This is a genomic window from Paenibacillus sp. FSL H3-0333 (assembly GCF_038002805.1).
In the GTDB taxonomy this organism is placed as follows: Bacteria; Bacillota; Bacilli; order Paenibacillales; family Paenibacillaceae; genus Paenibacillus_AQ; species Paenibacillus_AQ silagei.
The window spans coordinates 4,371,013-4,428,683 of record NZ_JBBODG010000001.1; the positions used below are offsets into that span (position 1 = coordinate 4,371,013).

43 protein-coding genes (2 of these 43 only partly in view) are annotated in these 57,671 nt (G+C 53.4%); 5 read left to right on the forward strand and 38 right to left on the reverse strand.

All coding sequences use genetic code 11. The annotated features are described in order from the left end of the window. The 4 genes in view from bioB to bioC are tightly spaced (at most 13 nt apart) and all read left to right on the forward strand, a layout consistent with a single transcriptional unit that may run on beyond the window. On the forward strand, nt 1-460 hold the final stretch of the coding sequence (gene bioB / locus MHH78_RS19710; protein ID WP_341168516.1) for a biotin synthase BioB. Its footprint begins 539 nt before the window's first position; 460 of the gene's 999 nt are visible here — the last part of the coding sequence; its start codon lies beyond the left edge, outside the window; the stop codon is at nt 458-460. Nucleotides 461-473: 13 nt separating this feature from the next. Beyond that, nucleotides 474-1,652, forward strand: coding sequence for an 8-amino-7-oxononanoate synthase (gene bioF / locus MHH78_RS19715; protein ID WP_341168517.1), 1,179 nt, complete (start codon nt 474-476; stop codon nt 1,650-1,652). Next, entirely contained in the window at nt 1,649-2,437 is a 789-nt protein-coding gene (locus MHH78_RS19720; protein WP_341168518.1) for an alpha/beta fold hydrolase, read from the forward strand. Before bioF ends, MHH78_RS19720 begins: the two co-directional genes overlap by 4 nt. Then, nucleotides 2,427-3,287, forward strand: coding sequence for a malonyl-ACP O-methyltransferase BioC (gene bioC / locus MHH78_RS19725; protein ID WP_341168519.1), 861 nt, complete (start codon nt 2,427-2,429; stop codon nt 3,285-3,287). The genes MHH78_RS19720 and bioC overlap by 11 nt, the downstream gene beginning before the upstream one ends. 346 nt (nt 3,288-3,633) lie before the next feature. On the opposite strand, the gene MHH78_RS19730 is transcribed toward bioC, so the two are convergent. From MHH78_RS19730 to MHH78_RS19765, 8 genes are all read right to left on the reverse strand, one after another. Then, nucleotides 3,634-5,205 (reverse strand): glycoside hydrolase family 3 N-terminal domain-containing protein, encoded by a 1,572-nt coding sequence (locus tag MHH78_RS19730; RefSeq protein WP_341168520.1) that lies wholly within the window; start codon nt 5,203-5,205, stop codon nt 3,634-3,636. A gap of 30 nt (nt 5,206-5,235) precedes the next feature. Continuing rightward, nucleotides 5,236-7,125, reverse strand: coding sequence for a DUF4838 domain-containing protein (locus MHH78_RS19735; protein ID WP_341168521.1), 1,890 nt, complete (start codon nt 7,123-7,125; stop codon nt 5,236-5,238). Between the two features lie 269 nt (nt 7,126-7,394). Then, entirely contained in the window at nt 7,395-8,558 is a 1,164-nt protein-coding gene (locus tag MHH78_RS19740) for an N-acetylglucosamine-6-phosphate deacetylase (protein ID WP_341168522.1), read from the reverse strand. Then, a complete protein-coding gene (locus MHH78_RS19745) occupies nt 8,555-9,331 on the reverse strand; it encodes a glucosamine-6-phosphate deaminase (RefSeq protein ID WP_341168523.1) in 777 nt (258 codons plus the stop codon). The genes MHH78_RS19740 and MHH78_RS19745 overlap by 4 nt, the downstream gene beginning before the upstream one ends. A gap of 182 nt (nt 9,332-9,513) precedes the next feature. Continuing rightward, the gene (locus MHH78_RS19750; protein ID WP_341168524.1) at nt 9,514-12,570 is read right to left on the reverse strand and encodes a CBM96 family carbohydrate-binding protein; all 3,057 of its coding nucleotides are present in this window, start codon (nt 12,568-12,570) and stop codon (nt 9,514-9,516) included. Between the two features lie 85 nt (nt 12,571-12,655). Beyond that, complete coding sequence (locus tag MHH78_RS19755) at nt 12,656-14,224, reverse strand: extracellular solute-binding protein (RefSeq protein WP_341168525.1); 1,569 nt, start codon at nt 14,222-14,224, stop codon at nt 12,656-12,658. 42 nt (nt 14,225-14,266) lie between these two features. Further along, nucleotides 14,267-15,136 carry a carbohydrate ABC transporter permease gene (locus tag MHH78_RS19760; protein WP_209870928.1) on the reverse strand — a complete coding sequence of 290 codons (870 nt, stop codon included), beginning with the start codon at nt 15,134-15,136 and terminating at the stop codon, nt 14,267-14,269. A gap of 15 nt (nt 15,137-15,151) precedes the next feature. Beyond that, nucleotides 15,152-16,078, reverse strand: a complete 927-nt coding sequence (locus tag MHH78_RS19765) for an ABC transporter permease (protein WP_051478139.1) — start codon at nt 16,076-16,078, stop codon at nt 15,152-15,154. Between the two features lie 304 nt (nt 16,079-16,382). Between MHH78_RS19765 and MHH78_RS19770 the strand changes: the two genes are divergently transcribed. Continuing rightward, a complete protein-coding gene (locus MHH78_RS19770) occupies nt 16,383-18,674 on the forward strand; it encodes a helix-turn-helix transcriptional regulator (RefSeq protein WP_341168526.1) in 2,292 nt (763 codons plus the stop codon). A gap of 41 nt (nt 18,675-18,715) precedes the next feature. Here MHH78_RS19770 and MHH78_RS19775 read toward each other — a convergent pair whose 3' ends face one another. From MHH78_RS19775 to MHH78_RS19920, 30 genes are all read right to left on the reverse strand, one after another. Continuing rightward, the gene (locus MHH78_RS19775; RefSeq protein WP_036726908.1) at nt 18,716-19,471 is read right to left on the reverse strand and encodes a MerR family transcriptional regulator; all 756 of its coding nucleotides are present in this window, start codon (nt 19,469-19,471) and stop codon (nt 18,716-18,718) included. A gap of 295 nt (nt 19,472-19,766) precedes the next feature. After that, entirely contained in the window at nt 19,767-20,654 is an 888-nt protein-coding gene (locus tag MHH78_RS19780) for a CPBP family glutamic-type intramembrane protease (RefSeq protein WP_341168527.1), read from the reverse strand. Between the two features lie 488 nt (nt 20,655-21,142). Beyond that, nucleotides 21,143-23,806 (reverse strand): ABC transporter permease, encoded by a 2,664-nt coding sequence (locus MHH78_RS19785; protein WP_341168528.1) that lies wholly within the window; start codon nt 23,804-23,806, stop codon nt 21,143-21,145. After that, on the reverse strand, nt 23,803-24,486 hold the full coding sequence (locus MHH78_RS19790) for an ABC transporter ATP-binding protein (protein WP_036726914.1): 684 nt from the start codon (nt 24,484-24,486) through the stop codon (nt 23,803-23,805). Before MHH78_RS19790 ends, MHH78_RS19785 begins: the two co-directional genes overlap by 4 nt. Before the next feature lie 82 nt (nt 24,487-24,568). Next, nucleotides 24,569-25,558, reverse strand: a complete 990-nt coding sequence (locus tag MHH78_RS19795; protein WP_341168529.1) for a sensor histidine kinase — start codon at nt 25,556-25,558, stop codon at nt 24,569-24,571. Continuing rightward, nucleotides 25,545-26,231 (reverse strand): response regulator transcription factor, encoded by a 687-nt coding sequence (locus tag MHH78_RS19800; RefSeq protein ID WP_341168530.1) that lies wholly within the window; start codon nt 26,229-26,231, stop codon nt 25,545-25,547. Before MHH78_RS19800 ends, MHH78_RS19795 begins: the two co-directional genes overlap by 14 nt. A gap of 83 nt (nt 26,232-26,314) precedes the next feature. Next, nucleotides 26,315-27,556 carry an MFS transporter gene (locus tag MHH78_RS19805; protein WP_341168531.1) on the reverse strand — a complete coding sequence of 414 codons (1,242 nt, stop codon included), beginning with the start codon at nt 27,554-27,556 and terminating at the stop codon, nt 26,315-26,317. 125 nt (nt 27,557-27,681) lie between these two features. Then, a complete protein-coding gene (locus MHH78_RS19810; protein WP_341168532.1) occupies nt 27,682-29,151 on the reverse strand; it encodes an N-acetylmuramoyl-L-alanine amidase in 1,470 nt (489 codons plus the stop codon). 256 nt (nt 29,152-29,407) lie between these two features. Next, entirely contained in the window at nt 29,408-30,397 is a 990-nt protein-coding gene (locus MHH78_RS19815; RefSeq protein ID WP_341168533.1) for an alpha/beta hydrolase, read from the reverse strand. 136 nt (nt 30,398-30,533) lie between these two features. Next, nucleotides 30,534-32,141, reverse strand: a complete 1,608-nt coding sequence (locus MHH78_RS19820; protein WP_341170350.1) for a bifunctional metallophosphatase/5'-nucleotidase — start codon at nt 32,139-32,141, stop codon at nt 30,534-30,536. Between the two features lie 24 nt (nt 32,142-32,165). Continuing rightward, nucleotides 32,166-32,993: a carbohydrate ABC transporter permease gene (locus MHH78_RS19825; RefSeq protein WP_341168534.1), complete on the reverse strand. Its 828-nt coding sequence runs from the start codon at nt 32,991-32,993 to the stop codon at nt 32,166-32,168. Between the two features lie 12 nt (nt 32,994-33,005). Beyond that, nucleotides 33,006-33,890: a carbohydrate ABC transporter permease gene (locus MHH78_RS19830; RefSeq protein WP_036690801.1), complete on the reverse strand. Its 885-nt coding sequence runs from the start codon at nt 33,888-33,890 to the stop codon at nt 33,006-33,008. 85 nt (nt 33,891-33,975) lie between these two features. After that, on the reverse strand, nt 33,976-35,271 hold the full coding sequence (locus MHH78_RS19835) for an ABC transporter substrate-binding protein (protein WP_341168535.1): 1,296 nt from the start codon (nt 35,269-35,271) through the stop codon (nt 33,976-33,978). A gap of 303 nt (nt 35,272-35,574) precedes the next feature. Continuing rightward, a complete protein-coding gene (ltrA, locus tag MHH78_RS19840) occupies nt 35,575-36,867 on the reverse strand; it encodes a group II intron reverse transcriptase/maturase (protein WP_340825768.1) in 1,293 nt (430 codons plus the stop codon). Between the two features lie 599 nt (nt 36,868-37,466). Continuing rightward, complete coding sequence (locus MHH78_RS19845) at nt 37,467-38,312, reverse strand: response regulator transcription factor (protein WP_341168536.1); 846 nt, start codon at nt 38,310-38,312, stop codon at nt 37,467-37,469. Beyond that, entirely contained in the window at nt 38,309-40,108 is a 1,800-nt protein-coding gene (locus MHH78_RS19850) for a cache domain-containing sensor histidine kinase (protein ID WP_341168537.1), read from the reverse strand. Before MHH78_RS19850 ends, MHH78_RS19845 begins: the two co-directional genes overlap by 4 nt. Before the next feature lie 164 nt (nt 40,109-40,272). Continuing rightward, nucleotides 40,273-41,238, reverse strand: coding sequence for an acyltransferase domain-containing protein (locus MHH78_RS19855; RefSeq protein WP_341168538.1), 966 nt, complete (start codon nt 41,236-41,238; stop codon nt 40,273-40,275). Nucleotides 41,239-41,265: 27 nt separating this feature from the next. Then, nucleotides 41,266-41,943, reverse strand: a complete 678-nt coding sequence (locus tag MHH78_RS19860; protein WP_036726939.1) for an MBL fold metallo-hydrolase — start codon at nt 41,941-41,943, stop codon at nt 41,266-41,268. A gap of 166 nt (nt 41,944-42,109) precedes the next feature. Further along, on the reverse strand, nt 42,110-42,607 hold the full coding sequence (locus MHH78_RS19865) for a DinB family protein (RefSeq protein WP_341168539.1): 498 nt from the start codon (nt 42,605-42,607) through the stop codon (nt 42,110-42,112). 73 nt (nt 42,608-42,680) lie between these two features. After that, nucleotides 42,681-44,456 (reverse strand): ABC transporter ATP-binding protein, encoded by a 1,776-nt coding sequence (locus tag MHH78_RS19870; RefSeq protein WP_341168540.1) that lies wholly within the window; start codon nt 44,454-44,456, stop codon nt 42,681-42,683. A 23-nt stretch (nt 44,457-44,479) separates the two neighbouring features. Then, nucleotides 44,480-46,264: an ABC transporter ATP-binding protein gene (locus MHH78_RS19875; RefSeq protein WP_341168541.1), complete on the reverse strand. Its 1,785-nt coding sequence runs from the start codon at nt 46,262-46,264 to the stop codon at nt 44,480-44,482. 198 nt (nt 46,265-46,462) lie between these two features. After that, nucleotides 46,463-48,004, reverse strand: coding sequence for a methyl-accepting chemotaxis protein (locus MHH78_RS19880; RefSeq protein ID WP_341168542.1), 1,542 nt, complete (start codon nt 48,002-48,004; stop codon nt 46,463-46,465). A 722-nt stretch (nt 48,005-48,726) separates the two neighbouring features. Continuing rightward, complete coding sequence (locus tag MHH78_RS19885) at nt 48,727-50,313, reverse strand: FAD-dependent oxidoreductase (protein WP_341168543.1); 1,587 nt, start codon at nt 50,311-50,313, stop codon at nt 48,727-48,729. 27 nt (nt 50,314-50,340) lie between these two features. Then, nucleotides 50,341-51,258, reverse strand: coding sequence for an ROK family protein (locus MHH78_RS19890; RefSeq protein ID WP_341168544.1), 918 nt, complete (start codon nt 51,256-51,258; stop codon nt 50,341-50,343). A 358-nt stretch (nt 51,259-51,616) separates the two neighbouring features. Continuing rightward, nucleotides 51,617-52,450, reverse strand: coding sequence for a MurR/RpiR family transcriptional regulator (locus MHH78_RS19895; protein WP_341168545.1), 834 nt, complete (start codon nt 52,448-52,450; stop codon nt 51,617-51,619). Then, nucleotides 52,437-53,144, reverse strand: a complete 708-nt coding sequence (locus MHH78_RS19900) for an N-acetylmannosamine-6-phosphate 2-epimerase (RefSeq protein ID WP_340827820.1) — start codon at nt 53,142-53,144, stop codon at nt 52,437-52,439. The genes MHH78_RS19895 and MHH78_RS19900 overlap by 14 nt, the downstream gene beginning before the upstream one ends. A 378-nt stretch (nt 53,145-53,522) precedes the next feature. After that, nucleotides 53,523-55,052 (reverse strand): DUF4127 family protein, encoded by a 1,530-nt coding sequence (locus MHH78_RS19905; RefSeq protein WP_341168546.1) that lies wholly within the window; start codon nt 55,050-55,052, stop codon nt 53,523-53,525. Beyond that, complete coding sequence (locus MHH78_RS19910; protein WP_341168547.1) at nt 55,045-56,757, reverse strand: protein O-GlcNAcase; 1,713 nt, start codon at nt 56,755-56,757, stop codon at nt 55,045-55,047. Before MHH78_RS19910 ends, MHH78_RS19905 begins: the two co-directional genes overlap by 8 nt. A gap of 18 nt (nt 56,758-56,775) precedes the next feature. After that, nucleotides 56,776-57,594, reverse strand: coding sequence for a carbohydrate ABC transporter permease (locus tag MHH78_RS19915; RefSeq protein ID WP_081751222.1), 819 nt, complete (start codon nt 57,592-57,594; stop codon nt 56,776-56,778). Beyond that, a protein-coding gene (locus tag MHH78_RS19920; RefSeq protein ID WP_036727002.1) for a carbohydrate ABC transporter permease crosses the window boundary here: on the reverse strand, nt 57,594-57,671 show its final stretch. The gene runs 804 nt beyond the window's last position; the window shows 78 of its 882 coding nt (coding positions 805-882); its start codon lies off the right edge, out of view; it ends in the stop codon at nt 57,594-57,596. The genes MHH78_RS19915 and MHH78_RS19920 overlap by 1 nt, the downstream gene beginning before the upstream one ends.

Genomic DNA, 57,671 nt, shown 5'->3' on the forward strand with positions numbered 1-57,671 from the left:
CCCATCCATCACGACGACCCATACCTATGATCAACGTGTTGAAACCGTGGAGAAGGTAAAAACATACGGCATGTCCCCTTGCTCTGGTGTTATTATCGGCATGGGCGAGACAAATCAAGAAATTGTTGAAATGGCCTATGCACTTCGCGAACTAGATGCGGATTCGATTCCGATCAATTTCCTGAATGCGATACCGGGAACACCTCTGGAACATGCAGGCCGCACACCGTCTATGAAAGCGTTGAAGGTACTAGCTCTATTTCGTTTCATTTGTCCGTCTAAAGAAATCCGCGTGGCTGGTGGTCGTGAGGTCAACCTCCGTACACTGCAGCCTTTGTCACTGTTCGCCGCAAATTCACTCTTTGTAGGTGATTATTTAACGACAGCGGGCCAAGACGTAACGGCTGATCATCAAATTATTGAGGATTTGGGATTTGAGATTGAATTAAATGCCCTTTAAGGCGGTGTCGATCATGAACTGGATGGAAAAAGAACTTGAATTATTGTCTGATGCTTCGTTGGAGCGTTCCTTGCGTGCAAGTAGTTCAGTATCGGGATCTCCTGGCTATACGGTGCGCGGAGAACAAGTGTTACTCAACATGTCCTCCAATGACTATCTTGGACTCTCCCAGCATGCTGCCATAATAGAAGTGATGCGCGAGGCTCTGCTCACGGAAGCAGCTGGCTCAGGAGCTTCACGCCTAGTAACAGGTAACCGGTTGCCTTATGTTCGTCTTGAAGAGTCACTGGCCGATTGGCAGAACTGCGAAGCAGCGTTAGTATTTGCAAATGGCTATATGGCTAATTCTGGTGTAATTAGTGCGCTAATAGGCCGAGGAGATGTTGTTTTTAGCGATCAGTTGAACCATGCAAGCATTGTGGACGGCATTGTATTGAGCCGTGCGGAGCATGCTCGGTACCGACATAACGATATGGAACATTTGCGTACATTATTGAATAAGTATCGTGATAAACGGCGTAAGCTGATTGTTACAGATGCTGTTTTCTCCATGGATGGCGACCAGGCGCGCTTACATGAACTCCTTTCGCTCAAACGCGAATACGGGGCGATGCTTATGGTGGATGAGGCACATAGTGGGGGGATATACGGGGGGCGAGGCGAGGGATTATGCCATGAACTTGGGTTGCAAAATGATGTTGATATTCATATGGGAACATTCAGCAAATCGTTCGGTGTCTACGGCGCTTATATCTGTGGCAGCCGCACGCTAATTCGATGGCTGGTGAACAAGGCTAGACCACTCATATATTCAACAGCGCTGCCTCCTTCTATCGTAGCTGGTATTTCAAAGGCGTTAGCTTTGGTGCAAGAGGAAAACTGGCGTCGAGAAAGGCTTTATGCGGCAAGCAGGTTATTTCGGTCCTCGCTTTGTGACGCCGGGTTTAACATCGGTGCCAGCGACTCGCCAATTGTACCTTTGATCGTAGGCGATAACGATGCGGCCTTACGGTTCAGTGGAGCTCTTGAAGAAGAGGGGGTCCTAGCGGTTGCCATCCGTCCGCCTACTGTTCCTGATGGCACAGCGCGCATTCGCTTCTCCTTGTCAGCCGTTCACACGGATAAGGAGTTGACCAATGCAGTCGCACGCATCCACAACATCGGCCTTCGACTAGGGGTGTTGAGTTCATGATTGCATTGGATATTGATTCAGTTAAAATTCAGACGCAGACAAGCGGCACCATTTTATGGTTGTGCGGATGGAGTATGCCGGACTCGGTTTTCGATCGGCTTCGTGAGTTGCTGCCTGATTTTCATCATGTTTCTGTAGATTACAGTAATACTGATACTCCAGAGAAAATATTGATCCAAACTGAAATAGCAGCTAAAAATGTTCTGAATTTGGATGGAGCGGCTTGTAGGACAAGGGCTTCCACCGGTCCGCTGTTGATCGCAGGTTGGTCTCTCGGAGGTTTACTTGCTCTGAGACTAGCGTCCAAAGGGTTCGCGGATGGCCTTTTGTTGTTCGCTGCAACCGCTCGATTTACTCGTTCAAAAGAAGAGATTGACCTCGGTTGGGTAGATACATACGTTAGGAAGATGATTACAGGGATTGTAAAGGATCGGCAAGCCGTTGAAACAAATTTCCGGCAGCTCATGTTTACGGAGGCAGAATGGGAGGCCGATATAGGCGAAAGCCTTCCCCCAATAGGTAGTTGGACAACTCCAGCGCTAATCGCAGGTCTTCAGATTTTGCGCAACGAGGATTGCTTGTCTCAACTGAAAAGCATCACTTGTCCGGTATTTCTTGTGCACGGGACTGAGGATAGTATTTGTCCTTACGGCGCCGCAACGGAGCTTATTGCCCAGTTACCTAAAGCAAAGTTATTCACGATACCTGCCTGCGGGCATGCCCCGTTCTTGGGAAAGGAAGATCATATAGCTGATGAACTGAGGAGATGGTGGCATGAGCAGTAGGATAAGTAATATTCGACGTCAATTTAACCGAAGTGCAAATTCGTATGACGCTCACGCTCAAGTTCAGCGTATAATGTCAGATCGCCTTGCAGGTTCTTTCATAGGGTGGAAGAACAAAGGTAACGTAGCCGGTCTCAATATTCTTGAGATCGGCTGCGGCACGGGGACACTGACAGAGATTCTAATAAATGAATGGCCCAGTGCGAGTATTACTGCACTTGATATTGCGCCCGCGATGATCAAATTGGCTGAACAACGTGTCCTTTCAGCTGAAGCGAACATTATTGGGAAAATTACATCGGATCGTTTACGCCTTCTTCATGCTGATGTTGAAATGTGGGCGCCAGAAGCTCCGACAGCTTCGTTTGATCTCATCGTCTCCAACGCCTGCTTTCAATGGCTGAGCAATCCTAGGCAAACAATTGGTCAACTTCGGAGGATGCTTCGACCTGGAGGCATGCTAATATTCACGACATTCGGGCCTGATACTTTCTACGAAATGCATAGGGCTTTTAATGAAGTTTATCGAGCAAGTGGATTAGAACCGCAGCGTCACGGACTGACTTTTCGATCGACAGACCAATGGACTAACTTGATTAAGGAATCAGGGTTCACAAATATCCAATATGAACGCTCGATTCAGACTGAAAAGTATGCTTCAGCAAGAGACTTTCTTCACTCGGTAAAAGCGATGGGAGCCAGCACTTCAGAGGCTGTTACTATGGGTGGACTCAGTTCGCGACGCCTGTTCACCAACATGTATAAGGAATACGAGGGGAAGTTCAGCGTACAGGGAGGCGTTGCTGCCAGTTATGATCTTCTATTGATCCAAGCATTAACCGATAGGTAGATTAAGATAAGCTCTTTAACTGATAACAACAGCTCAATACGGCAGCCCAGTCTAGAACATTGTTTGGAAGTGGAGCAACTATAAGACATTATGTGAAGAAGCAAGGGATTATGGACGAATACGTAAAGTTACACGAAAAAACAGAAGGAGAGCAATTGACGTTTTTCTAGGTGCGCGAAGCGAACTCTCCAGCTAAGAAAGATACCCCGCAGCAAGCTGCGGGGAGTTTCATTTGTACATTCTACAGCTATCGTTGAGTCCCTCTGCCGGTTGATGTGGTTTCGTTTCACGGAACCTCTGAGAGTCAGTCTCTATAAACAGATTTAAATCTGATGCTGTAATAGTCTCAAACGGCTGCTTCCGTTCCCTGTATAAGCACTTCTACCAGCGCCTTAAGTGAATAATCTGAGGTGGAGCATAGCAGAATGCTGCCCGAACTCTGCGGCAGGTAAGCATCGTCATAAGGATTGCGTAACACCAGGTTCAGCAGCGGTCCGGCATCGGCAAGCTGTGCCGCAAGTTCGAGCTGTCCCCGGAACAGATGGGCATTCAGTGTTCCCTGAATTACTACATGACCGGCAGCCTGTGCACATAAGGCCGCGATTTCAGCGGCTTCGGGCTTCATGCTGCAGTATTGCAACTGTACGGACAAGCCCTCAGCTTCCAGCATCGCAGCCAAAACGATTGTCTGGCCGCCGGAGTTGTCGGCAATCGTAAGCTGCTCCTGGCGCGGCAAGATCAGCATATATGGGCGCGATGGAGACAGTGGCAGCAATTGCTGCGGATCGCGGCTGATCTTGACCGTGCGGCGCGCATATTGTAGGGTCGCCTCATTCCATCCTTCGCGCGGAATGGGCCGGGCCGCCGCCCGGTATTGCCGGAATTTCGCATAGAGGCGGAGGATGCGGTTGACCGATTCGTCTATTCTGGATTCAGCGATGTCACCATCCAATACAGCCTTACGGATGCCGGCCATGACCCGCTCCTGGAATTCCGGCGTATGACACATCAGAATCATGTCGTTGCCGGCCAGCACGGCAAGTACGCCCACCTCATCCGGGTTGAAATTCTTCTTGATCGCGCCCATCTCGATGTCATCGGTGCAGATGATACCCTCGAAGCCCAGCCTGCTGCGCAGTAAGTCTCCGGCAAAGAAGGGGCTCAGTGAAGCAGGCAGTCCTGCCGACTCGGGAATGTTAGGAAATACGAGATGTCCCATCATGATTGAATCGGTCCCGGCTTCGATGGCAGCGATAAATGGCAACAGCGGCCCGTTCATTAATTCCTCCAGCGTCAGTTCACACTCGGGGAGGACGACATGGGAATCGCCGCTGACCTGTCCATGGCCGGGGAAATGCTTGGCCGTTACCGCTACACCTGTCTCGTGCATCCCCTGAATATAAGCCTTGCCGAAGGCGGCTACGACTTCAGGGTCTTCGCCGAAAGAGCGCACCCCGACAACCGGATTGTCAATATTCGTATTCACATCCAGTACTGGCGCCCAGTTCATCGGGATGCCCAGCGCGTGGAGCTGGCTGCCGATGATTTTACCCTGGAGATAGGCGGTCTCAGCATCCAGGCTTAATCCGGCAGCACGGTTGCCTGGGATGTAAGGATAGAAGGTCTTGAACTTGGAGAGCGTGCCTCCCTCCTCATCGATCGACACATAGTAAGGCTGCGGAATGGCGGAGTCTCCGGCAATGGCCTGAACCTCCGCCATCAGCTTCAGCGTCTGCTGCTCATCCTTCACATTATGAGGGAACAGGCCAATCCCGCCGAACCGGTTCTGAGACATCCGTTCACGGAAGTCAGGCTCTGCTGCTGTGGAGGGGGTTCCGACCACACACATCAGGGAAATTTTGTCCTCCAGACTCATGGCTGCCGGAGCTTGTGGTGATTTCACTTCATTCAGCTGCATAACTGTTCCATCCTCCTGTCGGTTTGTTTGCTAACCCTCGCTATGGACAAGGCCCAGCTCCTGATAGAGCGTCCGTTCCAGATAATCATGCAGATAGAACCGGGATCTCACGAAATGCTCGGCCATATCGCGGGGCTGGTATTGCAGAAGCGCCTCCAGCATCCGGGGCCGGACCGCTTCGCGTCCGTTATGGTTACGGGTGTAATTGTTCAGCAGAGAACGCCATTCCGCGCTATCGCCCGGGTACAGCTCCCAGCGGTAGGCATACTTATGGATCGCCCTGGAGCGGTCGGTGGCCACCTCGAAATCATGCATGATCGCGATCAGCTCAGCGTAGCCGTGATTCCGCTGCACCTCCTCCCGCAGCTTCCAGATGATATCGTAGTAATCCTCTAATTGGTAATTTCCCAGCCGCGCATGACCTGTCTCTGGAGTTATACCATGGAACAGCTCCAGGAAGCGGTCGATGAACGTACCAGCATCTGCCCGCCGGTTCCAGGCGAGATCGGCATGAAGCAGCATCGGATACCAGGTGGTCTCGAATACGCCATAAGGAACGCCAAGGCTGAACGGCCCGGTCCAGTTCGTAGCGACCATACAGCGGATATCCAGCTTCTCAGCTGTCTCTGCCCACTGCAGCAGATTGTCGGTCCGGTTATCAATGACCGGGTAGTTCTGATGCTCCGCCCAGTCGAAGCTGCGGACCGCAGGTGCACCCATCACCTCAATGCCGAGCGCTCTGAACTTACGGGTCAGGGAAGTAACCTCCGCTTGTATGTTGCGGCCGTTATAGATCCAGATCATTGCTGCACTGCGCGGATCAAGCTTCGCCAGCTCTTCGGGCGGGCATTTGTCCAGCATGTCATGCCAGAAGATGGGCTGCCGTCCCCGGCTGGCTGTGAATTCGATCAGGCGGTTCAGGAAGGAGATGAAGGCCCGTTCCCGTACGCCGCCGAATTCCTTCCGGCACGCTTCACATTCGCACAGGCTGTACACCTCGTCACAACCCAGATGAATATAACGTGATTCAGGATGGGCATCCATCATCTCCGCCAGCAAGCTTGTAATCAGTTCATAGGTCTGCGGATGGGACGGGCAGATCTCGCCAGTAGATTCCTCTGTCTCCCGTAGATGCTTCCAGGCGTCATGGCGCAGCACATACTCCAGATGGCCGAAGCTCTGCTGCAGCGGAATAATCTCGATATAATGCTCCTGGGCCGCAGCCTGGAGCGCCTCCAGCTCTTCCCGGCTAAGCGCGTGCTGCGGATGAGCGAATTCCCCGTGCGTCTGGAATGGGAACTTGTCCTCGTATTCAATGAGCACCGCGTTCGTCTTGTAGCTGGAGAATTCAGCCAGATATTCGATCAGCCGCTCCGGCTTCGAGAAGGTCTGGCGCAGATCGAAATTCATCACCCGAAGCTCTGTATCGGGCCAGTCCGTAATGGACATCGCCGGAATACTGCCGTCGCCGTGCAGGCTCTGCAATTGCAGCAGCGTCTGCAAGCCGTAATAGAGTCCGGGGGCGTCGAGTGCGCGGATTACAGCTCCGTTTGCGCTAACGTCCAGAAGGTAGCTTTCCGCCCGGCCCTTCAGTGGGGACAGTTCTGTCTCATCAGGATCAGCAGCCGAAGCCCGGCCGTTAGTCGGTCCCGCTTCTCCAGGCACTGCCTGCGCTGAAGTGCTCTCAGTCTCCTCCGTTCCCTCGATTCTCACAATCTCCTCAATCAGCAGCGAGTATCCCTCGCCTGCTCCCGAGACGACGGCGGTGACTTCCCTGCCGGGAAAAGCCCGCCGGCAATGAAGCACCAGCCGGGGATCTTCCACTTCCATGGCCAGCCGCAGACGGATTTCCCCGCCGGCCCGCCATGGCTCCTTCTCTGTCAACCTTACCTGCTTCGGCTCGGGTATTAAGCTAAGCATCGCTCTCTCCTCCTAGTACATCGTCAGGTTTAAATTTATGGATTGGATCAGTAAGGACGAAACCGCCTATTATTGTGTTCGGTTTTTCGACTACATCGGGCCCACTCGCCGTCTCCGTTCCATATGTAATCGGTTTTTCGACTACATTGGGACGGATGGCCTCATTGTGACCACTCCATTACATTTATCTCTGATTGTTCGGTACGAACGCAACGTCCTACCTTATCGCGTTAATGAAATGGGATCAGTTCTTTTATTCTGTTACTCTCCTAGTCCTTCTTGGCCGCTGTAATCCGGCCATTCTTCCACACTGCCTGAATGTCCAGGGCTCCGCCGTTCTTGCGGAAGCCGATCAGATCTGCTGGGGCATCGGCGGTAAGTCCGGCAGCCTGCGGGAGCCCCAGCAGCTGGGCCGGGTGAAGTGAGGCGCAGTCGATGGCGTCCTCCAGCGGTGCCAGCCCGGACCGGGCCAGGTAGGCCACCTGGTCCGCCAGCATCATGGCTGATCCGGCCAGCAGCCGTGGATGGCCGGCCAGATGCAGCCGGCCTTCCGGCGTCAGCACCACGTCGCCGCCGATATGCAGCCGGTAGGCACCGGGTGCCATGCCGCTCAGCGAGACGGCATCGCTGACCAGAATCGCCCGGCTCTGCTTCACCCGCAGAATCACCTTCAGCAGCGTATCCGGCAGATGGCAGCCGTCGGCAATCATGCAGCCGTACAGCTCATCGGCAGCTAGTTGCTCCCACAGATAGTGAGGATGGCGCGGCAGAGTAAGATGCGTACCGTTGCCCAGATGAGTAGACATCACCGCCCCTGCAGCCACTGCTTGCCGGATCTGCTCCGGTGAGGCCGCCGTATGTCCGATGGAGACCCTCACGCCGGAAGCGGTGCATCTGGAGATGAAGGCTGTGGCTCCCGGCCATTCGGGCGACACGGTAATGATCCGGATCAGCCCCGCCGCCGCCTCCTGCCAGCGGCAGAAGGCCTCCCAATCTGGCGGGCAGATATGCTCCAGGGGATGCGCGCCTCTCGGACCGTCCTCCGGCGACAGGAACGGTCCCTCCAAATGGATGCCTGTGATCAGCCCGGCGATATCCGGCTGTGTCCGCACGGCTTCAGCAATCACGGATGCTGCCTGGACGAGCTGGTCCGACCCGTTCGTAATCAGGGTAGGACAATACGAGGTAACTCCCCGGGCCAGCAGGCAGCGAGAGAGTCCAGCCACGGTCTCCGGTGCAAGCGGCAGCGTATTGAAGTCAAGCCCCCAGCCGCCGTTCACCTGCAAATCAACCAGCCCCGGCGCAAGCCAGGGCCAATCGGCCATATGCGGACTCTCGGCCAGGGTATGAACCGCTTCAATGACGCCACCGTTAACGTGGACCTCGAGCGGCAGGCCGGTTCTGTAATGTCTTCCCGAGATCACACCGTTCATGAGCCGAAGGCATCCCGGTCGGTAAATAGTGTAATGGCGGGATGGGTCCGCAGTAGGCTCGCCGGGCACGCAGTGCTGAGCGGGCCATGAAGCGCAGCCTGCAATGCGGCCTGCTTGGCCTTCCCAGGTACAATCCCGAACAGATGACGGCCTGCCATCAAGGCGGGCACGGTCAGCGTCAGCGCATGAGTAGGGACATCGTCCAGCGTGGCGAAGCAGCCGTCATTCACCTGCTGCGTCCGGCAGGCTTCATCCAATTCAACCGCTTTAACAAGCAGCGGATCGGCGAAATCGGCTACAGGCGGATCATTGAACGCAATATGCCCGTTCTCCCCGATGCCGAGGCAGACGATATCAATAGGGGCTTCATTCAGCAGCGCCGCATATCTCCGGCACTCCTCATCAATACTTCCTGTCCGGCCCAGCAGCTCGATTCGTCCGGGATTCACCCTGCTGAACAACCGTTCCTGCAAGTAGTTCCCGAATCGCTGGGGAGCCTCTGACGGAAGACCGATATATTCATCCATATGAAAAGCATGCACCCGGGACCAGTCAATCCCCTGCTCCCGCACCAGCCCCTCATACAGCTCATTCTGTGACGGAGCTGCGGCAAACACAATGCGGACCGGAGCCTGGGACTTCCCCTGCAAGTCTCTGATTCGCTGCCCAACTGCTCCTGCCACTGCAGCACCCATCTCGCTGCGCTGGTTATAGACCAGAACGCGCATACGCTCCACCTGATGCTCCTCTGCCGGATCCATACTATCATTCATAGCTACGTCATCCCTCCTTATTGGGGTGTGGCAGGGGCGGGGGCCGCCCCTGCTTGTTACACTCATCCAGTTACACTCATCCAGTTACACTCTTCCAATTACGATCTTCTCGTTACTCTCTTTCACTTAAACTCATCCAGTTCTACTCTTCCTGTCACGCTCTGTCTAGCGCATCCACTCGGTTACAACCCGCTACTCACCATCAAATATGGCTTGTTATCCGAATTCTCAGAACTGCCCAGCGTTACAACGATTCCCGCAGTATTAGGGTCGCTCCACTGAAAGGTCGGCGTAAGTCCAGCCGCCGCTGCCGCGACAACATAAGCGGTCACATCCGCGCTGTACCACCCGGACCCGGTGACCCGGACTGTTCCGAGATTCGTTCCGCCGCTGACAGGGCGGTTATTCCAGGTAATTCCACTCTCGGTCCACTGCGTTCCGGTGTAGCCCTTCAGAGCAAGCGTAACCGGAGAAGCTGGAGCAGCGGTAACATAGACGTTCAGCGTTACGGACTGCACCGCCGTCCCGGAGAGATTCAGCTCTGCCTTCATGAAGGCGATACGGTCGCCTCCGCCCTGTGCGTTCGGAAGATCGGCAACCTCCAGCACAGGCTCCTGCCCGAAATTAGTCGAGGGCTGATGTTCATGGACATAGGCATCCATGGTCACCGGGATCACCGGATCTGCCGGAGCACTTCTCTCGATATTCAGTAGATAGAGATCTGCCGTTCCATCTTCGTGGTACACCAGGACCGACACATCAGCAGGCTCTGACCCGATCGTAACGGACGCGGCCGTTCCCGATGCCACGGGCAGTCCATTTACAAGCGCCGCATCCGAGGCCTTGGCGGTAACCGGTGTGACCTGCAGCGAAGTTACATTGCTGTTGACTGTTACGGTATAGGATTTGTCACTTGCAGAGAAGGGCTTGTCCCACTCTCCTGCCGATAACGTTAATCCGCTAAGCCCTCCATGCGGCAGCAGCACGATGGTGTGCGGAAGGTCATGGGCGCTGGCATAATAATATCCGGCAGCCTGAACTCTTCTCGGCTCGAACCCGGCCTGACGGTTCTGGGCAATCGCCTCTGAAGTGAAGGCAGCCCGTCCATCCGCTCCTGTAACAGCCGCCGCGTAACGGCCTGCCGAATAGGTGAACCGGCCTTCTATAGCGGCCCCTGCGAGTACTGCCCCTGTGGTATAGTCACGCACTTTCATGGAAGCTGCCGCAGCGGTTCCAGTATATGATAGCTGCATATCTGTCACGATCATCGGCTTCAGCGCTGTGCTACCGGTGACCGCAGACACTTCGCTGGAGAACGGCCCGATATTACCCGCCAGATCGCGGGCGGCGATACGGTAATAATAAGTCGTCTCCGGGAGCAGTCCCTTGTCCTGATAATTCAGGCCCCGGGCAAGGCCGGCGATATCCGCAGAGGTTGGCGTGAAGCCGGATACTGTGCTGCGGTAGATGATGTAGCGGTCAACCTCTAAGTTGTCAGTAGCCATTCCGTAATTCAGCCTTATGCTCTGATAGTCGCTGGCAACAGCGGACGGTGTGCCCGCAGGAGCAGACGGCGCTTCATGGTCTTCCGGCGCTGTCCAGAAGACGCCGCCCGGTCCCCAATAGGAAGGTAATGCCCGGTAGGAATCATAATGATGGACAGCGATTCCGCCGAAGGCGCTGCTCTGCCCGGAAGCGGCGTAGACCTTGTCCAGCTCTGCTTCCATGTGGCTGCGGCCTTCCTCCTGGAAGGTGATGGTCTCCGGGTCACCGCTGTTTGCAATATCCAGCGTCTCTACCCCGATGACTACAGAATTCGGCTTGCCGATCGCCTCGGCATAAGCCAGCTCACCAGCTGCGCCGGCAATGATGCCCGCTGTGCCATCTGCGGAATCCCGGTAATCCATGATCGAGATATAATCGGAGATATCCTGGATATGCTCGGACAGCCATTTCGTCGTGCCGTTCCACTGGATATTCGCCCCCTGCTCGGAGGAATCGTACCATTTAGGGACAGCAGGGCCGAAGGGCAGCCGGATACCGGCTGTATCCCGGCGGTCAATCATTTTGCGCAGGCCATCCAGGTACTCCTTTTGCAGGAATTTGCTTGGGTCTTTGAAGTCCGGGGAGATATAAGGCTCGATGTCCACATTGATTCCATCGAACTTCTCATCCGCATCCACCGCAAGATTGTAGTTGATAATCTGCTCGATCTCCCGTACGGCATGACTATGGTAGCGCTCATAAGCACCCATATAAGCCGGGGAGGTTCCGCCTGCGACAAGGGCATGGACGCTTAAATTCCGCGCATGCGCCCAGCGCATGAAGGAGCGCAGCTCATCCTCCTGCTCCTCCAGCGCCCGGTAGCCCGCGTAGTTGCCCACAGCCAGATACAGCGTCGTCACCGGCTCTGATCCGAAGGTTGCGGTGTCCGTAACGAAGGACTCCAGCACCTCCCGAGAGCCCGGATTCAGCAGCAGCTTATAGCTCTCCGGCTCCCAAATCCACATCGCCCGGTCCTGATCGGGCAGAGGAACCGCCGGCTCATGCGTGCCGGCACCGACCTGCGCATAAACGGTCGGACTGTAGCCGTAACGTCCGGGCGCATTCGTTGCCCTTGCCTCCAGGCTGATCGTGCGGTCATCGATGCCCGCCGTATTCCAGGCATATACATATTCCGTGCCGTTATAAGCGGCCTGCTGCCACGGTCCCCGGTTCACCCGGACCTGCACGGCCGAGACCGGCGCAATCGATTCTGCCTGAACGGTTACCGCCACCTGTCCGGTCACAGCAATCCCTTCGTCCGGGCCGGTAATCGTCACCACTGGCGCAACGCCTGCGGAGTTGTTCACCTCAAGGGTGACGGACGGACTCCACACCCCGTAGCGGGTGGAAGTATCCAGCCCGCGGGCTACCAGCTCCACCGTACCGTTGTAACGGGAGGTGTCGAGCGTATAAGACCAGCTGCCGCTGTCATCCCCGTCCGGGTCATCCAGCAATACCTCGAACTGGGCTGTCCCGTTCACATATAACCGGACATCGTACAGCCCGGTATAGGTGCCGCTGACCTCCACCGGCCCGCCGGAGGATACATATCCCCCGGGCGGTTCATCCAGTGTAATGGTGCCTGCGGCCCGGGCTGTGCCCGGGGCCATCACTGCTGAGATTACCAGAATCAGGCCGATCAAGGGCAATATCCATCCAAGCCGTTTACCAAAGCCTTGCAGCCTTTGCTTCATAAGCGCCGCCTCCTTTAATGGTCAAGCGAATAGCCTGATTGCCTAGCCTGTGCTTCAGCGTTTCTTCCCTGCGGTCAGCACCCGGTTACTTGCTGCCTAATTGAATATTCTGAACGCGGTCGTAAGCTTCCTTATATGTCGCGAGCAGCTTGTCTACTCCGAGATTGTTAATCTCCTCGACATACTTATCCCAGTCCGCCAGCTTACGGGAACCGGTCACGAACTTGGCAAAGCTCTCATCACGGTGCTTCTTGATCGCCTGTCCGGTGATCGAGATGACTTCATTCTCCTTCTCGGTGAAGGCCGGACGCGGCTGCATGTTGGCCGGATCGTATTTGACAGCCTCTTCATAAGCGTGCTTCAGGTCATCCGAGAACAGGGACAGATGGGCGTTGAAGTCAATCCACGTATACGTTCCGCTGGTCTGAAGTCCCGTCTGCTTCCGCATCTCAATCACATCGGTATATTCCGGCTTGAACTTGATCGTATCGCCTTCCTTCACATACGTCTCGCCTTCCACACCCCAGCTGCTGAGCGTCCGGCCTTCTTCCGAATAGAAAAAGTCCATATAACTCATGATATCTTCGATATTCTTGGAGGTCGAAGCAACCGTCAGACCGCCCTCCATGTAATGGAAGTAAGGATTCAGCTGTTTGCCGCCCTCAAGCCCTGCGGGAGGAGCCAAGAACTGCATATTGAATTCAGGATTCTCCTTGCGCATCGCATTATTGAAGAAGTCCACACGGCTGATATAATCCACGGTTACAAAAGACTTGCCGGTAGACACCATGTCCTGCCACTGCTTGGTCTGCAGCGAGAGGAAGTCCGGCGGAATCAGCCCTTCATCGTAGAACTGCTTCCACATGCCGACCATTTCCTTGTAGCTGTCCTCTGTCGGCCCATAGCGCCATTCTTTTGTATCAAAATCGTAGTACGCCCCTTCGCCTGTTCCATAGTTGACCGTCATGTTCGTGTTCATCTCATCGGGAATCTGGCCGTAACGGACCGACAGCGGGTAGCTGTCCGGGTATTTCGTCTTGAGCGTCTTCAGAGCCGTATGCAGCTCATCATAAGTCTTGGGGACTTGAATGCCCTCCTTCTCAAAAACATCCTGGCGGTACATCCAGATCATCCGGTTCGTCTCTCCGAAGCCCTGGTTCGGGAACATATACATTTTGCCGTCAGCGGAGAGTGCGGCCTTCGCCTCATCCGGGTATTGCTTCATCCAGGCGGTCAGATTCGGCAGCTTGTCCATGTATTCCATCAGGTCTACGAGTGCGCCCTGCTGGCCGAATTTGTTCGATTCCTTGCGGTTGGGCATATACATCAGATCCGGCAGCGCATTGGAAGCCACCGCCAGGTTCAACGCTTCAGCCAGCTTCCCGGAAGGTGTCTGCACCTCCAGCGTGACGCCGGTCTGATCCTTGATCCAGCCCCAGACCGGCCAGTCCTTGGAATAAGGGAAGGTGGCATTGTTGTCCAGCAGTGCGGTGAAGGTGTGGGCCTGCTTCGCTTCCGCAGTGGCAGCTCCAGATTCTCCGCCCGGTGCAGCTGTGGCAGCAGGTGAGGCATTATTGTTATTGCCCCCGCTGCAGCCGCTCACCAGGATTGCAGCTGCCGCGAGGGGCAGCATTACAGACTTCCATTTGTTCATTCTTCATCTCTCCTCTAAGTAGTAGTTATGGTTCAGACCGGTTCAGCCCTTCACTGCACCGATCATGGCGCCTTTGACAAAATACTTCTGAACAAACGGATACACCGTGAGTATCGGCAGCGTAGAGACCATAATCGTTGCATATTTGAGCGACTCTTCAACGACCTGGTTGTCTCCCCCGATTCCGGTCACATCCCCCGAGCTTGCGCTTCCCGCCAGCACCAGATTGCGGAGCAGCACCTGTAGCGGGAACAAATCCGGGGTACGCAGATACAGGAGCGGATAGATGAAGTTATTCCACATGCCCACTGCGTAAAATAAAGCAATAGTGGCGAAGGACGCTTTCGACAGCGGAATGATGATGCGCATGAATATCCCGATATCATTCAATCCGTCGATGCGCCCGGATTCCTCCAGCTCCTTGGGAATGCCCGAGAAGAAGGTGCGCATCAGAATCAGATTCCAGGTGCTTACCGCGCCCGGCAGGACCATGCCCCATACGGTATCCACCATATTCAGGGAGCGGACCACGAGGAAGGTCGGGATCATCCCGCCGCTGAAGAACATCGTCACGACGATCAGCATCGTGAAGGTCTTGCGCAGCGCCATATCCCGGCGGGAGAGCGCATAGGCCCCGGTAGACGTAACCACCAGCGAGATCAGCGTGCCGAGCACGGTGTAGATCAGCGTGTTTTTATAGGCCGTCCAGATCTTCGGGTCTCCAAGCACCAGCTCGTACATCTTCACATTGAAGCCCTTGGGCCAGAACGAGACCGTATTCTTGATGACATTGATATCGCTGCTCAGAGACACCGCCAGCATGTGCAGGAACGGATAGAGCGTAATCACCACAACGATCAGCAGAAAGAACGTGCTGACAATATTAAACAAGGATATTCTCGGTGATCTCATCACCACACCTCTTCTCTACCATAGACTTGTCTCGCTGACCCGGCGGCTGATGTAATTGGCGCTATAGATGAAGATCAGGCTGATGATGCCCATGAACAGGTCGATCGAAGCGCCATAGCTGAAGTTCCCCTGCTCCATCCCGACCCGGTATACGTACGTGCTGATAATGTCGGCCGTATCGTAGATCGCCGGGTTCTGCATGAGGAATACCTTCTCGAAGCCAATCTCCAGCACCTTGCCGATATTCAGAATCAGCGTGATGACAATCGCCGGTGAGATGCCGGGCAGTGTGACATGCCATATTTTGCGCATCCGGCTGGCCCCGTCCATGTCGGCTGCTTCATAGAGCTGGGGATCAATCGCCGTTAATGCCGCCAGATAGATGATGGTCTCCCAGCCGATATGCTGCCAGATCTCCGAGAGGACATAGATCCCCCGGAACATTCCCGGCTCATTCATGAAGTTAATCGGTCCGATCCCGAACGTGCCCAGCAGGTTGTTAATCAGGCCGCCTGTCGGCGACAGGAACATAATGACCATGCTCGCCACAATGACATTCGAGATGAAATGCGGCAGATAGCTGACCGTCTGCACGAACTTTTTGAACGCGGCCTTACGGACTTCATTCAGCAGAATGGCCAGAATCACCGGGGCAGGGAAACCGAACACCAGCTTGTACAGACCCAGGAGCAGGGTGTTCTTCATCAGCGGCCAAAAGTCAGGATTCTCAAAAAACATCCGGTAATACTTCAGCCCCACCCAATCGCTGGCCCAGATTCCTTTAAACAGATTATAATCCTTAAACGTAATGACGAGGCCGAACATCGGCGCATACCGGAAAATCAGATAGTACAGCAGGCACGGCAGGAACAGCAGCCATAGCGTTTTGTTATGGTTCCAGGTCCGCAGCAGACGCCCTTGACGCCGGTAAGGATCTTTCATTTCCTTTCGCAAGTTGTCTTGTACTACACTCGTTTGAGCCATAGGCATTCCCCTCTTGTTCTTAATGATGGCAGCTCGCTGAATGTCAGCTAACTTCCCCTCTGTTTCCGGGGTTTGTCTCCGAATTATAGCGGCAAGTCTTTGGGAAGCGCTATCAGCATGTTATATATCTTTTCGCCTTATTTGCGTATTTCCCTAGAATAGCGTATAAATCAGCAAAAGTGCATATTGTGCGTGTCAGCTTTGGGCCGCTATGATAGGATAAAACGATAACCAAGCGGCTGCACCTGAAGGGGGAATACATATGAAGAGACCGCTTACCAGCCAATTTGCCCTTAGCGGCCTGTTCGTTAAGCTCATGCTCAGCTTCCTGAGCGTCATCCTGCTGCTGGCTTCATTCAATCTGTTCTCTCATCTATATCTTAGCGGGAAGGTCTATCAGGAGGTGGTCCGGCAGAACGAGCAGAGCCTGAAGCAGACGGTGGAAGGGTACGAGAATCACTTCCGGCTGACGCAGAATATGATTCTGGCGCTGACCCAGTCGGATACGTGGACAGCCAACCTGGGCATTCTCAGCCATCTGAAGGAGAACCGGCGGTATGATATTCTCAACGAGGTCAAATCGGATCTGATGACGCTGTACGGGAATCCTTTTCTGCATATTGAGAATTTCATTCTGTACTTCAAGGCGGAGGACTATGTTCTTGAGAAAGAGGGGCTGAGTACCGCGGCCGACATGTTCGGCAAATATTATTACAGCGGGGAGTATCCGGCGGATTTCTGGAGCGCCCAGACCATGGACAACCAGTATCTGAAGGTCCTCCCTGCTGCTTCTTTTACGGAAACAACAATGAGCTCCACGCGTGCGCTCGGGCGGCTGATGCCGGTTATGATCAAGGCTATTCCTTATGAAGAGGTCTACGGCATTGTGATGCTGAATCCGCAGCGGCTGGAGCAGGCGTACGGGGATGCCGGGAAGAATCCCTTCTATATAATGGATGCGCAAGACCGGCTGCTCTTCTCCACCGCAGAGACGGAACTGCCAGCGCTGGAGTATGCCGTTACTACAAGCGCTCATGAGCGGATCGGGGACAACTATTATTTCTATCAAAAAGGGGCGCAGACCGGCTTCACCTACGTCCGGGTCACCGAGGTTGCCGCCATTGCGAGCGGGCTGCGCGGTATGCGGGTGCTGCTCGCCGTTCTGCTCGCTGCTGCGGTGCTGGTCAGCCTCCTGTTCTCCCTCCTGTTCAGCTACCGGCTGAACCAGCCGCTCCAGCGCCTGATCGCCGCGTTCGACCGCAAATCGGGCAGCGTCCCCGGCAAGGTGAGCAGCGTCAAAGAGTTCGCCATTATCGGCGACCGCCTAAGCTCCATCCTGGAGAACAACCGGTTCATCCAGAACGATCTGGCACACAAGAATTCGCTGGTCCGCCAGTATGCTTATACCCATAAGGTGAAAAATATTCCGCTGAACGCAAGTCTGAGCGAGCTGGAGGATGCGCTGCATTCCGAACGGCCGTATGCCTCCATTCTGTTCAAGCTCAGCTTCACCCGCCTCCCGGAGGAGCCGGAGAAGCATACACTGGCGTTATGGCAGCTGATTCAGCGCCTGTTCACCGGGGAGGAATCCGAGAACGTCGCCTTGCAGCCGGAGCAGGATCTGCTCTTGCTGCTGCTCTTCGATCCCGGTCCGCAGAGCGGCATTCTTCAGGTACTGGGCACGCTGCAGGAGCTGCTGGCCGAGGAGCGTTCCCTCTACCTCACGATAGCGGTCAGCCCGGTGTATTCGGGCGAAACCCCGTTCACCGATGCGTACCACAACCTGTCGGAGCTGCTGAAGGAACGCAGACTGAACGGGGAGACACAGATCATCGTGGAGCCGCGGGCCTCGTCGGCCAAAGCGTTTCATCTGAAGGTCACCCATGGAGAAGAGCTGCATAACCTGCTGCAGTCCGGCAGCGAAGAGCCGGTCTTCGGCTGGATAGACCGCCAACTGGAGCAACTGTCGAATAAGGATGCCGCTGCGGAGGATTTCCGGGCTTTTGCTGCGGGAGTGGCAGAACAGACAAGCAAGACTGTCATGAAGCTGAATCTGCCGGAGCTTGAGATGGGGCTGGTCGCAGCCCAGTCCGGTGAGCCGTTCGCCGCCTTCTATTCCACGCAGCAGTATAGTGAATGGCTCCAGGAGCTGGTGACTCCAGTGCTTGCGGCGATCCGCAGCGGCTCGGAGGCCCGGGACCCGGTCATCAGCTTCGTGCTGGAGTATCTGGAGAAGCATTACGGGGAAGACATCAATCTCAATATCGTAGCCGACAAGCTGAATCTGACCTCCGGCTATCTGTCGAGCATCTTCAAGGAGAAGACCGGCATTAACTTCAGCGAATATCTCAACACGCTGCGGATCGAACGGGCCAAGGAGCTTCTGATGAACATCGACCTGCGCATCCAGGATATCGCACTTCAGGTCGGCTACCAGAACGTGAACTCGTTCATCCGCATGTTCAAGCGTGCCTCCGGCCTGACCCCGGGTGAGTACCGTAAGCGGGCTGGCGGGGATCTGCCGGGGCAGGCTCCCGCATCGGGGGAGGAATAAACAAGCGTGCCCCATTACAGGCACGCTTCATGGAACAACGATTAAGGGCGGGGGTCTTCCCCGCCCATATAAATGCGGATGATCGCATCCATATACTGCATGACTTCGGTTGTCATTCCGTACACCCGTGCAGACTGGTCCTCCTGCGGAGTAATGTAGTCCCAATATTTTTGGATCAGCTGCTCGTCTCCGCCAAACATTTTATCGGCGTATTCAATAATTGAGGATGCAAGCTGCTGCGCTGCGGGTGAATCAGGCGGCTGCGCCAGCAGTCCTGAGACCCTTCTGAGGATATCGGACCACTCCATAGCGAGCGGGTTACTTACATCGCTGATCGGCAGTACCTCCAGCTCTTCCGGGGTGAAAACCTGCTGCCGCAGCTGTGGACCCTGGGAAGGCTGTTCAAGCTCACGGATAAATCCGAGCATCTCATCAATATTTACTTGTTCGGTTGCCCGCATAGCGTACAAGGTGGAAAACAGCAAATGCTCTACCGCCCGCAGCTTCTCCTGCTCCTGCTTCACGAAGACCATCTGCTGCGTAAGTGCACGGCTCCAGACAGCAACATCATGATGTGCAACCTCACCGTTGTCGAGGATCACTTTAATTTCACCCAGCTTGAAATGCATTTGCTTCAGCACAGCAATCTTCTGCAGCCGCAAAATCTCATTCTCGCTATAAGAGCGGTACTGGTTCCTGGTATCCCTGTCCGGCTGCAGCAAGCCCAGCTTCTCATAGTAATGCAGGGTGCGGACAGACACACCGGTTAGCTTGGACAGCTGCCCTACGGTATACATCGGCTTCCCTCCAATAGGTATATTATTAGCTATATAGATTGAATTTGTAAGTCATGCGACATGGGTTGGCCGTGACTCCAGAGAATGTTTGGCCCTCCGGCCGCTGTTGTCCCCAGATTTCTTAATTGAAACCGCTAATCGCGGGTGAAATCCGGTGACAAAGGCGGACGCTACCGCTCCTACAGTGCCAAAATTCTCCTCCGCCACTTTTCCCTGTCTGTATATTTTCAAGATCTATCTATATAGAAGGTTGGGCACAGAAGTTTATGCGGTATCGGCGTTGCCGGGCGCCGCCTTATTCTTGAGATGCTGTCCGCCGGCGACCCCGGCGCCACAGGTTGAGCAGTACCAGCAGCACAGCGCTGCCGACAATGATTATACCAAACTGGATCACAACGGGACCGGTCCCTGCCTCCAGCTCGTTGTACGTCAGCAAGCGCTGTTCCCTCTGCAGAATAACAAACCGCGCCATTGCCAGATACGTCAGATGAAAGCCGATGGAAGCCCACAGCGACCCGGTCAAGCTGCGCCATAGTTGAAGTACCGTGCCGAAGCATAGCAGCATAATCACATATTCTGCATTGATGCTATTTCCGCGGTCAAGTCCGCTCCAGGCTTGCAGCTGATTCACAGTGACTGGCACCAGCACAAACAGCAGCACCTGAGCGCAATAAGCAGCATAGGCAGGTAGCCGCAGCCGCAGGCCGCTGTATACAATTCCTCTCATCGATAATTCCTCCGGCAACGCTTCGTACAGGAAAGCGATAGATGTACTGAAGGCTACAGCCAGCAACAGGTCCACGGAGAAATCCCAGGCAATAATGGTGGTCCAGCCCAGCGCACCGGTAATGATAAAGCCCAATCCCCCCATTAGCAAGGCTAACGCCCCGCCGCCCAGCAAATGCAGGAATGTGGCCGGGGTCAATCGCAGTAGCCTGGCGCTTAGCCGGAAACGGCGCTGAATCAGACAGACCGCGGGCACAATAAGCAGCGCCGCGGTGAAGGCCTGGACAACGGCAATTTCGTTGTCCGTTGCACCGGAAGCCCGGACGGCGTTCCCGGCAACCGTAGCCGTGAACAGTCCCAGCGTCATGGCGAGCCACCCAAGCGCTGTAATTGCCAGCCAGCTGCGGGCAGGTGTACGGCTTAAGATGTTCGATGTAGGCAATGTTGTTTTGTTCATTTGTGATCCCTCCTGCCTCCATTGTAAACCCTCCAGTAAACGTCAGGGTCAAGTCTGAATTAGCAGGAATGGTTCGTTGATCCCTCTGGCGCAATTCCCTCTGGCTGGTTCTGACTTTGGGGATATGCGGTCGGTTACGCCAATCAGCACCGGGAATATCCGGGTCATGAGCAGGTTCCCGCTATAGAACGATTACTTCCCCGCTTTATAGGCCATCTCCTTGCGGCTTACAATGATATTCTCCTTATTCCCGTTATCGCCCTCTTGACAGTCCACTGCAATAGTTGTATTAGGCGGCAAGGACTCAGGTTGAACCCTCCTTTTTCACCCTATCTTATTTGACATCATAAATGGGAAAAAGTCGCAAATGGGTGTGGTCTATCCGAACCAGGCCTAATGCCTTGTATAACAATAAAAGTCGCTAAAGAGCGACTTTTAAGGGACTCATGTTTCTGTTATCGTAAGGAGCTTGTGTCTTTGACACTCCATCAAGTCATATCATCCCGCAGCGCATCAATGATATTCTCCCGCTTGATTGTGCTGACCGAATACAGCATGGTAACGAATACGATCAGGAGCACGCTGATTACACTGATGCCGATGCTGGCCCAGGGGAAGACATAACCGATATTGTCCGCGCCGCCGATGAGCATGCCCCGGTAGATCAGCCAGGAGCAGGCCAGCCCGATAGGTAGCCCGAACAAGAGCGCGCGCATACCATAAAAGGCACACTCGAAATTCATCATCTTCTGGAAATTGCGGTCGGACATCCCCACAGAGCGGAGCATCGCCAGCTCCCGGCGGCGCAGCTTAATGTTCGTCGAGATTGTGTTGAACACATTGGCAATCGCGATCAGTGAGATCATGATAATGAAGGTATAGGCGAACACGTTGATGATGAATATCGTATTGCGGCTCTCATCCATCATCGCATACACATTGTACAGCTTATATTCATCCGTAATTTGCGCACCCTGGATCGTCTTCTCCATCTCCGCGACCGACTGTGCCGGATGCTTGGAACGAAAAGTCAGGCCCTTCACTGCCGGCGGACTGTCCGCCGTCTCAAACTTGCCGATGAGTGAATAAGGAGCGATCATCCGGAAGAAGAACGGTTGACTTGCGCCGGGGCTTCCTGTAACCGGGAGGGTATCCGGCGGTACAGTCTCTACGAACGTAACCGTTACGTCATGCCCCTGCCCAATCTTCGACCCTCCCTCTGATTCGGGGGCAATGGTCAGGGTAGAGGATGAACGCTTGAACAAATTACGGAACTCGTCAGCCTCCTTCAGCCGCTTATCTTCGGCAGGACTCATCGATTTGGCAACGGCGAGGAACTTGGCGTCCGGACCTGTATATTCCGCTGCGGACAAGCCCAGCCCTTCGAGAATCTTCAGATAAGCGCTGTCATCCAGAAATTGCAGATCTACGGGTAGCGTTGCCTGCTCATCCGACCGGCCCGGCGAAGGAGTACCTGTTTTTCCCGCAATTCCTGCTTTTCCATCATTGACTGCTTTCCCCGAGTCCCCCTCTGTGCCCCAATAGGCATCCGAGAGCTCGCTTGCGTGGGCTGTCCCCGTCACTTTCAGCAGCGTCTGGTAAGAGCTCTCATAGATGCCGCCTGCGGTTCTGAGCTTGTCGTAGAGCGCCAGCATTTCACTGTCTTTCATAGTTGGTGTGGCGAAGCCGATATCATAGTTGGTGAACGCTACCGCCTGTTCCGACATCTGCTTCAAATCAGTGACAAAAGCGCTGGCCGATATAAACAGCACGACGCTTAACATGAGCGACAGCACAATGCTGCGGTAGCGTTTCTTGTTTCTTTTGAAATTCTTAAGTGCAAGGGCGCCTTCGAGACCGTAGATACGCTGCGCCCGGCTGGACGTCTTCACGGCCTTGGCTTCAACCTTGACCTCGTTCGTCTGGCGGATACTCTCCATCACGGGAGTGCCTGCCGCCTTCCTGGCCGGAATGTACGCCGAGATCAGAATCGTAACCATACTTAGCGCTGCCGCACACGCAATGGCCGGAACGGACACCTTCAAGCTCAGCGGTACGCCGGAATAGAGAATATTCCCGAAATTACTGGATACGACAGTTAGCACCAGTCCCATGCTGCCTATTCCCAAGAGAATGCCAGCCGGTATTCCGGCCGCACCAATACACAGACCTTCGAACAGCACAGAGTTACGCAGCTGCTTCGCTGTGGCTCCCACCGATGAGAGAATGCCAAACTGGCGTGTGCGCTCATTCAGGGAGATGGTGAAGGCGTTGTAGATCATGAAGATCGAACCGGTCACAATAATAAAAGCGACGATCCCACCAACCGTGTACAGTAGAGCAGTTAGCAACCCGCTGCTTGAGACGCCCATGAAGCGCAGCACATTATCGTTGTAGATGTAAGCATGGCCTGAAGCGGTGCTGCTGGCGTAAGCCTTCACTTCACGCGGATGCTTCAGGGTAACATATAAGCTGAAGCTGTCCGCCCGCTCTGACGGATCGGCTCTGGTAATCAGGGTATAGCCTGGTGCAGCGGATTCCTCAAAAGCAGGCCTTGCGCAGATTCCGACGACCTTGTAGGTTCGCTCTGCCCGGGGCACCAAAGCTTCAGCGGCCTTATCCGCCTGATAGGCATCATGCTGGTTCAGCCGCTGGTTGCCGTTCATCCGGTCTCCCACAGCCAGTGTGAGCATGTCGCCTTCCGCGAACTTGATTCCGCCGTTCGCCGCCAGATGTGACGGGACTAGAATCTCACTGCTGTTATCCGGCATTCGGCCGGAGACCAGAGTGACGGGCAAGATACCCGGGGAAGCTTCGTCTTCACGTACGCCAGCAATGAACAGATAAGGCTTATCCGGGTTCTTCCCGCCGCTAAGTGCCGCATAGCCAATATTTTCGAAGGATGCTGTACGGGCTACGGCCTGATCGTGTGTCCGTTCCTGCAGGAAGGAGGAATCCACTGCCGGGAATCCGATGTGCCAGCCGCCGTATTTGGCAATGGAGCCCTTGATCATATAGCTCTGCAAGGATACGGCGAAGGTGGAGACAGCAGTGATCATAGCAGTGGATAGGATTACTCCGATAATCGTTACAATGGTCCGCGTGCGGCTTTTTTTGAGGCTCTGGAGGGTAACCTTGTTGAAAATATTCATGGCCGTACCCGTTCGTCCCGCACAACCCGGCCGTCTGAGATGCCGATAATCCGGTCTGCCTGGAGGGCAATATTCTCGTCATGCGTAACGATGAGCAGGGTCTGCCTATACTTCTGATTGCTTAATTTCAGCAGATTAATAATCTCATGTCCATTCCGGCTGTCCAGGCTGCCTGTGGGTTCATCCGCCAGCATGACCGCCGGGGCATTCATCAGCGCGCGTCCGATGGATACACGCTGCTGCTGTCCGCCCGAGAGCTGATTCGGCAGATGCGTTCTCCGGTCCGTCAGCCCCAGCAGCTCAAGCAAATCGTTCAGCCGCTCCTCGTTGACCTTGCGTTTGTCCATCAGAATCGGCAAGGTGATATTCTCCACTACATCCAGCGTGGGAATCAGATTGTGGAACTGGTAGATCAGCCCGACCTGCCGCCTGCGGAAGATCGCCAGCTTGTCATTGCTCTGCGCATATACATCCTGTCCGTCCAGATAAACGTTGCCGCTTGTCGGCACATCGACTCCGCCGATGATGTGAAGCAAGGTAGACTTCCCGGAGCCGGAGGAGCCGATGATCGCCGTGAACTCCCCCTTCTCAATCGTCAGAGACACCTCGTCCAGCGCCGTAACCCGGTTATCTCCCTTCCCGTAGACCTTGCTCAGCTTGTCAATTCTCAAAAACTCCATGCTGCAATTCTCCCTTCACCTGATCTATCCCTATCATAGAGCCGCAAGCTTACATCTCTGTGACTTTCAGGTGAGAGATCCGTCACTTAGGGAAACGAAGCCTGAAGAGCGCACCGCCTTGCGGATGATTATGTGCGGTAACGGTTCCTCCCTGCCGGGTGATAATCATTTTGCAGAGGGCGAGGCCGATTCCGTACCCTGCATGATTAGGGTTACTGCCGCGATAGTAGCGGTCGAACAGCCGGGGGATTTCTTCCTTGCTGAAGCCCGGGCCGTTGTCATGTACTATCAGCTCGGTATACAGCGGATTGTCTGTGCAGACCAGCTCAATCTTCCCGTTCTCCCCTGCGCTTTCCAGGCAATTCTTCAGGATATTCTGGATCGCTTCCGGAAGCCAGGCCGGATCGCCTTGGATCACTACTCCTGAAGGGCAAGCGATCCTTAAGTCTACATTGCGCAGCTCCATCTGGATCAGGAACGGACGAACAGCAGTGCGGAGCAGGTCGTTAACGGCGATAGGCCCGCTTTGAAATACAACAATACCCGCATCCAGGCGGGATAGCCTGAGCAGAGAGGTAATCAGCCAATCCATCTGCATCAGCAGCTCCTCGGTCTCCCGTATAAAAGCTTTCCGCTCGTCTTCCGCAGGACTATTAGCAAGCAGCGTCATAATCAGGTTCACCGAGGTGAGCGGAGTACGGAGCTGGTGGGCGATGTCAGCCAGGGAATCGGCAAGATGGCCCTTTTCCTTGATCAGCTCGCGGTTCTGATCCCGGATGCGCTGCGTCATTTTGGTAATCTCGCTATGTAAGATGGATAACTCGCCCTCTTCCGAATCAGCGATGAACAGATGGTCCGCATTATGCAGCACCCGGTCAATTTCATCGGACAATCTCGCCAGGCTCCTGTATCTGGCCCGGGTAAATCCAACGAACGCTGTGCCAAAAGTAGCAGTGCAGCCTATGGCCAGGACGCCCGCTGCCGTGTTCATGACGAATCCAGCCGTTACAGCGGCGGCGGCGAGGAGGACGAACACCACGGCAAACTGCCGGACCTCTCTATTGCGCAGCATCGCTGCCCCCCAGCCGGTATCCCGTCCCCCGCACCGTCAGGATGATCTTCGGGCTTGCCGGATCGCACTCGATCTTCTCCCGCAAGCGCTTGATATATACAGTCAGCGTATTGTCATTAACAAATTCGCCCGCTGCGTCCCACAATTCATCCAGCAGTCTGCCCCGTGTAATAATGGTTCTGGGATTGTTCACAAATACGAGCAGCAGCCGGTATTCCAGCGCGGAGAGGAATACCTCCCGGCCGTTTTTTTTCACAACTCCGCTGGCCGGATCAACATGCAGCCCGCCGAGATCAAAAGTAGACCCGGAGCGCCCGCTTTTTCGCAGAGCCGTGCCCATCCGCGCGATCAGCTCCCGTGGCCGGAACGGCTTGGTGATGTAGTCGTCCGCCCCCATATTCAGCCCGGTCACTACACTCGCCTCGTCGCCCGAAGCCGTCAGGAAGATGACAGGAATGTCCTGCTCCTCCTTGATCTCCGTGCATACCGTAAAGCCATTGCCGTCCGGCAATGAGATATCAATCAGCGCCAGGTCAAACATATGTCCGTCAAGCGCAGCCGCTGCTTCCTTGCGCGTAGGCGCGTGCGTGACAGTGAACCCCTCCGAGTGAAGCAGCAGCACCAGGTTGCGCGCAATGGCCGGATCGTCTTCAACCAGCAATATTTGTGTCATATTTAAGGGCCTCCGTTGTAGCCTGTTATGTATAAAAAGGTACTCTTATTAAGAGTACCTGTAAAGAAATCATTAAATTAATACTAGGCAGCCTGCACCTGATCCGGCGCCTTATGCTTCATGATCGGCAACATCATGAGTGCACCCAGGAGGAACAGGAGTCCAGCCCCGCCATAAATGGTACTCAGGGAGAAGGCGCTCTTCAGCGCACCGGCGAACGACATGGATACCACCATCATCCCGACGAACATCGGATTCAGCACTCCGTTAACCCGGCCGACAATCGAGCTATTAGACCATCTCAGAATCATGGTACTGATTCCGATATGAATGCACGGGAACATCAGCCCGTTCAGGAACTGCACGGTCAGCGTGAGCGGAACGCTTGTTGAGAACCCGACAATGGTCGTACATACGGCACCTGCCAGCATCCCCATGGCGAGCAGCAGCTGGGGCGGAACCTTTTTGGCGAAGGCGGCCACGAGCCCTCCCCCGATCAGCATGGCTGCACCGTTAACCATAAGCATGTATTGCAGGAACTCCTTGCTTCGGCCTAGCCGCTCTGTGACGATGAACAGATTCAGTGCCTGGGCTGCGCCCACCGCAAGTCCCGCCAGTACAAACGCAAGTCCGAGCATCCGCAGCACCTGGCTCTGCCAGACATACCGGAAGCCTTCGGTGAAGTCCTTACGGAATTGCCCTTTCGCCGCAACTGTCCCGGCTTCCATATGATCCTCCGGCAGACGAATAAGCACGAGCGCCGACAGCAGAAAAGCAACGCCCATTACGGCAATGGAGATCTCAAGGCCGAAGGTGCTGTATACGAAAGTGCCTAACATAGGTCCGAGAACCATGAAGATGGCCATCAGCGATTGGAAGAGCGCCATCCCCTGCTGCAGCTGTTCCTCCGGTACATGGAACTTAAATAACCGCATACTGGAAGGCTGGGAGAACTGCGACAGAATGGCCGAGATGAACGCGACCAGATACACGGATTCCCAGGAACCGAAGTGAATGCTGAGCAGAACGGCGAATACCGATACCGCAGACAGGGAATCACACCAGATCATCGTCCGCTTCGGCCGCCACCGGTCTGCAAAGGTTCCTCCAATGAAGGAAAAAACAAAGATAGGCGCAAATTCAGCTACGCTGATCAGCGAAATGGCGTAGGGATCATTATGGGTCCGCTCCGCAACATAGAGCAGAATCGCGAAATTACGCACCCAGATCCCGATCTGCAGCAGCACGCTGGATAATAAAATCGTCTGCAGAAAGCGATTGCGGAACAGGCTTGGTTGATTTGCGCTTTGGTCATGCTGATTCAATCGTTTAACCCCCTATTTATCGATAAAATACGCTCAGCTTCTTAAGGCGGGGTTCTCCTTTCACTCTCTATATTATAAGGAGCGGACCGCGATCTTGAAAGCTATAAATCCAGGAACAGACGGGGTCAAGCGACTCCGAAATATTCCTTCAGCCCCGCTACGACAGCAGCCGCTACCCGGTTCTGGAAATCGTCGGAGAACAGGATAGCTTCCTCGACGGCATTGGACAAGAAACCAACCTCCAGCAGCGTAGCGGGCATGTTGGAATATTTCAATACGATATATTTGTTGTATTTAACCTTGCGGTCCGGAAAGCCGGTGGTCCCTTGCAGATGTCGATGCATGATATCGGCGAAGGCTTTACTCTCCTGGCTGTAATAATAGGTTTCGGTTCCCCGCACCTTGGGCGACCCTGTGACAGAATTGCCATGGATGGAGACGAAGGCATCGGCCTGCAGCTCATTGGCCATCTCTGCCCGCTGCTTGTTGGGCGGATAGGTATCCTCACGGCGTGTCATCACAACATTGAACGCCGGCTCCTGCAGCAGCAGGCGCTCCACCTTCAAGGCTACGCTAAGGTTGAAATCTTTCTCCAGCTTCTTCGTAATGCCGATCGCTCCCGGGTCCGCAGCCCCATGGCCGGCATCAATAACAACGGTCTTCTTCCCGTTGCCCGGCTGAACCGGCTCTGCCGGAGGCAATTCGGCTGTGGCAGAGCTCAGATCGACGACCAGGAGCCGGGAGGCGGCATCCTCCTCGATGTAACTGGTATACTTCGTATCGGCAGAGAGCGCAATCACAATCCGCAAGGTGGCGGCGTCCGGTTCGAATAGCCCGTAATACAGCTTGTTGACATTGGGAACGCCGGTAACGGTCTGCTCGCCGGATTGGGTGCGGCTATCCCACGATACCGTCTGTAAGAAATCTGCGGAAAAGTTCGTTCGGGGCAGCTCCACTACAATCTGCAGCGGTTCGTTTCCGGTATGTACAGACGGCTGGACATCGCCGGTAAAAGCAAGCATCAGGCGGTCATCGCTGAAGCTGAGACTATGGACGGTGGAAGTCGCCGCGGCTGCGGCGGGCAGGGGCACCGGCTGGTCCGGGACTTCAGGGCTTGCCGGAGCAGGAGTGATGGCCGGCTGCTCCGGCGGAAGCGGGGCTGAAGTCAAGCCCACCACCTTGAGACTGTTGTCCCAGCTCACCTGGACACCCATGGCTTCGCTGATGAACCTTAGCGGAACCAGCGTGGTTCCGTTACGGTTCCGGGGAGCGGTGGCCAGCGAATGGGAGGCCCCATCGATCAGGGCTTTCTTTTGGCCGATCGTCAGCACTATACTGCCGGATTCCTTCGGGATGGTTACGGTTCCAACCTGTTGATTCCAGAGGACCCCCATTCCCATATTCTCCGCAATGATCCGCAAGGGAACCATCACACTGCCGTTGATCAATTCAACCTTGTCTTTCTTTTGCATAGGGATTGCTTGCCCGTCCAGTATTATGGTCGGACTTGTCTTCACAGCGGCACTGGCCCGCCCGTTGAGCGGGAAGCATAAGAATAGGACAGCCAACAGGAGGAACCAACTACATTTTTTCATACGTGCATCTCATCCATTTCATCTAATTTGTAGAATTGCTGATTCTTAAATTAGACTCCAATAATTGGAATAGGTTGCGAAATTGAGCATTTATAATTAGTTATATCAAGTGGAAACGGCTTTGCCGTCCTTTTAAAGGACGGTACTGTTTCAGCGAGAAATAGAAGGATAATTATAGCGCGAAGCATATAAATTCTTATCTTTCTACGAAAAAACGGCACCCCGAGGGGCGCCGCGCTATATTATTCCATTCTCCCTACTGGGCTTGCTTCAATTGAACGGTCTTCATGTATTCCTTGAATTCCTCGGCGATTTCTTTGTACTTCGTATGGTGCAGGTAATGGGAGCCTACCATCGGGATCAATTTACCCTGTGCAGACTGCTTCGCCTGCTCCTCATGCAGCGGAATCCACTGCTTGTTGTTCTCGTTATTGGATTGTGCGAACAGCAAGACCGGCAAATCCTGCGGGTATTTCAGCTTTGAGCCGTTTTTGAAATTGGAACCAAGGTGGCTAAGCTCATTCATCAGCGTGGAGTTATTGCCGTGTACATTGGTGATCAGTTTCATCTGCTCTTTGGTATGCTCATCATAGTCAAGCGATTTAAACGAATCTCCGCTGAGCTTCGTTAGCAGCCGCATCACACCTGAATCCTTGGCAAACTTCATGGCCTTCAGCGGCAATTTCACATCCATGCCTGGCTGATTGGGCACACTACTGTCAATTCCTACGAAGGCTTGAACTTCATCCGGATAAGCATTTACATATGATACAGCATAGAGTCCTGTAATGGAATGTCCCATCAGAATATAACGCTTCAGACCGAGCTGCTCCACAGCCTCATGAATTTCACTGATGATATTCTCTGTCGTTCTTTCTTTATCCGTCCCATCGCTCAGGCCATAGCCGAAAGGCTCGATGGCTACGACTTTGTACGAAGGCGTCAATTGATCTATCAGCGGCTTGAAATCAAGCACAGGCGAAGCGGTTCCTTGCCCCGGCAAGAGAACGATAGTCTGTTCACCGCTGCCTTGAATCAGCACATTCATCTTTTTCCCGTCTACATTGACGTATTGCCCGTACGATTCGATCTTCTTCTTCTCTATCCCGTTACTGATGACATTAACGATAAAGGTGATGCCTATGAACAGCACAAGCACTCCGATAATGCCACCTAATATTTTCAACCATAATCTCCGTTTCTTGCGTCCCTTTTCAGGTTTATTTATTTCAGCGGTTCCTGCCATGTCCATCTTCTCCTGTTCTTCTATCTGTAGATTCGCCTTAGCGGTATATGAAGAGTGTATCTGCTTAAGATGTCCTCTTCGTGACGGGAATATGAACGGAGTATGAACTTGGCTATTTTAATTCAATCATTCGGGATCAATCCATCCCCACAATAGACCAGTTATGATCGACCTCCGGTATGATCGTCTGGCGCTCCCGGATGTAATGGACCAGCAACTCGCGGACGCTGCAGTCCGACTCCCAGTGCTTGACGGCGCTGACCAGTCCAGAGGCTTTCAACAGGCTGCTGTAGCGGTAATTGTTAACGGCAAGCTGTAGCTCGTCCGTATCGGCGAGCGTTCTGCCCCGGTAGGCCAGATGGATGATCCGCCGGCCAACAGGCTGCGAGATGTCGATCTGATAATTAATCCCGGCGAACATATCGTAGAGGTAACTCGGCACCTCGGGATCGGCGGCAATATTCGTGTCCCCGGGCTGCCACTGCCGGAAATGGGCAGCCGAAGCTTCCATATAAGCCTTCAGCTCCTTGCCGGTGACGGTAACCACATACAGCACATTGTCAAAAGGATAAATGCGGTACACATCTGCATAGGTCAGCGGTCCCTGCTTCAGATCCGCCTTGTCGTTGAACAGGCTGGTGGCGGCAACATCCGCTCCGCTGGCCTCCAGCATGGCCCGCTGGATCAAGGTAATGACCGCCGTATCCTGCACACGTCCCGCCGGCAGACCGGCAGTCTCTTCAGGCTGGAAATCGGCGGCCGCATAGCCCAGAATGCCGCCCTCCCCCTCTATCGAAGAGCCTCCGCCGCCATCGGCGATGAACCGGAGGGTCTCTTCATGCGCCTCGGCAACCAGACTGCGCAATTCCGGGTCCGGCTCCCAGCCACTCATATCTACCACCGTGACCTCACGGCTCACAACCTTGGGCTGGCCACTGTCCAGCTCCAGTGTCAGGTCGAAGCGTACAACTTCCCGTCCCCGGTCACGCGGTCCTCCAATGACCGTGCTCCCAATCCGCTGGTTCACGGTAATATGCATATGGCCGACCAGCAGCACATCTGCTTCAGGAACCAGCTCCGCAATCCGTCCGGCGGCATCCGAGCCGCCCTCTTCATCGAACTCTGCGACCATGCCCGCATGGGCGCTGATCACAATCAGGTCCGCCTTCCCTTCCGCAAGAAGGGACTTTGCAATCGTTCGCGCAGTCTCGGCCATGTGTCCGAACCTTAGGCCCTCCACCTTACTTCCATCCCAGCGCGGAACGTTGGGATTCGTCAATCCGACGACCGCAATCCGGATGCCTTGCTGCTCAAGGATTACATACGGCTCTGCAAACGTTCTGCCTTCTGCATCCCAGACATTCGCCGCGAGCACCGGGAAGCTCAGCTCCTGCTTGATTCGCTCAATCAGGCCAAGGCCGAAGTTAAACTCATGGTTGCCCAGTGTCAATGCGGCATAGCCCATGGCATTCAGCGCTGCCGCGACCGGATGCCTGTCATCCGGCCGCTTATTGTAGACATCGTCAGTCAGCATATTCCCCTGGAAGACGTCTCCGTTATCGATCAGCAGAATCTCTGTCCCGCTCTCCCTAAGTTCGCGGACATAAGCGGCTACTCTGGCGAGCCCGTCATTTACGGTAGCGAGTCCGTCTTCGTAACGGTAGCCCCACAGATTGCCATGAACATCCGATGTTGCGATAATCACGATCTTGCGCAGGTTACGGCTTGCTGCCGGTTCCATCATCTCGTTCACCCTTCTTCCGTCTCTTCATTTCAGAATTGCGCCTGCGGTGAAGCTCTTCTCCATCTGATCGCTGAACAGCACATAGGCGAGCAGAATCGGCAGCGTAGAGATCACCATGGCTGCGGCCAGCGGTCCCCAGCTAATGCTGTACTGGCCGCTGAAGTTCATCAACCCGAGCGGCAGCGTCCGCAGCGATTCCTTCTGGATGAAGGTTGCCGCCATCAGCAGCTCATTCCACACGGCGAGGAATACGAAGATCGCAACCGAGGCAAGCGGCGGCTTCAGCAGCGGCAGCACGACCTTGAAGAAGGACTTCACTACCCCGCAGCCGTCGATGAACGCAGCCTCCTCCAGCTCCTTAGGCATGCTCCGCAGAAACGCCGACAGCATATAGACGCCAATCGGCAGATTCACAGCGATGTACGGCAGGATAATCGACAGCCGCGAGCTGAGAAGGCCGAGATTCTTCAGGATCATGAACAGCGGGATCAGCGTAGCATGAATCGGCACCATGACCCCCATGAGCAGAATGAACAGAATCAATCCGTTATATTTGAATCTCATCCGTGTCAGCGCGTAGGCCATCATCGAAGCGAACAGCAGCACGCACAAGAGGGTAATCAGCGTAACTGACACACTGTTGAAAAAGTATTGATTCACCTTGGCGCTTACCCAGGCTTCTGAGAAATTGCTGAACCGCCATTCTGTAGGGAGCGCCCAGACTACTCCACCGATAATCTCCGAATTGTCCTTAAATGCACTTACCACAAGCCAGTAGAGCGGGAACAACTGGAGGACGGCAATGAGGCCCATCAGTAGATAGATGCCAGTGTTTTTGGTACTCTTCAGCATGTCCGGTCCTCCTTAATATTCAATTTTTTCACGGGTCAGCACTTTATTGAGTACCCAGGCGATGATCAGACACTCCAGCACCATGAACACGGCAAGTGCGCTGCCGTAGCCGAAGTTCTGCTTCAGGAAGGCTTCCTGGAACATTTTCAGGGCAATCATGGTCGTGGAATGCAGCGGTCCGCCATTCGTCATAACATACACACTTTCAAAAGTCTTAAGCGCATAAATCACGTTCAGCACGACACAGATCCGCAGCACATCAGACAATAACGGAAGCGTGATATAACGGACGGCCTTCCAACCGACAGCTCCGTCCAGCTTCGCGGCCTCATAGTATTGCTCTGAGATACCCTGGATACCGGCAAATAGGATCAGCATGTTATAACCTACATAATGCCAGGTCGTTACGATCAGGACTGACAAGAGTGCCGTCTTGGTATCTCCAAGCCAGGCCTGGGCCCAGCTGCCTAGGTGAGCGGCTTCCAGCAGCGTGTTCAGCATCCCGATGTTCGGATCGTAGATTTTGACCCACAGCAGACTGACCATCGTCGTTGACATGACCACCGGGAAAAAGTAAATATTGCGGAACCATTTGCGTCCCTTCATCTTTCGGGAGACCAGCAGCGCCAGGCCGAACGAGAGCGGAAGCTGAACGAACACGCCTGTCAGCAGGAAGGCCACACTGTTCCATACCGCCTTCCAGAAGCTTTTATCTGCGGTGAACATCTTGGTGTAATTGTCCAGGCCCACGAAGGCCATAGGGTTAATCCCGTCCCACTCCTGGAAGCTGTAATACGCCGTCATGAGGATCGGCACGAAATAGAAGACCAGAAATACGGTTAAACCGGGCACTAGAAACAAAGCGATTAATTTCTTATCCGAGAGCGCTCTTTCCATCACTATCCACCTATCAGAGTGCAGAAAAGCGATGCGGTCCAAGAGACTGCATCGCCTTTCCGCTATTATATTTGTAAAGCGTGTCTTACTCTGCCGAACGGAGCAAGGTTTCCAGCTGTGCAGTGTATTCCTCAGGCGTCAGGTTGCCGCCATAGAGCTGCTGCGTCATATCGCGGTATTCCTGACCTGTATCTGCCGACAGCAGGCCGAACCACATCGCCTGGGTTTTGGCTGTTTTGCTGATATCGGAAGCATAAGCGGAGAGCTGCTCATTCTGCGATTCCGACTTCACTTCGCTGGCGGCATAGCCCGGCAGGCCTTTGCGTACGAATTCATCATTGAGCTTGAGGGACAGCTTAATAGCGAATTCCTTGGCTTTGTCGAGATGCTTAGAGCTGTTGTTCACGAACAAGGAGTAAGGTGCCGCCGAGTTCTGGAAGCCGATCGTCGCACTGTAGACATCCTCTGCACCCGTCTTCGGGAATGCGATATATCCGAGATTATCGCCCATGGCCTTCGACAGCGCGCCGAAGTTGAAGCTGCCGTCAATCCAGATCAGCGCCTTATCGTTCTTGAACAGCTCCTGGGCATCCAGGTAAGCCGAGCCGAGGAAGCCCTTCTGGAAGGCATTGCTGCTTACCAGGGTGGCTACCTGCTTCGCTGCATCTACAAATGGAGCATCTGTAAACTTCGCATCGCCCTTAATCGCATTGTCGAAGGCGTTAACGTCCTGACGCGCTACGAGCATGTTGTACAGCAGATCGCCCTGCCATCTTTCCTTGCCGCCGAGGGCGATAGGGATGATCCCTTTAGCTTCGGCCTTGGTTACAAGCGCCTGAAGATCGTCCCAGCTTGCCGGAGGCGTAGCGCCCAGATCGCTCATCAGCTTTTTGTTATAGTAGAAGACCAGGGTTGTACTGATGTTGGAAGGAACGGAATAGATATTGCCGTCTTCCTCCTTCACCAGCTGGTTGTCCAGAAATTTCGCACCAAGTCCCGTGGAATCCAGGGTATCGTTCAGCGGGGCTACCGTTTTTGATTGCAGTACAGGTGTCCGGTAGGACTTCCCGGCATGCTGCTGGAAGACATCCGGCAGCTCATTGGCAGCCAGTGCAACACTGATTTTAGTCTTGTAGGTCTCGTCCTGTATGTACTCATAGTTCAAATCCACGCCGACTTCCGCTGCGGTAGCCTCGGCAGCAGCCTGATACATCGGATCTGCATCGAACATCCATAAGGAGACAGATTCCTTGCCTTCCGCCGGTTTCGCATCCTGATTCTGAGTTGCCCCTTCGTTACCATTGGCTCCTCCGCAAGCACTAAGCACTACACTGCTGAGCGCGATGGATGCTGCAACTACCCCAAGCTTTTTTCCGAACATTTGTGTTGGACCACCTTTCAATATTTCGGGTTTTGACTTACAGGTATCATCTTAACAAGTGAACCGCCGTGCACGAATGGAGATATATTGGTTCTAACAGTAAAATTTTTAGGTATGTCAGATTACTTTACACTTAATTTACGGAGCGTTCCCATCTTAACGGCAGCTTTACACAGGGTTAACTTTAATCAGCGAAAATGTCTAGAGTAAAGGGCTGGAGTAACCCAGCCCCTCCTCATCAAACCGTACGTGAGGTTTTCCCTCATACGGCTTTCCGATGTTTGTCATTCATGGGCATGCAGATTACAATAGCGTTTTTAGTCCGCACTTATTGGCCATATACTTGACCTCCGGGAATGAACTCATCCATCTCCTCCGATTTCTCTTCTTTGCATACCACCGGGTGAATCGCTGCAGAATATACCAATCCAGCTTCGCTAACCTCTTTTGGCTATACTTCGTGTAATAATAATTTCTCCATCCCTGTATCTTGGGATTGAGCCATTCCACGTGTTCCTCAAACGATTTCCAGCGCATGCCGGGTGGTGCTAATCGGTCTTTGACCACGCCCCGGATACGTTCCTCTGCCTTCTTCGTTAGCCACTGCTGTGTGGTATAGTACACCTTCCCTTGAGAGGTTTCTGCTTTCGTTTTTCGGTGGTGCATTCCTAAGAAGTCGAAGCCTTCGTCTCCTGTCCACAGACCTACAATGCGGGTTTTGGTCGGATGTAGCGTGAGTTCCAGACGTTCCATAATGTTGCGGATGAGTTCATACGCATGTTCCGCATCCTTTTTGGTTTTACAGACCACAACGAAGTCGTCTGCATACCTCGTCAGTTCTCCCAGCCCACTTCCGTGTTTCTCCCATAATCGGTCAAAGTAGTTCAAATAGATATTCGCCAGCAGTGGCGAAATCACGCCACCTTGGGGTGTCCCTAAATCGGAGCGCCGTACGTTTCCTTCTTCCATCACTCCCGCATGTAGCCACTTCCGTATCAGCTTCAAGATCCGCCTGTCATTGATACGCATTTGTATTAACTTCATGAGCTTCTCCTGATTGATATTGTCGAAGTAGCCTTGGATATCGATGTCGACTATCCAATTTCCTTTGCGGTTGCAGGCTTTACGGATTCGCTCCAACGCTCCTTTCGCACTTCGTTTCGGACGAAATCCGAAGGAGACTTCTTTAAAATCGGCTTCAAAGATGGGTTCAATCACCAGTTTCGTTGCCATCTGTAGGACTCGGTCACGCACGGTAGGGATGCCTAGCGGTCTTGGCTTCCCGTCTTTCTTTGGGATATAGTGCCGACGTACGGGCTGCGGATGGTAGCTGCCTTCTTTCAGTTCTCGCTCGCATTCCTTGAGGAATCTTGTTTCTCCTTGTTCTTCAATATCTGCGAGCGTTACGGCATCTACTCCCGCAGCTCCCTTATTCGCTTTCACCCGTTTCCAGGCTTCGCATAGCACATCCCACCGGTAGACTTTGTCGTACAAGGCGTGGAATTTACGCTTGTTGTTCTCCTTGGCCGCATGACCTAGCTTTTCTTGGAGTTCTTGAACTTTTTCCTTGGGTGTCGTTAGCCGTTTGGCATTCACTCACTCGTACCTCCTCCAAAAGCGTAAACAAAGCAGGGCTCCTTCCCTCCCTAAGGTTATGTTGTCCTTAGGTTCTTCGGTACTATAAGCCCCTCGGACTCCCTTCCCACAGACGGTTCACTTCGTCTTCTGGACTTATAGAGCGTCTCTTTACGGGTTCCTTAAAAAAAAAATTCTTTTTTTTTCTCCCGTGTGGGGGAGGGTCTCCCCAGTTCACTGCATTATCTTTCAATCCATGCCGTTCCCTATACGCCGGAGGATTCTTCACTGCTGTTCCAAGTTCTGTACAGTTTCCTTGGCCTTCGTCTATTGATTCGAGACTCGGCATCCTCTCATCCCCTTCGCAGGGCCTTTTTGACGACGCGGCAAGATTCACTTCATGTTGCGGCCTGGATTGTTGCTCGCCCAGTCTCTGACCGGTACTTTTGTCGATGCGCTTTTACTCACAGATTTCGCCATGCGCAAGCATCCTAGCTACAAAGGTGGCTTGGTCCCTCCTTTGGTTGGACTTTCACCAACTAGATAATGCGTGCCTCTGGGCACGCAATCAAATGAAAAAGCCCGGCTGCAAAACACCGGACTCTGAGCATAGCTGCTCTTTATATATCCGAATAGGAACCGCTGTAGACGGTATTCGGGGTCATGCCGTAGCGTTTCTTGAAGCATTTGCTGAAATAAAACGGATCTTTATACCCCACCTGGCGCGCTATGGTGGCAATCTTGGGAGCCGGTGCTTCCTCCCCGGAGCTCCCCTGGCTGAGCAGCTTCATGGCCTTGCCAAGACGGACGTTCGTCACATATTCCACAAAAGACTCGCCGGTCTCCTTCTTGAACGCATGGCTTAAATAGCTCGGGTTCACAAACAGGGCGCTGGCCGTACTCTGGAGTGATAATGTATCCTCGGCGTAATGTGCCGTCACATAGGCGATGGTCTTGCTGATTAAGGCCGTGCCGCTGCTCTGCCGCTTCTGCGCACGGGCATCGCCTGCCTGCGGCTCCTGCACATCCCCGGCTTTGATTCTGAGCCGGTTGATGTAGCGCTCGGCCTCCCACTTCTCTGTCAGCTGCGTCCGGATCGTGCGGAGGGCCTGTTCGACAGCATCCTCATCAACAGGCTTCAGCAGATAATGGTCTGCGCCAAGCGATATAGCCTGCTGCGCATAAGAGAAATTATCGTAGCTGGTGATAAAAATCAGCTTGGCCGCCGAATTCAACTTACGGACTTCCCCAATGAATTCAAGCCCGTTCATATTCGGCATCTCAATATCCGTAATGATGAGATCGATTGGCTGCTCCCCGATGATCTGCAATGCGGCCGTGCCGTCATCCGCTTCTGCGGCGACCTCGAACCCGGCGGCCTCCCAGTCCACCAGACGGATCAGGAGCTGCCTGAAATAATATTCGTCATCCACAATCAGGACGCGGGCTACCGGTGCTGTACTCATAGTCTGACTGTCCCCTCTTCCTGTTCGTTCGTCTGCATAAGCAGCGGCAAGCGCAGCTTCACTTCTACGCCCTGGCCTGGCTCAGAGGTCAGAGAGATTCCATAGGCCCCGCCGAACCGCAGGCGGATGCGGTCTTGAATATTTCGGAGTCCGAAGCTGTACCTCTCCGTATTGTCATGCCCCGACCAGATCATCCGCTGCTGCTCTTCGCTTATGCCTTTGCCGTTGTCGCGTACGGTGAAGCAGAGCCGGCTCTGTCCATTCGTGGTTTCCGCTTCGCAGGTAATTTCACACCAGCCTCCGTCCGCCATCCCTCTAATGCCATGGTGGATCGCATTCTCGACCAGCGGCTGAAGCAGCATGGTCGGCACCAGGCAGGACTCCAGCCCCGGCTCGAACCCTATCCGGTAGTTCAGCTTAGGAAAACGGATCTGCTGAATATACAGGTAGCTCTCCAGATGCTTCTGCTCCTGGGCCACGGTAATGAGCTCCTGTCCGTTGCTAAGTGATATCCGGTAGAACTCACCCAGCGCCTTCAGCATCTTGCTGATGTCCTTCGCCCCCGACATCACCGCCATTGCACGAATCGTATCCAGTGTATTGTACAGGAAATGCGGCTTGATCTGCGAATAGAGCAGCCGCAGCTCCAGCATCCGTTTGGTCCTCTCTTCCGTCTCCACCTGGACCATCAAGCCCTGGATGCGCTCCACCATTTCATTGAAGGTAGCTCCGAGCCGCCCGACCTCATCCTCAGAATCGGCGGCGGCGCGCCGCTCCAGATTCCCGCTGCCCACTTCGACAATTACCTCGCTAAGCTGGCTGAGCGGCCGGGTCAGCCGGCGGGCGAACAGAACAGACAAAAGCACTGCCGACAGGATGCTGATCAGGCTGAACCCGGCCAGCAGCAGAGCGATTTTCCAGTACCCGTAGGTTAGCTCAGATATCGTCACCAGCTGGACTAGCTTCCAGTCATAGGGAGTGAGACTCTGCATGGATACTAAATAACGGTCTCCGGCGACCTCCTGGGTCCGGGCCCCTTGTGAGACTGACTTGACCCAATCCGTGAGGGATGCCTCCGGGACCGGCTGGTTCACCCTTGTGGCTTCATTCGCAGAGATGATTCTTCCATCCCGGTTAATGACCAGCGTAGCGCTCTCCGGGTTCTGTTCATTATGATAGAGGCGGGCAAGCGTCCGCTCGTCAATGTTGACATAGATATAGCCAAGCGGGGTCCCCTTCTCCATGCTCTTAATGACCCTGCCCACACTGATCATATTCTTATGCTTCATCCCGGACAGAAAAGCAGGCGTCAGCGAATCCGCCCAGACCGCCCCGCCTCTGGCTGCATCGATCTCCGCTTTGGGATAGATTCCCAGACTCTCCCGGGTCACGCCGGTCAGATTGGAGGTGTAATAGAGATTGCCGCTCAAGGATTCTATAATTACGGAATCAATATTCGGCTCGGTTACTAGCATCGCTGCAAGTGTATTGTAGATCGACTTCAGTGCAGCAACATCATTGCCGGTACCGGTATCGCTGCTGAGCAGCTTCTGGGTGTCCTGATTGATCAGCACGAACTTGGTGAAATTCTGGACCGACTGGAACACCGTCTCCATCGACTGCTTGACCAGCTTCACTTCCTGCTGTGAGCTTGCCGTGGTTCTCTCCAGGGTCTGATTGAAGACAATCCGCTGAATGCTGACCATGAAAATCACCAGTGCCAGCAGGACAATCAGGAGGTTGCTTAGCAGAATCTTCCGCCGCAGCGGCATACTTCCGCTGAATAGAAAGGGCATATACGCCCTTAACCTCTTCAAGAGGGATGGATATGGCATGAACCGCTTCATCGTTCCCTCCGTTACATGTATGGTTGTACATGTATTATACACAAATTACAACAACAGAAAAGCAGCGGCTCTCCATAACTAAGAGAACTGCTGCTTGTAGGGATTTGGCTTAATCAGACTTCTAAGGCATCATTCACAATCTCATTCAGCTTCTTCAGCTCGCTGGCCATCGGCGTCAGTACCGACCTTGCCTGCTGAGCCGCCGGCTTGCCGAGAATATACTTGCTGAAGTTCTCCAGGGTACCCGACGGGCTCAGATCGAGCAGCAGCCGCGGCCCGCCGGCAGTCAGACCCTCCAGTGCTGTGCGGAAATTCATCGGCTTCCTCACCACATCCCACAGGAAGGATTCATCCACCGTTTGCACATTTCCCCCGGTCATGGCCGATACCAGTGTCACTCCCGGAGCAGGCGTCTTGTAATCGATCTTTTGCATATATGTACGATAAGGCTTCTCCAGTTCATCGATGAATGAGGAATGGAAGGCGTAGTTCACAGGCAGCTTCAGACTGGCCACACCCTGTGCTCTGAGGAACTGCTGGATTTCGCCGGTATGCCCGCTGCTGCAAGCGATGGTGAAGTGCTTGTCGAAATTCACAGCGATCAGCTCGGAGCGGGTGTTCAGCTCGGCGTTCCGGTGATAGAGCTGCACATGATCCAGAACAGCAATCATCGCGCCGTTGTCGCAGGTATCCTCCAGCAGCCGTACTTGCGTCACAATCAGCTCCAGCACCTGTTCAGGCGTCAGCACCTTAGCCACCGCCAGCGCAACATACTCCCCGAGACTGACTCCCAGCGTGTAGCGTGGGGTTATTCCCTCAGCTTCCAGAGTCTCCGCGAGCGCGTATTGCACCATGAAGATTGCAGGATGGGAATAGACAATATTATCGAAGCTGGCGCCCTTACCTCGTGAGTTCTGATACAGCTCTTCAATCACGCTCTTGCCGGTCAGCTGATGAACAATCTGATCCAGGCGTTCCATCGATTGCCGGAATACCGGCTGCTTCCCGAACAATTCAAGCCCCATTTTATTATATTGCGAGCCTTGCCCGGAGAACATAAATACGATTTCGCTGTGCATTTCCGTCCCCCCTGATTGTAGAGCGGCTTATTTGAAATCAAGCAGCCGGGCATTATTCTTACGGTTCCTGAATTTCACAAAATGATTGATATCATCAATCTGGAAATACAGATTATTTTTGTAGAGATAGCTCATCTCTTTGCCGGGCGGATCGCCGAAGGAATGTCCCGGGTATACCCGGGTGCTGGGAGGAATCAGCCGGATGAGCCGGTGGATGCTGTTGAACATATCCTCAGCCGAGCCTCCGCTACTGTCGCATAAGCCGCAGCCTTCAATAAATACCGTATCCCCGGAGAACAGATGGTCCTGCCCCCAGTAACAGACACTTCCCTGCGTATGGCCGGGTGTTACAAGACAGGTAATCCGTGAATCACCGATCCGAATGAGGTCCATGTCCTCGACGGTTCGGAGCCGGTTGCAGCGGTATTTATAGTAATCTGCCTCGGTTTTGGAGATGTAGACAGTGGGACGGTAGAGCAGTTCAAGCTTCTTCACCATATTGGTATGATCAAAATGAGAGTGGGTCAGCAGAACAGCCGTGACTGTGGCCTCATGCGAATCCAGAATACGGATCATCTGCGATACATCCCAGGATGGATCAACTACAAAAGCTTTGCGGGAAGTCTTGTCAATACCGAGATAAGCGTAGTTCAGAAAATTCATGCAATGCGTTTTAATCGTAAACAGATCATAGGTTGCTTCCATGCCCGCCTCCTTGAAGATTTGATAGATCTAATTACCATAATTTACAGGATGAATCTACTAAATTATCATCTACTTTTTCACGAACTGTCAATGAATGTTATTGCTTCCATAGCAAAAAGCCTGCAATCTAGCATTGCAGACTTTTCCACATTTCGGATGATTCTATTTAAGCAGGATAACCGCCCCCTGGCGGTGGCCATGCACCCTGCAGACGGCGGAGCAGAACAATCTCCCCCAGGTGATAGGAGTTATGGGAGGCGATATTGCGCAGCAGCCCGCCCTTGGTCTCCCCTGGAAAATGGGCTAATGGCTCGTCAAGTTGTGCGCTCTGAGCGATAGCAACCGCCTTATCGACACCTTGCAGCAGATGTGCGATGGCCTCCTGAAGCTGGGGTTCCTCTGCCGGGGCCTTCTCCGCAGGCCAGCTCTCCTGTACGCTTGCAGGCCGCTGAGGCTGGCCGCCCTCCAGGTGGGTCAGCATGAAATCCTGCCAGAAGCCCATATGCTTCACCAGCTGATAGATGGAGTAAGGAATTCCTTCTATTGTATAACCTGCAAGCTCCAGTGTCAGATCCGGCAAGGCCCGGGCGATCGGAATATGCCCGCGCTCTCCCACCAGAGATTTCACCAGTGCTTGACCAAAAGCATGATTGGATTCGGACATCAGTATGCTCCTCCTATTAATTGCGCGAAATATAATTTACCGAAATTCAATATAGCCGGATTCTAACGCTTTGTCAATAAGCATCCGCCTGTACCTTAAACATCTGGAAGTAATGTCCCTGAAGGTTCATCAGTTCATCGTGAGGACCAGCTTCAAGAATACGGCCAGCTTCCATATAATAGATGCAATCCGAGTCTCTTACGGAGGACAGCCGGTGCGAAATTACGATGACAGTGCGGTTCATTGCAGCTTTGTCCATCAATTGCATCCACTTGTATTCTGAGATGGAATCTAATGCACTTGAGGGTTCATCTAGAACCAACACAGAATGATCTCTGTACAGTGCGCGGGCCAATGCCACTTTTTGATTTTGACCGCCAGATAGAATGATCCCCTCCTCTGAGAATTCTTTGGTTAGCTCAAGCTCTATCTTGCTCTTATCCTTTAGAAATAAAGAGAAATCTATGTTGTCCAATATATCGATCAGTTTGTCAATCTCTTCTGCTGTAGGGTTAGACTCAAACAGAATATTCTCAATCAGTGAACAAGCATAGCTATTATGATCCTGAAACACGGTATCGAACTTAGACAGGTATTCTTGTTTATTGAAATTTCTAATATCCGCTCCTTTAAATTCTATTGAACCTTTGGTGACGTCGTATAGACGCATCATAAGCTTGATTAACGTACTTTTCCCTGCACCATTCTTACCTACAATCGCTATTTTCTGTCCAGCTTTAATGGCAATGTTTATATTGCTCAGAACATCGGACTGATTATTATAGCTAAACGACACATTAGTCATTTGAAGAAGATAAGGTGATAAATTGGCCTGCGGAATCCCGGAATTCCCGTCTGTTACCTTGTTTCTATAGTTGCAAAAGGTACGGAATCTTTCTATGTATATGTTATGCTCCTGAAATGCCTGGATTCTCTCTATAATCTTGCCGAGATTGCTGCTCATAAGCGCAACAGCTTCTTTAATCGGGATAAAATCTCCTGCGCTAAGTGTCTGGGTAACGACGATTTTATATATGAGGTATAGCAAGATCAAAGTGTTATTAATATGAGTAAAGGCATCACTAACTAAGTACAATTTCGTAAACCGGTTACTGAATTTTTTATAGAGTTCAATTATATTTTCAACACCCTCTAGAAACAGGTCTTTAAGCACTACATGAATATTGGTTATACGAATATCTAGCGCATTGTCACGAAGATAACTGGTCCGGAGCACATAATCCATTTTTCTTTTTTCGGGGATGATAGCATGGGTTCGCTCCATTCGGGCCTTGATCATCCTTGTTCTGACAAACGAATCTCCAAGAATAGGAATAGCAACAAACAGCAAGATTAGAGGATCACTAGTCAAAATAAAAATTCCGGAAAATGTTATGGAGAAAATCGTTTGGCTCAGTTGAAATAAACTATTTAAGAAGAGAATCGGCCTTGTGGAGCTTTCTTCTACAGAGTAGATATATTGGTTGTAGTAATCCGTATCGTCATAGCAATTGATGTCTACCTCATTAGCCTTCTTGAAAGCAACATGTTGAAACCCGGAAATGATGATAGGATCAGAACGTTTTATGTAATATTCCCAAGCAGAATCGTAAGCAAGTTTAATGGTTTTGAAGCCAACTACAATAGAAATCATAATGATAATTCGTCTGAAGTCAAAATTATTCATTAAAGCATCTAAGATTACTTTGATGGCATACACCTTAATGAACCAAGTGTCGAAAGCAACAAATAATGCGGTAAGAATTAGGCCCGGTATTCTGATCCAGTCATATACGAAAATTGATTTCAGGTAAAATATGCTATTGTTAAGAGAAAATTTCTTGCTCATTCTATTTCACCTCCAGCCCTGTGTTACAGGTACTTTTCTGCTTGAAGTCTATAGAGTTCTGAGTATTTCCCTTCCTGACTCATGAGCTGTTCATGTGAACCGCTCTCCATGACCGTGCCTCCATCAATCAAATAGATCTTATCCGCTGATTTGGCGGCTGTTAACCGATGGGAAATAATGATAATGGTCTTATCATGGAAATGTTTCAAAATGTGATTGAATAATTGATATTCGGCTACAGGATCTAACGAACTGGTCGGCTCATCAAGGATAATGAAATTTCTTTTGCTCACAAAGATACGGGCTATAGCCATTTTTTGATATTGCCCTTTGGATAGGCTGAGGCCATCGGCACTAAATTCAGAGGTTATGTAGGTATTCAATAATTCTTCGGGCGTACGATCCAGGTTCAAATTAACCTCATGAATGGCTTGCCCGATTTGCTCGGACACAGCATCTGCAGATGTATCCACTTTGTCCATTAATATATTTTCCGCTACCGTACATGCATAATATTGAAAATCCTGCTGCACTACTGAGAACTGCTTACGATACTGCCGTATATCTTGCTTCCGAATGGATCCCCCATTAATTGTGATCTCACCGGAGTAATGGTCGTACAGACCGAGCAATAACTTGATGATAGTGCTTTTTCCTGATCCGTTGACTCCGACCAATGCTATCTTTTCCCCTGGATTAAAACGAAGGTTAACCTTCTCTAACACCTGTTTGTCATTTGCTGCATATCCAAAGCTTACATTTTCAAAAGCGATAGTATTGCCGGTGTTTAATGGAACAGGTAATCCTTTTCGACTCTCCAAAGACTTATCCGGTTGCAAAAAGAGAAATAACTTATCTGAATACAGCTGATATTCTTTCAGTGAGGTAATGACTTCGGTCAACCCGAATAAATAGTCTGAAAAACTATATACTGCAATTGTTATAGGAATTATATTAGCAGCCGAGGTCCCGCTTTCACTGTGAATTAATGAGAATAGAAGAACTGCCATGGTTCCCCAATATAAGATGACCTCATGATTAAAAGCTCTCAAGAATTGCAGAGCACCTGTTTTCCAGCCATACTTTTTCGTGGAGTGTAAGATTTCCTTTACAGCATTATCGTACAAATTCAACAAGATCTTCTGTATGGGATACAACCTTAGCTCTAACGCATATCTTTTCATATAAAAGGTTCTTTCAACATATTGCTTCTTTCTATTGGGCGAGAGGATGTCCTGGTCGAACTGGTATTGCGTCTTTATTAATGTAGTATTGATTATAAAGGCTGCACAGACCGTTATAATTACTATACCTACCAGTTCAACATGCATAACTCCAATGACTGAAACGGTTGCGATGATCCCCACTACATTCGATAACAAATTAGAGATTAACAATATGCTCCCCGTCGTTCTCTGCTCAACCTGGTTGATGGCAAAGGGAAAATCGTTAAGATAAGCTGCGTTGTCCAAGTTTTTAGTATCTGTGTGCATTATCGTATGTATTAACTGTGCAACAATTTTTTTGTGAAGAATCTGCCGGGCAACGGGATCTATTTTGCTGTAATACAAGGATGTACTAATTCCCCCAAGCGTGACAACGACTTGAATGAAGACAACAGGGATTATAATCTCCATAAAAGATTTATTCGTGCCTATACCGTTCAATACGACCTGGATTAGAATAACCGAACTCAAAAAGTTACAGAGTACACCAAATATATTATTGAAGATTGTATAGGACGACCAAAGTGGTATAGATTTATATGTTAACTTCAACATCTCTACATAGCTTTTAAGCAATTCCAAGGAAGTCCCTCCGGTTCCACTTCAGACTAAACTGTAATCTTATATTGTTATTGTATTCCTTTGGTTTTTTTCAACAACCTTACAGATTATAGGCTTTCGGTTAGCACGTTCAGAAATTTGCAACATCAAAAAGCGAAACGCTTGAAGCTCCGTTCCGCTTTTTGATCTCAGGCTATGGTGTTCCATTCCAGTTAACGCTTATAAAGTACGCAGAATACCTAACAGCTCCTCCGACATCCTGCTTACTTCCTCGACAGAAGCATTGACCTCTTGCGTCAGTGCAGCCTGGGCATCGGTCAAGCTGGACATGCCGTTGATGGTGCTGATAATATGGTCGATGCGGTCATTCATCTCCTGCGTGGTTTTCTCAATATTGTTCGAAGCCATCTTGCTGTGGTCTGCGAGCTTGCGCACCTCACTTGCCACAATAGAGAAGCCCCGGCCATACTCCCCCGCATGAGCAGCTTCAATGGAAGCATTCAGCCCGAGCAGACTGGTCTGATTCGAGACCTCGCTGATGAATTTGGTGATTTCTTTGGTTTCATTCGTTTTTTCTTTCACATCAACTGCAGCCTTGTAGGATTGCTCCTGGACTTCGGCGATATCCTGAGCTTGCTCTGTTACCGATACAATCCCGTGAACAATCTCGTTAATCGCAGTCAGCAAGCCTTCCATCTGCAGGTTTACCCGTCTGATTGTATCCTCTTTATTGATTTCCTGCGTAATATCACGAATCGTTCCTGCTACCCGCAGAGGGATGCCCTGCTCGTCCCGGATCGTTTCACCGCCTGCGTGATACCAGCGATACTCGCCATTTTTGGAGCGCAACCGGTAGTTCACTGTATAGTCCGTTTGCCCCGTGTAATCATTCAAATGATTGGCGAAGGCATCCAGCGTGGGCTGAAGATCGTCCGGGTGTAGCTGGTTGCTCCAGCTGCTTAACAGGTTCGGGAAATCATGCTCGCCTTCAAAACCAATCGTTCTGCGGAATTGCTCCGACCACCAGAACTCATTATCCGGGTTGACCGGATCGCCTGCGATAACCACCATATCCCAAGGTGCTTCCACCAGGGCACGGTTCACCAGATCATAGCGGACAACTAGTGCGCCCAGCTGGTCCTGCTTGATTTTTTTATCATGAATATCCAGCAAGGCTCCGGCTACCATAATAGGTGATCCGTCAGCTGCACGTACGGTTGTGCCCGTCGCCTGGAACCATTTGTACTCGCCTGCTTTCGTCTTGAGCCGGTATTCAATGTCGTATTTGATCGTGCCCGTCCGGTCCAGCATATGATCCGAGAACAGCTGCAGTACGCCCTCTTTATCCTCGGGATGAAGGCAATTGGACCAGCTCTCCAGCACATTGGGGAAATCATGCTCATCCGTATAGCCGATCATCCGGCGCAGCTCATCGGTCCACCTGAACTCATTGAGCGGATTCACCGGATCCCCCTCATACACATCCATTTCCCACAGGGAGATCTCAATCGCTTCAGTGATCATATTTAATCTGACCTTATAGTAATCCTCGCGTTTATGTATCACGGATGACAGGCGCTTCAACAAACCGAGCATTTCATCTGAATTAGAGGAAAAATATGTATCGGACTGCTCCTCCTCTTGGCGTTCGGCCAACTCAACATACTGTTGTAAGGCATCGATCAGCTTACGTTCGGCTTGCGGCGCATCACCTTGTGGGGCTTGGGCGGCGTTTCCTTTGAATCGGTTCAGTAATGGCATGTGGTCTCAGTTCTCCTCATCTCGTGGTGTGCTCTGCTTGGGAAAGCTAGAATGAGTATATAACACGCATGAGATTTAATATATAAATTTATATTTAAAATTCAATATAAAACAGCGGCAGAATAAGACTTGACAAAAAGCCTCAGACTGCCGCTGTTATTTGACTGACGTTTTGCATTTTCTCAAAAATTTTCGAAGAAATCTAATCCACTTGGGCTCGTATGCTTCGTTAATTGGAATCCCTTAATAATAAATATTATAATGGTCCATTCTCCATAGCTTTAAAAGTCCTCCAGGAACATCATGCTTATTTACAGGTGAGCTAGGATCTGCTCTGAAAAAATACTCATTACATGCAATACAGTACTGCTTTATTTTCCAGATTAGAACTTGTTTTCTTTGGATCAGGGAAACAGTTGGATTTTCTACACTTGCTGATGGACGATTAGGCCATAGTAGGATAGTAGTTGGAGAAAGGGCACTTAATTTTTCATATTTTCTACTGAGCAGCGAGACTGAAGCAATTTAGTTGTACAATTTCCACTTGCTTCCTCCGTTTCTGCCAAAACCAACTGAACAAGATACGTTTATCCACCTACTTGCTGCCAGGTAACATCTACTAAAAAGAAAATACCAAAAAGGCACCCCGCTGACGAGGCACCTTACCTTGAATGTGAGATTATAGACTGTTGAGATAGACTGAATTACCGGAGAAGGTGCGCTTACACCTCCAGCTCCTCCGGGGTCCAGTGCAGCTGAACACCGAGCGCAATCAATTGCTGCTGATAGGCCTCTAGATGCTCTGCCGATTCCCTGACCGCCGCCGGCTCCACCTGCTGCCTGATGGCATAGGCCGCGAGGGTGCCCGCAGCTTCGCCGATATTCCATTCCGTAGGATGCAGCCGGTAGCAGCCGTTGGCGATTTGGGTCATGGAGATGTTCTTGCAAGCCGGGAGCAGGTTCTTGACCCGTACCGGGATCAATGATCCGAGAGGAATCTCGTAAGGATGATTCGGGATATAGAAGGTACGCTGGCTCACCGTCGTGGGATGAAGATCCAGATGATAGCTGCCTACCCCTACGCTATCCTCATAACGCTTAGGCCCGGCCGGTCCGCGCAGCTCCTTGCTCACATCCTGCTCTGCTATCGTATACAATCCGCGGATGCGCCGGGATTCCCGGATATAAGGGGCCTTGGCCAGCCCGTCTTCTGTGCCGAGCACATCTCCGCGCAGGCGCACGCCCGGGTAGCCCTGCCCGCCGTCCAGGCGGGGCGCTTCGGTCTGGAGCCAATACACGAGTGAGAGGGTAAGCTGTCTCGCCCCCTCCAGGTGCCGCTCCCGTTCCTCCGGTGATACGCCGATAATTGACCCGGCATAGTAATCGTTCAGTGCCCAGTTCAGCAGAGTGACTTCGCCGTCATTCAGCGGCTCCGTCCAGATGTCCGGGTCTACGATCCGCCGGTAATCCCACAGGGAGACAATCCCCTGCTCATTCGGGAACATTGTGAACTGCTTCAGCTTGCTAGTATCGTCAGCATCTGAAGCGAACCAGCTTAAGATCGGATACTGCGAGAACGATGGGACATATTCGCGCCAGTAATCATAATCTCTTGGACGCGGGATTGTATAGTCTCCATCCGGAACATAGTCCACCGCCGCCACGTGGGTAATCGACTGCATGTCGAGCGGGTCTGCGGCCTCCAGGGCGTGCGGCTCCCCTGTCTCACTGCGGGCTTCAGCGCCGCTGACATGCTCCACTCCGGCCAGCGGCAGCATATCGCCACATTCCGTGGCATCCAGATAGCAGGCTCCCCGCAGCCTGATCAGGTCACCGCCCGGCCCCTGCCGGACGGTAACTCCAGTAACATAATCGCCTTCGGTATCGGCCGCTACTGGCACCGTATGATAGAGCACCTCGATCCGCCCGGTATTCACATACGGGGCAAGCATCTCCTGCAGAACAGCCAGTGCTACCTTCGGCTCATGTGCCAGCCGGCTGACCCAACCGTTGCCGGGATTCAGTATAGGATTACTCCTGGAATCTTCTGTAAGCGGATAATTCCGCCTGTAATACTCCCTAACTCTGCTGCGGAACTCCCGGTAAGACGCGGTACTGCCCGATTCCTCAATCCAGCGGTGCTCATCCGGCGGCACGGCCTGGGAGGTCAATTGCCCGCCCAGCCAGTCCGTCTCCTCTGTCACAAGCACCCGCAGCCCGGCTTTGGCTGCGGCCAGCGCCGCCGCCGTTCCTCCAAGTCCGCCGCCGATAATTACTACATCCGAACGCTTCTCCTGTTCGCCAGCCATCTCTCCATCTCCTCCCTGCCTCAGCAATTAGATCTGTCTTTCGCCTTCGTCCCGGCGCAGCCGTTCCAGAGCCAGCCGGGCCGCGCCGAAGCAGCCTGCCCGGTTGCCCAGCTCCGCTGGCACGATCCGGGCGGCCAAACTGCCGCCCGCCTGCCCGGCCAGCAGCGGCCACCAGACCGCGCGGCTCTGAATGACCCCGCCGCCGATAATAATTCGCTCGGGGTCTACCGCCGCCCCGATGTTAGCTGTCACCAGCGCAAGATCCGCTGTGAAGCGCTCCAGCACCGCCAGCGCTGACGCGTCGCGCTGCTCCGCCGCCGCCATAATCTCCCGCCCGTGCGCATACGCCCGGCCGGTCTCCTCCAGTGCCAGACGCAGCAGCGCCTGGCCGGACACATATTGCTCCACGCAGCCGCGCTTGCCGCAATTACAGGGGCGACCTCCCGGCACCAGCACGCTGTGCCCCCAGTCGCCACCGCTCCAGGCGGCTCCGCGCAGCAGCCGGCCTTCCGCCAGATTAGCCCCGCCGACCCCGGTGCCCAGGGTCAGCATGACCAGGCTCGACCTGCCGCGCCCCGCGCCCAGCCAGGCCTCGCCCAGCAGCGCCGCGTTGGCATCGTTATCGGCCGACGCAGGCCGTCCGAACGCAGCCTTTGCCCACTGCGTAAGCTGCATCCCCTGCCAGCCGGGCAGATTATCGGTGGCGTAGACCACCTCGCCCGTATCCGCATTTACCCTGCCCGCCGAGCCAATCCCCAGCGCTTCCACCGCAGGATGGCCAGCCAGCAGTTCCTCCACCAGGCTGTGGAGCTGGCCGAGAATAACCTCCCGGCCCAGCCGGGCCTCCGTGTCTCGCCCGGCTTCTGCCAGAATCGTCCCTGCTTCATCGGTCACAAGCCCCTTGATGCCTGTCCCCCCGATGTCCACACCTATGACTTGCCGCATTCGCACCACCTCCACTACTCTTCGCGCGAGCACATTGTATGCTGTTTTCCACATACATTTGCCCACGCACACCCGCGTTGGTAGAATGTATGCTGTTTTTCACATACATTCGCCCGTCTGCCCTCGAAACAGCAAATTGTATGCTGTTTTTCGCATATACTTGCCCCACTTGCCCTCGCACCAGCCGAATGTATGCTGTTTTCCGTATACATTGGCCCGTCTGCCCTCGCACCAGCAAATTATATGCTGTTTTCCGCATACATTCGCCCGTCTGCCCTCACACCAGCACCTCAGCCCCCGCCCATCCCTTAACCGTTACACGATACATCACATACCATCACTTCATTTCCCCCGCACCCTAGTAAATCCGGTCAATAACCGCCCGGGCGGTTACCTCCTTCATCCGCTTGGTCTCTTCGGCATGGAGCTGCTCCAGTCCCTGGCAGAGCAGGTCGATAATGAACAGCTGGGAGACCTTCGCCCCTACGGAGCCGCCTTCCAGCGGGGATTCCTTCCCGGCCGTCAGCAGCACAATGTCGGCAATGGAAGCAATCGGGGACTTGGCATAGTTAGTCATGGCAATGACTTTGGCCCCGTTCTGCTTGGCCTTCATCAGCATGTCATTTGTATCCAGTGTGCTGCCTGATACACTGATGCCAAATGCCACATCGCCCGCTCCCATCGTCACCGCCATCATCGACTGAATATGGCTGTCGGAATTGGCTTCGACACGCCGCCCGATCCGCAGGAAGCGGTTCTTGGCGTCCAGTGCCGTGATCCCGGAAGAGCCTACGCCGAAGAACTGGACATACCGGGCCTGATCCAGAGCGTCTACCGCCTGCTGCAGCTGCTCCCGGTCCAGCATCCCGAGACTGGATTGCAATACACCCACCATTAAGTCATACAGGTGGTCGGCGTAATCCCCTCCGCCTGCCCCCTGCTCGCCATCCGCCTGAGTCTGCCGCTTCGGCAGGCCCTGGGCCAGCATCAGTTTGAAATCCTGATAGCCCTTGAAGCCGATTTTGCGGCAGAAGCGCATCACCGTGGTCTCGCCCGTTCCGGCAAAATCCGCCAGCTCAGTCACAGACAGATAGATCAGATTATCCGGATGCTCAAGCACACACCGGGCTACCTTTTGCTCAGACTTGGTCATGGACGGGTAATACGTGTTGATCCGGTCATTCATTTCCATTACGGTTCATCCTCACTTTTCTCGCCGCTGCTGCGAACGGCCGGGTGATCAGCTGCGGCCGGGTAATTGCGGAGCCTACCACCACCGCATAGGCCCCCAGGTTCAGCGCTGCCTCCACTTGGCCGGGCTGGCTGATCCGGCCTTCGGCAATGACCGGAATCTTCAGCCGCTGTGCAGCCTGCTCCAGCAACTCCAGATTCGGCCCTTCCTGCTGACGGGAATACGGTGTATATCCCGACAAGGTGGTCGAGACGCAGCTGACTCCAAGCGATTCAGCGTATAGCGCTTCCTCCAGAGTGGAGATATCCGCCATGGAAGCCGCCGGGCTTGCCGTGAGCAGGTCTATGATCTGCTCCAGCGTACAATTCCCCGGCCGGGTCTGCCGGGTCCCGTCAAAGGCTATAATATCCGCCCCCGCTTCCAGCAACTCCTCAGTCTCTCTAAGCGTAGGGGTAATATAGACGTCCGAATCCGGGTAGTTGCGCTTCACGATGCCGATCACCGGCAGCGCAACTGCCTGCTTGATCGCGCGCACATCTGCCGCCCCGTTCGCCCGGATGGCGATGGCCCCGCCTTCCGCTGCCGCCACCGCCATCCGGGCCATAATCTCCGGCCCGTGCAGCGGCTCGTCAGGCAGCGCCTGGCAGGATACAATCAGCCCCAGATGCAGTTTTTCCAGTATATTTTTGCTCAGGGTCCCCACCCTCTCTCCTTATATTCTATATCCATTGAACAAGTACAACATCAGAATTCAACTAGTAAGAATTACTGTAACCAGCCGCATGCCAAGGGTTGTGATGCCCCGTGTAAGGTACACGCGATATGCTTAAGTGCATTCTGTACAATTAAATCATCTGATGTTCGGCCTATGATCCGTTTAGTTGTATTTTGTACATTTAAAATGCCTGCAGTGCCTGTGTTTTAGCTCATTTGGGAAATTTAGTTGTACAGACTACATTTAGAGGAGTAAATCCTTCCATTTCATTGTTTTTAATTGCACAGAATACACCTATCTCTGAATGTTCGCTTCAATTAAAAATGAACCATTCAATGGATAGAGCCAGCCCTGCCCTCACGATGGCACATACTGCACAGTTAAGCCCACCTCGAACATCCGGTTCCATGGCATATAGCAGTCGGTGATCTTAACGCTCCCCGAAGGGCTGTGAATCCGCACGGCCAGCTCTTCACTCAGCCGTTCCTGTACACGGGCAGCCACACGGCCGCGCGGTCCGTCCAGTTCGTATTTGCCATAGCCCATCTCCTGCACGGGTCCTTCACTGAGCTCTCCGCGCACTACTGAACAATAGCATACATCCTCGGCATAGCGGAGCGCCAGGAAATCCAGATGTCCTTGTGTACGTCCGTAGATCAGATAGATCATCGCCTGCGAGATTACGGTCCCCAGCGAATTGGAGCTGGTATTCCAGGCGGCATATCCGGCCAGATCGAACAGGAGGTTCTTCTGCCGCAGCATCTTAACCAGCTTCTGATCACCGCCATTGGCATAGCCTACGTCCGCAACAGCCACCGGCATCTCCTTGCTCTGCAGAAGGTAGTCCCCGTACTCTACAAGTTCCATCAGGTTCCGGTATACGTCATAACTGTGAAAAGCATGCTTCTGCGACACCGCCTCCTCCATCGTCTCCCCCGGCGTACTGACCAGCAGAACCAGGTCTGCCTCGGCAGCACTGGATGCGATCAGCCCCCCGGCGGCCAGGATCTGATACTTCAGCGTCTCATAGAAAAAGCGGTCCTCGAACAGCGGCGTCACGAATGCCCCCTGCACAGCGGACAAGCGGGGATAGATCATCGGCCTCCGCCCTTCGGATTTGTTCAGCATCCGGGCGAGCAGCGTGCAGCCTACCTCATCCGCTCCCGGATACATATAGACCTTAAGCTCCAGATCAAGCACACTAATCCTCGCCCGCACCTTCTCCTGATCCTTGGCGGTATGACCATACGGCGCCGAATCATCCTGCGGTACAATCATGAAGTCAATCACCCCGTCCCGGACCAGCTCCAGCGCCTGCTTGTTCGCTTCAATATTAATCGCCCGGCGGCCGAGATAATCCTGCAGCACCTCGGCTGGAAGCCGGTGATCAATATCCGCCAGCTCACGGATCTCCTCATCCGTGGCAATGCCCAGCTCCAGCCGGTGGCCGATGAAGCCCTTACGGAAAATCTCCCGGCCCCAGTCGGCATAATAATCCGGTTCCTCGTCTGATAGAGAATACTGCGGACAGCGCATAATCAGCTGGAACGCATACAGCTTAAGCTGCGGATAACGCCGCCGGATCTCCCGCAGCCGCTCCAGACGCGCAGCCAGTACTTCAAGCTCCAGCTGGTGCAGCCGCGATGGAATGATGCCGCCGTAGAGCAGCGTATCCAGCGCAACTACCACACCGTCCGCTCCTTCACAGGCGGCCTCGAACCAGGACCACAGCCGCTCAACATCACCCGGGCGCTTCTTCAGGCCCATAATCCCGGCGGGCGGACGTTCTACCGTATAATCTGTTCCCTGAGCCAGCAGATAAGGGAATTCATAATTGCAGGGCCGCTCATCGAGCGGAACCAGAATCAGCTTATGGTGCTTAGACATGCTGGTCCTCCTCCTTCGTCTCCTTCTCCATTTCCGGCAGCTCGATCCCCAGCGCCTCAGCCGCACGCACAGCCGGATCACTGCCGAGCCGTACACCATAACTGCGGCAGGTCTCCAGGCACTTAAGCACATCTTTCCCAGCCAGCGGCTCCAGCGTATTCTCCAGTTGTCTGCGCACAGCCCGCCACAGCAAAGCATCCCCGATTGCCCGGCGCAGCCATGGCCCTGCCTCTTCGATGAACTTGGCATTCTCTAAGCCGCCAAGCCGCACGGCAGCCTGCTCCAGCCGGCTGAAATAAGCGTCCAGCCGCTCCAGATCGCGCTCCGCCAGCGCATCGTCCAGCTCCGGGTACCCACCGGAGTACAGGCGGCTGTTCAGATTCTGGCGGCAGAAGAACATCATGTCCTCCGCAAGCTCCCCGGCGAATTCACGCACGGACAGCTCCCAGGACAGCTCCGGCATGTAGCGCTCGCTGTTCCACATATAATGGGCCATCGTGTTAAGCGTGATCTTGGAGCATTCCCACTGATTCATCGGATTGGCAACGACCGCTGTATGCCCGTAATTGCCGAGCCGGGAGCTGCGCCCGCGCACCGGATCGAGGAACAGCCGGTCCTTATCGCAGTCATTCACCGGAATATTGTCCCACAGCCACAGCTCATGCCCGTAAAAACTGTAATTATCCTCCGCATGCCCCCGGCCGATCTCCGGGGCGAAGACGAAATAGCCGGTCCAGAACACTTTGACAGCGGGATGAAGCTGCTCCCGGATATCCTTCTTGTACTCCGTATTCCAATACGACCAGTATTCTGAAGGACACATAGCCAGGGTGAAGTGCGGCAGACATCCGGCTAAGTAATCATAGACCCGGTTCGTCACATAGGCATGGGCGGTCCCGGAGCGCTCCAGGAACTGCTTGTTGTCGCCTTGGAGCACATAATCTATGTCATCCATCAGCAGGGCGAAATGCCGCACTCCAATCGCGATCATCGCGGCCAGCTTCTCTTCCAGCCTAGCGAAGTCCTCCTTGCTGCGGAATTCCAGATCATTGCCCGGGCTAATACAATAGTAGAAATCCACCAGATGCTTGTCGCATTCCTGTTTAAGGTCATGAATCCTGGTGAACACATCGTCCGGGTACGGCTCACGCCATAGCTTCCGGTGATAAGGATCATCCTTCGGCGCGTACATGAAGGCGTTCATCCGGTGCCCGCTCATATATCTGACCGAATCCATCCGGTCCGCGAAGCTCCATGGCACGCCATAGAAGCCTTCAATAATGCCCCGCACCGGAAAAGAAGGCTCATCCTCCACCGTAACCACCGGCAGGCGGCAGCAATCCTCCTCCACGGTCAGGAGCATTGTCAGCGCATCCAGCCCGTACTTCAGCCCCCGCCGGTTAGACGCAGCAACAACAAGCTTGGCATCTTCTCCAATCACCAGCCGGTATCCATCTGCAGCAAGCCCGCAGTCATACTCCAGCATCAGCTGTGCATTGCCTTTATCAGCGGTGGCTACACCCGGTCCGGCCGGTTCCAGAATTACGATGTCTCCGCCTTCAGCAAGTAGCCCGTTTACATCCTGATTCATGGCATACCGTGAGGCCAGCTCACAGCGCAGCTGCGGGCCCTCCACAACCAGCTCTTTCCCTTGCGTATAATAGTCGCGGAACAGATATTGGCAGTCCCGTAACGAAATTCCCATTGAGTTATGCCTCCTTAGTTAGCCTTTTATCGCGCCGGCAATCCCTTCCATATAATACTTCTGCGTGAACAGGAACACGAGGATGATCGGCAGCACCGAGATCATGGTTCCGGCGGCAATCCAGCCGAAGTTATAGGAGAATTGCCCGTTCAGATACGTAAGCGCCGCAGCGAGCGGATACTTCTCCGGGTCCTCCAGGACGACAATCGGCCACAGGAAGTTGTTCCAGAACGCCATGACCTCCAGTAATCCAATCACCGCAATCCCCGGCTTGACGAGCGGCATGACCAGTTGAATGAAGATGCGCAGCTCTGAGGCTCCGTCCATTTTACCTGAATCCCGGATGTCTGCCGGAATACCCAGGAACGTCTGCCGCATCAGGAAGATATTGAACACGGACACCGCTGCCGGAAGAACAACGCCGAAGAACGTATTGCCCAGCTGAAAAGCCTGAATCGTCAGATAATGCACAATCATAGCGGTGGCCGACGGAATAATCATGGTCGAGATCAGCAGCGTGAAGACCAGGTTCCGGCCCTTGAACCGGAAGGCCGCCAGCGGATAAGCCGTCAGACAGGATAGAATAATGTTGAACACGACTCCCAGCAGCGTGATGATGACCGTATTCAGAATGTATCGCGGAAAATTCATGAAGTTCCACACCTGCACATAGTTATCGAACGCAATGAAGGTGGGCAGAATGGCCGGCGGGTTCGCAAACACGTTGCGCCCCGGCATCAGCGAGACACTGAGCAGCCACAGGAACGGCCCCATCATGAACAGGGCAAGCAGGATCAGCAGCAGATAAGTGATCAGAACACGCAAGCTACGCGGCATCAATAGGAATTCACCCCGCCTTTCCGGTTCAGTCTGAATACGAGTACACTAAGCGCTCCCACCATCACACTGACGAT

What these genes read in the sequence shown, in the direction of transcription:
- MHH78_RS19775 (WP_036726908.1), bottom strand. Translation starts at nt 19,471, where the DNA reads ATGTATACCGTAGGGCAGCTGTCCAAGCTAACCGGTGTGTCTGTCCGC.
- MHH78_RS19850 (WP_341168537.1), bottom strand. Translation starts at nt 40,108, where the DNA reads ATGCCCTTTCTATTCAGCGGAAGTATGCCGCTGCGGCGGAAGATTCTG.
- MHH78_RS19785 (WP_341168528.1), bottom strand. Translation starts at nt 23,806, where the DNA reads ATGAATATTTTCAACAAGGTTACCCTCCAGAGCCTCAAAAAAAGCCGC.
- MHH78_RS19910 (WP_341168547.1), bottom strand. Translation starts at nt 56,757, where the DNA reads ATGGGAATTTCGTTACGGGACTGCCAATATCTGTTCCGCGACTATTAT.
- MHH78_RS19755 (WP_341168525.1), bottom strand. Translation starts at nt 14,224, where the DNA reads ATGAACAAATGGAAGTCTGTAATGCTGCCCCTCGCGGCAGCTGCAATC.
- MHH78_RS19905 (WP_341168546.1), bottom strand. Translation starts at nt 55,052, where the DNA reads ATGTCTAAGCACCATAAGCTGATTCTGGTTCCGCTCGATGAGCGGCCC.
- MHH78_RS19860 (WP_036726939.1), bottom strand. Translation starts at nt 41,943, where the DNA reads ATGGAAGCAACCTATGATCTGTTTACGATTAAAACGCATTGCATGAAT.
- MHH78_RS19880 (WP_341168542.1), bottom strand. Translation starts at nt 48,004, where the DNA reads ATGCCATTACTGAACCGATTCAAAGGAAACGCCGCCCAAGCCCCACAA.
- MHH78_RS19800 (WP_341168530.1), bottom strand. Translation starts at nt 26,231, where the DNA reads ATGACACAAATATTGCTGGTTGAAGACGATCCGGCCATTGCGCGCAAC.
- bioF (WP_341168517.1), top strand. Translation starts at nt 474, where the DNA reads ATGAACTGGATGGAAAAAGAACTTGAATTATTGTCTGATGCTTCGTTG.
- MHH78_RS19750 (WP_341168524.1), bottom strand. Translation starts at nt 12,570, where the DNA reads ATGAAGCAAAGGCTGCAAGGCTTTGGTAAACGGCTTGGATGGATATTG.
- MHH78_RS19855 (WP_341168538.1), bottom strand. Translation starts at nt 41,238, where the DNA reads ATGCACAGCGAAATCGTATTTATGTTCTCCGGGCAAGGCTCGCAATAT.
- MHH78_RS19890 (WP_341168544.1), bottom strand. Translation starts at nt 51,258, where the DNA reads ATGCGGCAAGTCATAGGTGTGGACATCGGGGGGACAGGCATCAAGGGG.
- MHH78_RS19835 (WP_341168535.1), bottom strand. Translation starts at nt 35,271, where the DNA reads ATGTTCGGAAAAAAGCTTGGGGTAGTTGCAGCATCCATCGCGCTCAGC.
- MHH78_RS19770 (WP_341168526.1), top strand. Translation starts at nt 16,383, where the DNA reads ATGAAGAGACCGCTTACCAGCCAATTTGCCCTTAGCGGCCTGTTCGTT.
- MHH78_RS19895 (WP_341168545.1), bottom strand. Translation starts at nt 52,450, where the DNA reads ATGGAAATGAATGACCGGATCAACACGTATTACCCGTCCATGACCAAG.
- MHH78_RS19915 (WP_081751222.1), bottom strand. Translation starts at nt 57,594, where the DNA reads ATGCCGCGTAGCTTGCGTGTTCTGATCACTTATCTGCTGCTGATCCTG.
- MHH78_RS19740 (WP_341168522.1), bottom strand. Translation starts at nt 8,558, where the DNA reads ATGAACGGTGTGATCTCGGGAAGACATTACAGAACCGGCCTGCCGCTC.
- MHH78_RS19865 (WP_341168539.1), bottom strand. Translation starts at nt 42,607, where the DNA reads ATGTCCGAATCCAATCATGCTTTTGGTCAAGCACTGGTGAAATCTCTG.
- MHH78_RS19765 (WP_051478139.1), bottom strand. Translation starts at nt 16,078, where the DNA reads ATGAAAGATCCTTACCGGCGTCAAGGGCGTCTGCTGCGGACCTGGAAC.
- MHH78_RS19810 (WP_341168532.1), bottom strand. Translation starts at nt 29,151, where the DNA reads ATGAAAAAATGTAGTTGGTTCCTCCTGTTGGCTGTCCTATTCTTATGC.
- MHH78_RS19790 (WP_036726914.1), bottom strand. Translation starts at nt 24,486, where the DNA reads ATGGAGTTTTTGAGAATTGACAAGCTGAGCAAGGTCTACGGGAAGGGA.
- MHH78_RS19885 (WP_341168543.1), bottom strand. Translation starts at nt 50,313, where the DNA reads ATGGCTGGCGAACAGGAGAAGCGTTCGGATGTAGTAATTATCGGCGGC.
- MHH78_RS19845 (WP_341168536.1), bottom strand. Translation starts at nt 38,312, where the DNA reads ATGAGTACAGCACCGGTAGCCCGCGTCCTGATTGTGGATGACGAATAT.
- MHH78_RS19825 (WP_341168534.1), bottom strand. Translation starts at nt 32,993, where the DNA reads ATGCTGAAGAGTACCAAAAACACTGGCATCTATCTACTGATGGGCCTC.
- MHH78_RS19735 (WP_341168521.1), bottom strand. Translation starts at nt 7,125, where the DNA reads ATGCTTAGCTTAATACCCGAGCCGAAGCAGGTAAGGTTGACAGAGAAG.
- MHH78_RS19745 (WP_341168523.1), bottom strand. Translation starts at nt 9,331, where the DNA reads ATGAATGATAGTATGGATCCGGCAGAGGAGCATCAGGTGGAGCGTATG.
- bioC (WP_341168519.1), top strand. Translation starts at nt 2,427, where the DNA reads ATGAGCAGTAGGATAAGTAATATTCGACGTCAATTTAACCGAAGTGCA.
- MHH78_RS19795 (WP_341168529.1), bottom strand. Translation starts at nt 25,558, where the DNA reads ATGCTGCGCAATAGAGAGGTCCGGCAGTTTGCCGTGGTGTTCGTCCTC.
- MHH78_RS19815 (WP_341168533.1), bottom strand. Translation starts at nt 30,397, where the DNA reads ATGGCAGGAACCGCTGAAATAAATAAACCTGAAAAGGGACGCAAGAAA.
- MHH78_RS19780 (WP_341168527.1), bottom strand. Translation starts at nt 20,654, where the DNA reads ATGAACAAAACAACATTGCCTACATCGAACATCTTAAGCCGTACACCT.
- MHH78_RS19720 (WP_341168518.1), top strand. Translation starts at nt 1,649, where the DNA reads ATGATTGCATTGGATATTGATTCAGTTAAAATTCAGACGCAGACAAGC.
- MHH78_RS19730 (WP_341168520.1), bottom strand. Translation starts at nt 5,205, where the DNA reads ATGCAGCTGAATGAAGTGAAATCACCACAAGCTCCGGCAGCCATGAGT.
- MHH78_RS19760 (WP_209870928.1), bottom strand. Translation starts at nt 15,136, where the DNA reads ATGAGATCACCGAGAATATCCTTGTTTAATATTGTCAGCACGTTCTTT.
- MHH78_RS19830 (WP_036690801.1), bottom strand. Translation starts at nt 33,890, where the DNA reads ATGGAAAGAGCGCTCTCGGATAAGAAATTAATCGCTTTGTTTCTAGTG.
- MHH78_RS19820 (WP_341170350.1), bottom strand. Translation starts at nt 32,141, where the DNA reads ATGATGGAACCGGCAGCAAGCCGTAACCTGCGCAAGATCGTGATTATC.
- MHH78_RS19870 (WP_341168540.1), bottom strand. Translation starts at nt 44,456, where the DNA reads ATGAGCAAGAAATTTTCTCTTAACAATAGCATATTTTACCTGAAATCA.